The sequence below is a fragment of the Brachybacterium paraconglomeratum genome, assembly GCF_039541415.1.
Classification (GTDB): domain Bacteria; phylum Actinomycetota; class Actinomycetes; order Actinomycetales; family Dermabacteraceae; genus Brachybacterium; species Brachybacterium paraconglomeratum_A.
Window position 1 is genome coordinate 171,250 of record NZ_BAABGE010000010.1, and the last position, 56,529, is coordinate 227,778.

The window sequence follows — 56,529 nt, forward strand, 5'->3', positions numbered from 1 at the left end:
GCACTGCTCCAGGAGGGTCGACGCCCCTTGCGCACGTCCGCGTAGAGCGTGAACTGGGAGACCACCAGTACCTGCGCCCCGGCATCGAGCACTGAGCGTTCGCCGTCCAGGATGCGCAGCTCGCAGATCTTCCGGGCGATCGTCGCCACCTGCTCCGGTCCGTCCTCATGGGTGACACCGACCAGCACGAGCAGACCTTCGCCCTCGATCGCGCCGACCACCTTGCCGTCGACCTCGACCTGGGCACCGTCGACTCTCTGAAGCACTGCACGCATGCTCCGATGGTGGCACAGCGGAGAGAACGTGGCGGGAGATCAGCCGGGCTGGATCGAGTCGATCCTGCGCTCCTGCGTAGGGGAGTCATCGTCTCCATCGTCCAGCGGCCCGCGGGAGGGGTGCTGCTGCCCGGGGGAGGGATCCAGCGGAGGCACCGGCTGGGCGGCCGGAGGATTCCTCGGCGGAGGGGCGGAACGAGGGGGAGGAGGACCAGTGTGCTCGAGCGGAGCGGAGAACGCAGGCGGGGCTGACTGCTCCCAGGGCGTCGAGGGATTCTGCGGCGCACCGTGAGGAGCCCCGGTCTGGCGAGAGGTGGACTGCGGAGGTCCGAACTGCGGCGGTGCGGAGTGCGGAGGTCCGGACTGCGGAGGTCCGAACTGCGGCGGTGCGGAGTGCGGAGGTCCGGACTGCACGGGCGCCGACTGCTGTGCGGGGGCCGACATGCTCTGCTGTGGGGCGACTGAGGGGCGCAGGCGGGCCTGTTGCTGAACCTGCTGCTGTGGCTGCTGGATCTGCTGAGGCGCTGGCTGCTGCCCGGTCGGGGCGGACCCGGGGGCTGGGGCCTGGCGCACTCCCGTCGGCCCCTGGGTGGGTGGGACCGGCTGCTGGGGCGGGGTGCCGGCGCTCGGGGCAGTGCGCCGGTCCTCGGCCGCCGCAGCGTCGCGACGATGCTGCTCTGCTCGGCGGGCCGCGGTGACCCACTCTTCCGCGACGCGCACGATGGCTTCGGTGGCGGCCTCCCAGGAGGCTTCCTGCTGCCGGTGCGGGCCGGTGGCCAGGGACAGCACCACTCCTGCGGAGCGCAGCGCGAGCTCAGTGGGATCCACCCGTTCGATGAACATCTCGTGCCAGGTGTTGATGGATTCTTCGACGCGCTCCTGCATGGCGCGGTCGATGCGCCCGGCGTTGCCATAGTCCGCGAGAACGCTGAGATGTGCGAGCAGGCAGGCCAGATCGTCTGCCCGCCGGCCCGGCCCCACCGTGTCGATGTCGAGCAGACCCACCACCTTGCCGTTCTCCACGAAGACCTGAGCCTCGTAGAAATCGCCATGCACCACATCATGCGGACCCATATCCATGCGCTGCTCAAGGGCTGTCAGCCCTTCCCGGATCGCCCGCACCAGGGCATCCAGCCGGGGGCCCAGGGAGGGGACGGAGGAGCTGACGATCCCGGCGTAGAACTCAACCGAGTCGGTCCAGGGCGGACGCAGCGGGAGGGTATACATCGAAGCGGGAAGTCGATCTGCCAGCGCCACCAGATCCTCGGCACGGCAGGCGTCGACGCCTTCGTCGATCACCGCGCGGGCCAGGGGGCGGCCGGGCAGCTCGGCGAGGACCACGAGCCCGTTGTGGTGGGCGATCACCTCGGGCACCGGTACCCCAGCGGCCAGCAGTCGGTGGTGGCGGTCCACGATCTCCCCGCTGCGATGGGGCTGCATGACCTTGAGGAAGAAGGCGTGATCCCCCTGTGAGGCGCGCAGCACGGCACGTCGCCCAGGGCGATAGGACACCACGTCGATCGCGATCGGCACCGAGGGGTCGGTGCCGAGCGGCGCCCCCAGGTCACGCAGGGTGCGGCCGACGATGTCGGGATAGCAGACCTGCGGAAGCATCGGCAGCCAGGGATCGTGCGGGTAGCGCCACACGCGTACGTTGATGTCACCGTCGGTCATCACCAGGGTCTGCTCGGCGACGTAGAGGTTCTTCTCGCGCTCGCCGATATGCGCGCTCGCCCCGAACAGCTCCTCACGGGCTGGAGCCTGCGGGCCGTCGAGCTCGGGCCAGGAGACCATCGTGCGGTACAGCGCCTTGGTGCTGCGTCCGGGGCGGTGGTCGACATGGTCGAGCTGCCAGCTGTGCAGCACTCCTCCGGAGTTGCCGACGGCTGAGCGGAGGAGTCCTCCTGCGCCGGGCCCGGTGAGGAGCTCGGAGCCGTCCTGCGTGTGTGACATGGGCGATTCAATCTTGTCATGTGGTCATCAGGCGACAGCGCCTACGATGCTTTCATGGCTGATCGTACCGATAACCTCACCAGCGGGAACCTTCTGGGGATTCCCGAGACCCGACTGCCCGACGACTTCGTCGATGTGCAGGTGGCTGAAGAGCTCGTGGACGGCGAGCCGCAGGAGATCGCGGCCCGCCACCTCGAGTCGCCTCTTGCCTGGGCCACCCTGGCCGAAGACGCGCTCTCCGACGGAGACGATGTCGCCGCCTATGCCTACGCCCGCACCGGCTATCACCGTGGACTGGATGCGCTGCGCAAGTCCGGCTGGCGCGGTCAGGGCCCGATCCCTGCCTCCCACGCCCCCAACCGCGGCTTCCTGCGTGCCCTGGCGATGCTGGGGGAGACCTCCCGCCGGCTCGGCGACGTGGCCGAGTCGGATCGCGTGACCGCCTTCCTGCGCGAGGCCGACCCGAGCCTGCTGGGCTGACCACAGGGGGCGCTCGGCTCTGCTTGGTAGGATCCACGCGGCCCTGTGCGCTTCCTGCGCTACGGACCCCCGTCAGCTCGTCCTCGTCTTCCAGGAGTCGCCATGCCCGCCGTCGTGATCGTCGGAGCCCAGTGGGGTGACGAGGGGAAGGGTAAAGCCACCGATCTCCTCGGTGAGCGGGTCGACTATGTCGTCAAGCCCAACGGAGGTAACAACGCCGGGCACACCGTGGTGGTGGACGGTGAGAAGTTCGAGCTGAAGCTGCTCCCTGCAGGCATCCTCTCGCCACAGGTCACGCCGGTGATCGGCAATGGCGTGGTGGTGAATCTCGAAGCACTGTTCGAGGAGATCGGCATGCTCGAGTCGCGCGGCGTCGACGCCTCGCGGCTGCGGATCAGCGCCAACGCCCACATCGTGGCGCCCTACCACCAGACCCTCGACAAGGTCACCGAGCGCTTCCTGGGCAAGCGTGCGATCGGCACCACCGGGCGCGGCATCGGCCCTGCCTATATGGACAAGATCGGTCGCCTCGGCATTCGTGTCCAGGATCTCTACGACGAGTCGATCCTGCGGCAGAAGATCGAGGGCGCGTTGCGTCAGAAGAACGAGCTGCTGGTCAAGCTCTACAACCGCCGGGCGGTCGAGGTCGACGAGATCGTCGAGAACCTCCTGTCCTACGCCGAGCGACTGCGCCCGATGGTGGTCGACGCCACCCTGCTGCTGAACGACGCGCTGGACCGTGACGAGGTGGTCCTCATGGAGGGCGGCCAGGCCACCTACCTGGACGTCGACCACGGCACCTATCCGTTCGTCACCAGCTCGAACCCGACCGCGGGCGGTGCCTGCACCGGAACCGGCATCGGCCCCACCCGCATCGACCGGGTGATCGGGATCGCCAAGGCCTACACCACCCGGGTGGGCGCTGGCCCGTTCCCGACCGAGCTCTTCGACAAGTGGGGCGAGTACCTGCAGACCACCGGCGGTGAGGTCGGCGTGAACACCGGCCGTCCCCGTCGCTGCGGCTGGTACGACGCGCTGATGATCCGCCATGCGGCGCGCATCAACGGCTTCACCGACATCGTGCTGACCAAGCTCGACGTGCTCACCGGCATCGACGAGGTGCCCATCTGCACCGGCTATGACATCGACGGTGTGATCCACCGCGAGATGCCGATGACGCAGACCGAGTTCCACCACGCCACACCGGTCTACGAGACGCTCCCGGGATGGACCGAGGACCTCTCCGAGGCTCGCACCTTCGAGGAGCTGCCGGAGAACGCCCGCGCCTATGTGCTTCGTCTCGAGGAGCTCGCAGGGTGCCGCATCAGCGCCATCGGCGTGGGCCCGGACCGTGCTGCGACCATCGCCGTCCACGACCTGCTGCCGGAGGTGGCCGGCTGACGTGGTGAGCCGTCGTACCGATCCTGAACAGGGACGCAGCGCACTCGCCTCCTGGGCCACCGCACCGGGGGCTGCCGGACGCCCCGTGCTGGCCTCCGCGGTGCGCCACACCCTGGAGCTGTTCGCCGAGGAGTTCCCGGGCGGCGCTGTCGAGCTGCGGGTCCCTCCCTACGCGGCGGTGCAGGCCATCCCCGGCACCCGCCACACCCGTGGCACCCCGCCCGCCGTGGTCGAGACCGACGCCGCCACCTGGCTGGCGCTGGTCAGCGGTGACCTCCCCTGGGCGGAGGCCGTCGCCGGTGGCCGCGTGCATGCCAGCGGGGAGCGCAGCGACCTCACCGAGCAGCTGCCCATGCCCGGACCGCGACGGGTCGTGCGCACCGCCCGTGAACAGGAGCAGCCATGAGCATCGCCGTAGAGATTGCGATCGAGGACCTTGCGGGTCTCGAGGTCGCCGCCACTGCCGGAGCAGATCGGGTGGAGCTGTGCATCGAGCTCGCACGAGGTGGGATCACCCCGCCGCCCGAGCTGGTCGAGGAATGCACGCGTCGGGCCTCGGTGCTGGTGGCTGCACGGGACGCGAAGCCCCATTTCGACGTGCACGTGCTGATCCGCTCGCGGGCGGAGCGCGGTGACTTCCTGGACCATCCCGAGGAGTTCCTGTACTCCCCGGACGAGGTGCAGCTGATGGCACGTCACGCCCGAGACTCCGTCTCCGCCGGCGCCGCCGGCGTGGTGATCGGTGCTCTCGCCGAGTCGGGGGAGCTGGACGTCCCGGCGATCGAGACCATCCGGGACGGCGCCCTGACCGCTGGCAGCGTCGCGCTGCGCGGCATCACCCTCACCGCCCACCGCGCCGTCGATGCGCTGCCGGGCCGTGCCCAGCGCGAACATGCGGTGCGGACTCTGCTGGGTCTCGGCTTTCATCGCGTGCTCAGCTCCGGAGGCGCGGACCACGCCCTGGACGGAGCCGAGGATCTGGCAGCGATGGTCGACGCCGCCGAAGGAATTCTTGACATCTGTGCCGGTGGCGGGGTCCGCCCCGCACACCTCGTCGACCTCGCACGCCGCAGCGGCGTGTCCGACGTGCACCTGTCCGCGCGCCGCCGCTCCGGTGCCCAGGTAGAGGCCGGCGCCCCTGATACCCGCACCGACCCGGCGATCGTCGCCGCGGCGGTCGACGCTGCTGGAGGTTTGTGAACACCGTGAGCACCCTGAACGAGCCCGACAAGCCCGAGCACCTCGCAAGCGCTGGACCTCTCGAGCGCGCCGAGAGCGCCGAAGGAGGTGACGCTGCGGGAGTCACCGAGACTGCTGCCGCGAGCGCCGACGAGGCGGGCACCGCGCCGGCCCCGAAGGCGGTCGATCGTGAGCAGAGCGACACCCCTGCCGATCAGCAGCCCGACATCTCAGACGAGGCCCCCCGCGACGCCGGCGACTCGGCGACAGTGCCGGTGGGTCCCTCCGAGACCAGCATCTACGTGCGTCGGGGCCGCACCCCGACCCTGGGCTTCTGGGTCGCCGTCGCGATCGCGCTGCCCGCCGTCATCGCGCTGATCAGCGCCCCGTTCTTCGATTTCGCGGACCTCGGTGGGGTGGCCAACTTCGTGCTGCTCGCCGCTGTCGTCGTCGGCCTCCCGCTGGCCACGATCGCGGCCGTCATCGATTCCGTGCGGCACCGTCAGAAGCGTGCACCGCGCCGCTGATCTCCCCGCGGACGGCAGCCCGGCGTGATCCCGCGCTGTGGCACTATGTACCGGTGGCACGCGGCGACGGAAAACTCTCCCATGACCTGCTCCCCGGTGAGAAGGGCCCGCAAGACGCCTGTGGCGTCTTCGGTGTCTTCGCGCCCGGCGAGGACGTCTCGAAACTGACCTATTACGGTCTCTATGCGCTGCAGCATCGCGGGCAGGAATCTGCCGGCATCGCCACCAGCGACGGCTCCCAGATCATGGTCTACAAGGACATGGGACTGGTCTCCCAGGTCTTCGACGAGGCCTCCCTCGGAGCGCTCCAGGGACATATCGCGCTCGGCCATACCCGGTACTCGACCACCGGGGCGTCGAACTGGTCCAACGCCCAGCCTGCGCTGGGTCCCCGCCCTGACGGCACCGTGGCGATGGCTCACAACGGCAACCTGGTGAACACCGAGGAGCTGCTCGAGCTGATCGAGGAGCGCCATGGCACGCCGCGCACCGGTGAGCTGGGTCGCGGGAACACGACCGATACCGCCCTGGTCACCGCGCTGCTGAACAGCGAGGGTCCCCTCGAGGACGCGCTGCGCGAGCTGATGCCGCACCTGCGCGGCGCCTACTGCTTCACCCTGATGGACGAGACCACGCTGTACGCGGCGCGTGACCCGCAAGGTATCCGTCCGCTGGTGCTGGGCCGGCTCGAGCGCGGCTGGGTGGTCGCCTCGGAGACCGCAGCCCTGGACATCTGCGGCGCGAGCTTCGTGCGCGAAGTCGCCCCCGGCGAGATGATCGTCATCGACGAGCAGGGCCTGCGCAGCGAGCAGGTCATCACGCCCGAGCCGAAGGGCTGCGTCTTCGAGTACGTCTATCTCGCCCGCCCTGATACCCGCATCGCCGGCCGCAGCGTGAACGAGGCCCGCGCCGAGATGGGCCGGCAGCTGGCCCGCGAGCATCCCGTCGAGGCGGATCTGGTCATCCCCACCCCGGAATCCGGAACCCCGGCCGCGATCGGCTATGCGCAGGAGTCCGGCATCCCCTACGGGCAGGGGATGGTGAAGAACGCCTATGTGGGCCGCACCTTCATCCAGCCCAGCCAGACCATCCGCCAGCTCGGGATCCGGCTCAAGCTCAACCCCCTGCGGGAAGTGGTCGCCGGCAAGCGGCTGGTGGTCATCGACGACTCGATCGTGCGCGGCAACACCCAGCGCGCGGTGGTGAGGATGCTGCGTGAGGCCGGGGCTGCCGAGGTGCATGTGCGCATCTCCTCCCCGCCGGTGCGCTGGCCCTGCTTCTACGGGATCGACTTCGCCTCTCGGGCAGAACTGATCGCGAACGGTCTGGGCATCGAGGAGATCGCCCGGTCCCTCGGCGCGGACTCGCTCGGCTACATCTCCGAAGAGGGGATGATCAGCGCCACCGCACAGCCGGAGGAGAAGCTGTGCACCGCCTGCTTCTCCGGGAAGTACCCGGTCGCCCTGCCGGAGCCCATCGCCCGGGCTCAGGGCATCACCCAGGCTCGTGAGTCCGAGCCGGCCGTCGTCGGGAAGGACGCATGAACACCAAGGACCCCAGGCCCGCTTCGATCACCTACGCCGGTTCGGGGGTGGACACCGCCGCTGGAGATCGTGCCGTCGAGCTGATGAAGGAGGCCGTGGCCGCGACCCACGGTCCGCAGGTGCTCGGCGGGATCGGCGCCTTCGCCGGCCTCGTCGACGTCAGTGCGATCAAGGAGTATCGACGCCCGCTGCTCGCCTCCTCGACCGACGGCGTGGGCACCAAGATCGCGATCGCCCGCGAACTCGACATCCACGACACCATCGGCCGTGACCTGGTGGGCATGGTCGTGGACGACATCATCGTCGTCGGCGCAGCGCCGCTGGCCATGACCGACTACATCGCCTGCGGCAAGGTGGTCCCCGAGCGGATCGCCGACATCGTGCGCGGCATCGCCGAGGGCTGCCAGCTCGCCGGCTGCGCCCTGGTGGGCGGGGAGACCGCGGAGCACCCCGGGCTGATGGCCGCCGAGGACTATGACGTGGCCGGCGCAGCCGTCGGTGTCGTCGAGGCTGATGAACTGCTGGGCCCGGAGCGGGTCCGGGCCGGGGACGTGGTGATCGGGATGGATGCCTCCGGCCTCCACTCCAACGGCTACTCGCTGGTGCGCGCCGTGATCGCGGCCGCCGGCGTCTCCCTGGAAGCGCATATCGACGACTTCGGCCGCACCCTCGGTGAGGAGCTCCTCGAGCCGACCCGCATCTACACCGCAGATCTGCTGGCCGTGCTGCGGGATGTGCGCACCTCCGGAGCGATCCACGCGCTGAGCCATGTCACCGGTGGCGGGCTCGCCGCGAACCTCGCCCGCGTGATGCCCCGTGGGCTCGCGGCCCGCGTGGACCGTGCCCGGTGGCAGCCAGGTGCCGTGTTCTCGCAGGTGGCGCAGTGGGGCTCGGTCCCTCAGCTGGATCTCGAGGGAACCTTGAACATGGGCGTCGGGATGGTGGCGCTGGTCGATCCCGCGAAGGCAGACGCCACGCTGGCGGTGCTCGCCGAGCAGGGTCTCGGGGCGCGGGTGATCGGCGAGGTCGTCGGCGAGGACTCGCTGCCTGAGCCGGGTGCCGCACTGGAGCACGTGGTCGCCGGCGCCAAGGGCGTCGAGGGCGGCTCGGTCCTCCTCGCCGGGCAGTACCCCGGCTGGTCCTGACGGATCACTGGTCCTGACGGGTCACCGGCTGTGAACCGGCGGACGGCCCGACACAGCAGGAGGGCCGACCCAATGGGTCGGCCCTCCTGCTGTGTCACGGTGCTTCCCGGCTGATGCCGGGCCGTCCTCAACGGCGATAGACGGACGGAGCGTCTTCGTCGGCCCGGTCGTCGCTGTCCTCGGCCCGGCTGTCTCCGTTGCTGGAGGCTGTCTCGCCTCTCTGAGACTGCAGCTCTCGCTGCAGCGCCGTGAGGTCCGTCGGCGGGCTGTAGTACTTGAGGTCCCGAGCCACCTTGGTGTGCTTGGCTTTCTGTCGGCCGCGACCCATGGATCTGACCCCCTGTGCATCGGCTGCCGGGTGCTCTTGTCGACCCGGAAGATGGCATTAGATTCGTGTAGCCAGGGTACATGGTCGTCCCGCTGTCCGGCGAACTCCGAGGCGCGAGACGTGCCGGACATCCCTTCCGTCTTCCCTGATGTGACCGAGAGGTCATCACAGCGGTCTGGATCTTAGGCCGACACTGGGCTTAAGTTTGCCTGACTTCAGACCTTACCCAGTAGTCTGGAGATCGGAGCGTGCGTCCGCAGCTGTCGCAGGACATGGCCCGCTCCCCTATGCCAGCAGTGAAAGGTCGCACTCCCCATGAACGCAGCCACGGAGCAACAGCCCGCGGGCAATGAGGACGCCGTAGAACTGCTGACCCCCGCCGAGGTCGCCAAGATGTTCCACGTCGACCCCAAGACGGTCACCCGCTGGGCTCAGGCGGGAAAGCTCTCCTATATGCGTACCCTCGGCGGTCACCGCCGCTACCGCCGCGACGAGGTCGTCGACCTGCTCCAGGACAGCTCCAAGGACGAGTGAGCACGGACCCGATCCTGGGGGAGGGGTACACCACCCACCCGATCGATCTCGGGGCGGATGACGAAGGGCCTCTGATCGCCACACTGATCCATCGTGAGGCGACGAGCACCCCATCACAGACCGACCCCGGAGCCATCGACGCGGCGACGAAGCCGCCGATCCTGCTGATGCACGGATGGTCCGACTACATCTTCCACCGAGAGCTGATGGAGCACCTGGGACGGCGGGGGCACGACGTCTGGGGCCTGGACCTGCGCAAGCACGGCCGCAGCCTGCTGCCCGGCCAGACCGCGACCGAGGTCGATTCCCTCAGCCGGTATGACGAGGAGATCGGGGCCGCGCTGCGCATCATCGGTCGCCATCGGCCACCCGTGCTGCTGGCGCACTCGACCGGTGGGCTCACCGCGGCGCTCTGGGCGCAGCGCCATCCCCGCACGGTGTCGGGCCTCGCGCTGAACTCCCCGTGGCTCGAGATGCATCTGGGACCCGTGGCCCGATCCCTCGCCGAAGCGCCGGTGAAGCTGCTCGCGGAGCGGCTCCGGGAGCGTCCCCTCTTCCCGTCCGGGAGCTCGAACTATGCCCGCGCCACTCATCGTGACTTCGGCGGGCCCTACGACTATGACCTGATGCTCAAGCCGCCCGGAGGGCACAGCCTGCCGGCCAACACCCTCGGCGCGATCATCGACGGCCAGCGCCGCCTCGCCGCTGCCGGCCCGCTGAACATCCCGGTGCTGGTGTTGCATTCCGCCCGCAGCAGGATCGGTGCCCGGTTCGTCGAAGAGATGCGGCGCGCCGATTCGGTGCTGGACGTCCGCGCACTCGCTCGCGCCGCCGCCCGTCTCGGCCCTGAGGTGAGGCTCGAGGCGATCGATGGTGCCCGCCATGATGTCTTCCTCTCCGATGCAGATGCCCGCGCCAGGGCCGTCTCGATCCTGGACGAATGGCTGGAGACGTTCGGCACTGAAACCCCTACCATGAGTGCACCGCAGGTGCCTTGACCTCGACACCTCCGCACCAGCGAGTTCCGGAAGGAGCTGACCGATGACCGCGGACCCGCAAGGGCTGCGAGGGCACGCCGATGCCCTGCGCCGAGCCGCCGATCGCCTCACCATCCTGCGACTGCGCCTGGCCAACTCCCTCGTGGACGTCACCCTCTCCGAGGACCAGGAGTCTCGCGAGATCGGCGAGCGGGTCCACGAGCGCTGGACCCTGGAGCAGTACCCGGAGCTGGGACGGGTCGCGAGCGGGATGCGGGCCAGCGCCAAGCAGCTGGACGGGGCCGCACTGGCCAGCGAACGCAGCAGCGGGCGCAGGCTGGGCGGCTACTCGGGGGCAGGATTCCTGGGCAGGGGCGATGACGCCCATCGGCACGTGCAGGATGTCGCCGCTTTCGTCGGCACGGAGCACGGTGCCAGCATCGGTGGCTTCCCGCTGCTGCCCGGCGTCGGCGGAGGCCTTCCCGCCCACCCCTCGCACACCCTCGGGATCGACACGCCCGACTACGACGAGATCGGCTGAGCCGCGGGTGACCGGCTGAGCTCCCGGCGAGGCGGCGGACAGTCGGCTCAGCGCGTCGACCGGCGCTCCGGCGCACGGCTCAGAGCCACCACCGCAGCGAGCGCGCCGCACAGCAGCGGGACCAGCAGCATCGTCACCAGCAGCAGGAGCATCGCCGCTGCGGACTCGGCCGCGCCCACCCCCAGCGCCACCAACGCCGCGGCACCGACTGCCTCAGACACCCCGGCGCCTCCCGGAGTCAGCGGCACCAGCGAGAGCACCCGTCCCAGGGCGAAGATCGCCACCGTCAGCGCCAGCGGGACAGCGGCACCCACCGCCTCGATGGCCACCAGCAAGGCGATCCACTGCAGCACCCGGGCGCCGATCGTGGGAGCCACCAGCTGCAGCGGGCGACGCCGGAGCATCTGCACCAGGGCATCCCGCTGCGTCAGGATCTCGCGCGCGATGTGCTCGGGCAGCGACTGCCCGAACTGGGTGAGGATCTTCGTCAGCACTATCCGACGCAGCAGCACCGCGGTGAGCGCGAGGGCGAGCACGGCGCCGAGCAGCGCGAGCAGCGCCGCCCAGAGCGCCCCGGGCAGTGTGATCCCGGTAGGTGACAGGAGCGAGCTCAGCGCGTAGGAGGCCAGTCCCAGCAGCGGGATCAGCACCGAGGTGATCACCATCTCGACCAGTGAGGCTGCGACGATGCCGGTGAAGATGAGCGGCAGAGCGAGTCCGGACCGGCGCAGGATCCAGCCCATCAGACCCAGCCCCAGCACGGAGCCACCCGGAATGGCCAGGGCGGTCGCTGACGACGCGGCATGCCCCAGCAGAGCCGGGGACCAGCGTGAGGCCGGCAGCGCGGCACGCACGGTGAACGATTCCAGCACCAGCGCCCCGACTCCGAGCACCACCATCGCGGGCAGCGCCCACAGCGGCAGGGAGGAGAGGGTCGAGCCGATCTCAGTCCAGCTCGCACCGGTGGCCCAAGGGAGCACCCAGGCGAGCAGTGCGATCACCAGCACCCCGGAGAGCAACCCCGCGACGAGGCGGCCCGGGGTGAGGCGGGGTGGACGCTCGGCATCGAATTCGGAGAGCTCCTGGGCCAGCCAGTCGGGATCGAGCTGCGCGGGTTCAGTGCCGTGCGCGCCGCGCGCTCCGAACGGCATGACGTCGGGGTCCGGAGAATCGGGCGAGCCGGGTGATGCCGCTGACATGCGGTGATTCTCGCACGCAGTGAGCAGAGTTCTCTCAGGGCAGGGATCTAACATGGTGTCATGTCCTTTCTGATCTCCCTCCTTGTCGTGCTGCACCTGATCTGCTGGGCCGTGGCGCTCGGCACCTGGGTGGCAGCTGCCCGTACCCGCCAGCCCAACAAGGGCATGGCTCATGCCACGGCAGCTGCTGTGGTGATCGGTCTCCTCCTGGCCGTCCTCGTCTCGATCACCGGCGACCCGAACCACATGAAGCTCGGCATCAAGCTGGTGGTCGGCGTGGTGGCTGTGGCGCTCGCCTATATCGCGAACAAGAAGGGTCCCGAGACCTCTTCCGCAGTGTGGTTCGGCATCCCCACCGCGATCGTCCTGAACGTGATCATCGCCGTCTTCGTCTGAGCGGTGACCGGCTGAACGACACGGTCGGGGCGTGCTTGCGCTCACCTTCAGCATCGATCAGTCCACAACGGGGCCCGGCAGCGCACACGCTGTCGGGCCCCGTGCCTATCCTGGAACCCTCATGAGCTCACTCTTCGACGACCTCTCGCTGCCCGATGCCTTCCGCCGCCTGGACGGTGTGTCGGTGACCCCCGCCGCTCCTGCGACGAGGAGCGACGAGGAGCGCGACCGCTCCGAGGAGCCGCCGCTGCCCGACGGGCCCCCGATGGTCGATGAGCCGCCCTATGACGAGGACGAGCCGCCCCACGAGGACGAGCCGCCCTACGACGAGGAGCCTTCCTTCGATGCGGCGTCACCGGCGCGGGGTCGCTCCGTGCCTCAGCCACCAGCGGATCTGGCTGAGGCTCCGCACCCGGCTGAGCGAGAGCCGGGGATCGGGAGCTGGCGCTCGCCCGCCAGCGCCACCGCCGCGGGACTCGCAGAGCTGGTCGACGGGCTGAACCCGGCCCAGCACCAAGCCGTCGAGCATCGCGGCAGCCCGCTGCTGATCGTCGCGGGCGCCGGCTCGGGCAAGACCCGCGTACTCACCCGCCGGATCGCGCATCTGCTGCGCACCGGGGAGGCGATGCCCGGGGAGATCCTCGCGATCACCTTCACCAACAAGGCCGCGGCCGAGATGCGCGAGCGCGTGGCAGAGCTGGTGGGCCCGGTGGCCCGCAGCATGTGGGTGGCCACCTTCCACAGCGCCTGCGTGCGCATCCTGCGCCGGGATGCCCAGGCGGCGGGGCTCAAGAGCTCCTTCACCATCTACGACAGTGCGGACTCCCTGCGGCTGATCACCACGATCGCCAAGGACCTGCAGCTGGACACCAAGAAGCACGCCCCTCGGGCACTGGCTTCGCGGATCTCGAGCCTGAAGAACGACCTGGTCGAGCCAGTGGAGTTCGCCGCCCAGGCGGAGAGCGCGAAGAACCCCTTCGAACGGACCCTGGCCCGGATCTTCACGAATTACACCGAGCGGCTGCGCCAGGCCAATGCGGTGGACTTCGATGACCTGATCGGGCTGACGGTGGCCCTGCTGCGGGACAACCCGGCGATCCGGGAGGGCTATCGCCGGCGCTTCCGGCACCTGCTGGTGGACGAGTACCAGGACACCAACACCGCCCAGTACCAGCTGGTGCGGGAGCTGGTGGGGGAGGACCCCCGCGCAGATCTCACCGTGGTGGGTGACTCGGACCAGTCGATCTACGCCTTCCGCGGTGCGACCATCCGCAACATCGTCGAGTTCGAGCAGGACTTCCCCTCCGCTCGCACCATCGTGCTCGAGCAGAACTATCGCTCCACCCAGAACATCCTGTCCGCGGCGAACTCCGTGATCGAGGAGAACGCCGGGCGGCGCAAGAAGAACCTGTGGACCGATCAGGGCCAGGGCGAGAAGATCACCCTCTACGTCGCCGATGATGAGCGCGAAGAGGCCCGGTACATCGGCCGCCAGATCGATGCCCTGGTGGATGACGGCCGCCGCGCCGGGGAGATCGCGATCTTCTACCGCGCCAACGCCCAGTCCCGCGCGCTCGAGGACCAGCTGATCCGGGTCGGCCTTCCGTACAAGGTGGTCGGCGGCACGCGCTTCTACGAGCGCCGTGAGATCAAGGACGCGATCGCCTACCTGCGGGTGCTCGCCAACCCGGCCGACGAGATCAACCTGCGCCGCATCCTCAACGTTCCCAAGCGTGGGATCGGCGACCGCGCGGAAGCGGCGATCGCGATGCTCGCCGAGCGGGACCGGATCGGATTCGGAGAGGCGCTGCGGCGCGCCGAGGAGGCGCCCGGCATCGCTACCCGCTCGCTGAACGCGGTGCGGGTCTTCGTGGCGATGCTGGAGGGCCTGCAGGAGATGGCTGAGGCCGGGGAAGGCCCCGCTGCGCTGCTCGAGGCGATCCTGCAGCGCTCGGGCTATGACGCCGAGCTGCAGAGCAGCGATGACCCGCAGGACGAGTCCCGCCTGGAGAACCTCGCCGAGCTGATCAGCGTCGCCGCCGAATTCGAGGCGCAGACCGAGGAAGCCGACGCGGTGGCCAGCGAGTATGAGGAGGAGATGGCCGAGGTCGGAGTCGCTCCGGCAGCCGCCGACGTGGCTCCCGCGACGGTCGCGACTGCCGAGGCCGAGGTGACTGCCAGCGCCGACGCGACTGCCTCGGACGAAGCGCCTGTCTCGGACGACGCGACCGGCGGGACCGCCCCCGCAGCTGCTCCTGGTGCCGACGTCGCCCCGGACACCGCGCTGACCGCCCCGGATGACCCCGAGGCGAGCCTCGTGGACCGCTTCCTGGAGAAGGTCTCCCTGGTCGCGGATGCGGACCAGATCCCCGGGGAGGAGGACCAGTTCGTCACGCTCATGACCCTCCATACCGCGAAGGGACTCGAGTTCCCGGTCGTCTTCCTCACCGGGATGGAGGACGGCACCTTCCCCCACAACCGCACTCTCGGTGACCCGGAGGAGCTCGAGGAGGAACGGCGCCTGGCCTATGTGGGCATCACCCGCGCCCGCGAGAAGCTCTATCTGACGCGCGCGCAGATGCGCTCCACCTGGGGGCAGTCGCAGTTCATGCCGGCCAGCCGCTTCCTCGACGAGGTCCCCGAGGAGGTGCTCGACGTCGCCCGCGCCGGGTCCACGCTCAGCGGCGCCGGATTCGGTGGGAGCTACAGCGGCTCGGGTGGTTCGGGCGGATACGGCGGAAGCCGCAGGAGCGACTCCCAGCGAGGTCCCTCCTTCAGCGGTGGCATCGGCGGCGGGCGAAGCGACATCAAGCGGCCCAGCCTCGGATCGGGCCGTACCGCCACCCCGGCGGAGAAGCTGCCGCAGCTCGTGGCCGGGGATCGGATCACCCATGACTCCTTCGGGATGGGGACGGTCACCGAGGTCGCCGGGCAGGGGGACAAGACCCAGATCGAGGTGCAGTTCAAGCCGCCGCACGGCACCAAACGCCTGGTGCTGCGGTACGCCGCGATCACCAAGCTCTGAGCGCACCCGGTCTGCGGGGCCGGGGTCAGGGAGCGAGGACCAGCTCCACCTCGATGCCCTCGGGGTCCTCGCCATACCAGGCCGTGTGGTCGGGGCCGCCGGCGTGCGGGTACTGCTCGCTGAACAGCTCGCGCCAGCCGTGCTCCGAGGCGGCGCTCCGGACCGTCTCGAGGACGGAGCGGTCGCTGACCCACAGGGCGAGGTGGTTCATGCCAGGGGCCCGACGCTCCGAGCGGGTGCCGAGCACGTCCGACGATTGCTCGAGCACCAGGTAGCTGCCGTCGCCGCAGCGCCAGATGCGGCCCAGATCCCAGCCCTCCACCCGCTCGGCGATCCAGCCGAGAGTCGTCATCAGCCAGTGCCAGGCAGGTTCGGTGACCGAGAGGTCGGCGGTCCACAGCTCGAGGTGGTGGAGGCCTGAACGGGGTGGCGGTGAGGTCATGGAGTGACGGTACTCGTGCTGCAGCGGCTCAGGCGGTCACCGTGATCAGCGCCCGTGCCCCGCGTTCCATCTCCACGAAGGAGTGGTTCACCGCGGTATAGGTGCCCGGCTCGTCGAAGACCAGCTCGACGAACCCGCCCTGCGCCGCCGCGAGATCCAGCGCCTGGGCCCCGCCACGGTTCTCATTGTCCGGGCGCAACAGGTACTCGCCCTCCTTGAAGACGGTGTCGAACACACCGCCGACCACATGGAAGGAGATCCCTCGAGAGGGTCCGGCGGCGAGCACCCACAGCCGCACCCGCTCGCCGACCCGTGCCTCGAGCGGGGCGTGGACGTACTGGTTGGCGTGGCCGTTGAACACGGTGACGTCGGGCTGCTCGGCCGCGATCTTCGCGGGGCTGACGGGGTGGGCTCCGGTGTGCATCGCGGCGTCATATCCGGCAGCGCCCTCGGGCACCAGGTAGTGCTCGGACTGGACCAGCACATACTCGCGGTCCACCTCCGCCAGGACAGCCGGTGGGACGATCAGCGCGCCCACCATCCCGGCGGCCAGGTGCACGCTCATCGGCATGGTCGAGCAGTGGTAGAGCCAGATCCCGGCATGGTCGGTGGTGATCGAGTATTCGAGGCTTTCACCGGGCGGGATGGTGCGCATCGCCTGGTCGGGGGAGATGCGACCGGCATGCAGGTCCAGCGAGTGCCCCATCGATCCGTGGTTCACCAGGTCGACGGTGAGCTGCGCACCGAGCTCGGAGCGCAGCACCGGGCCGACCACTGTGCCGCCGAAGGTCATCGCATCCATCCGCACCCCGGGAGCGATCTCGGCCTCGACATCGGTGACCTCGAGGGTGAGGCGCTGCTCCGGTCCGACGCTCGGCGGCAGGAGTGCAGGGCGAGGTTCGTAGCCGGCGCCCGGGGCGGCCTGCAGATCCAGGGGGATCCGAGTCAGCTCCTGCCCGGTCGCACCAGCAGCAGGGTGCTCGGCTCCCGGTGCGGCACCGGCGCCGACAGCGGTGACGCGGAGCGTCATCCCCATCGCGCGGTGACCGACGATCGAGCACCAGCCGTCCAGATCGTGGCCGACCATCCCGGCATCCACCGTGGTGCTCTCCCCGGGCTGCAGCCGGCCGGAGGAGATTCCGCTGGCGAGCACGAGGTCGTGGACGTCATAGGGGTCCTCATTGCTCAGCTCGATCACCAGCGCGTCCCCGGCGGGCACCTCGAGCAGGGAGGGGGAGAAGCGCATCTCCGCCATGCTCACCGCGATCGTGGTGGTCGCCCCGGTGGCGGCGACCGCGCCTGCACCGGCGCCGCGCAGCGCCCCATGGTCGGGGAGCGAACCGTGCGCACGATCCAGCGAGGTGCCCAGCGCTGTCACGCCCAGCACCGACCCGATCCCCAGCAGCGCTCCGGTCAGCGCCCGGCGGCCCATGGTCTCCGCACGAGGCGACGTGGAAGCCGCTGCGCGAGTGGGAGTCGGCAGAGAGGATGATCCGGCGGCGGCGGAGGCTGGTGCAGCCGGCGCGGCTCTGGCCCCTGACGACGAGTCGGGGGCGCGGCCCGGCATCGGCAGGCCGACGCCGCGGTTCCGCACGCTCGCCCGGATGGCCAGTCCCATCAGCACCAGAAAGGTGAACAGCACTGCGAAGCCCAGCAGCGAGAGTGCCACCCGAGACCACGACCCGAAGTCTGCGACGTCTGCGGTTCCCAGCGTGAGCGCGGCGAACATCGCCCCGGAGGTGGCGGTCCTGATCCCGGACAGCACGAACAGCGCCACCACGAGGTTGTAGGTGACGGTGCGCAGCACCGCGAAACGGCTCATCACCTCGAGCGCGGCCTTCGTGGAACGGGGGCCGCCGCGCATCGTCACCGGCAGCAGATAGCTCATCGCCCCCAGCAGCACCTGCAGCAGGAACCCGGCGACGAAGGGCACGGTCAGCTGCTGGATGTCGGCGGCGACCAGCGAGCTGGCGAGCTGCGCGTCGGCTGATCGCCACCACATCACCAGCAGCCCCACCACGGTCATCGCGAACCAGGTCACCCCGGCGCCGATCGACAGCACCGGGAACAGCGGCAGCGGCACCGTGCGCTCCTGACGAGCGGCACGCAGCGTCACCTGCACCAGGGTCACGGCGACCCAGGCGAAGGACCCCAGATAGGCCAGCAGGAAGGCGCAGCCCAGCAGCGTCGAGCCCAGCAGAGCCCCTGTGGTCGCGCCGATCACCGAGAGCAGCATGCCCAGCAGCCCGCCCGTTGAACGCCGCGCGGCGGCCAGCTCGATCCGGGTGCGCAGCACCGTGGGCCACAGCGTCAGCAGGGTGGCGGTGACCGTGATCCCCACGAAACCCAGGATGTTCACCAGCTGATGGGCGAGCAGCAGACGTCCCTGCCACGGCTCTCCCGGGCTGAAGGCCATCACCGCGCCGAGCGTCGCCCCGACCGGGATCAGGCAGGCCGCGCCGAGATACGCCTTGACCGTGAACTCGAAACGAGGTGCCAGGGCCGCTCGGATCTGTGCACCGAGCGCCGCGGCGTACCAGAGCAGCGCAGCGGACACCATCAGCGCCCCGAGCACCACCACCCAGGGCCAGGCCGGCAGCATGCCGAGAATCGTCACCAGCACCCCGGCGCTGAGCAGCCGGAGGCGGTGCAGCTGCCGAGGACGGGACTCCTCACCCAGGCGGGTCTTCAGCAGCGCCTCGGTGAAGTGCTGCCCCCACACCATGATCGAGGTCGTGATCAGCCCGAGCGTCACCATGTGCACCAGCAGCCAGCGCGACTGCGGGATCCACTGGTGGGTCAGCACCACGACGACCAGAGCCACCATCCACAGCGACACGGGTCGAGACGCACGGCGATGCCAGGAGCCGCGGCCCGTCGAGACTCCGGGACGGGGACGGCCACCGAGCGGAGCAGCAGCACGGGGGAGGGACGGCTCAGGCATGACCACCTCAGGAGCAGGCTCCGGCCAGGATGGCGCGCATCCGGTCGGGCCGAGGGCAGGGACCTGTCCAGAGTAGATCTGCGGCGCGCTCAGCAGAGGCGGCGAAGGTCCTGGTGGTGCACGGAGATGGGGATCTCAGGCGCGAGGAGCTCGTTCCCGGGAGCGGGGGAGCGGCTCGTCAGGCCCGGGGCTCGGAAGCAGGCTGCCGTGCCTCCTGGGCCCGCTTCCACTGCGCATAGACGCCGCCGACGAAGCTGACCACGACGATCACCCCGACGATGATCAGCACCGTGGTGAACGGGATCGGGATCCCCGCCGCCGCGAGCACTCCCCAGATGATGAAGAGGGACATCCCGATCAACAGGGCATCGCGCAGGGCCCGCAGGATCCGGGGGCCGATGTTCGCTGCCGTCACCCGGCGGTTGGCCACCGTGTAGTACGCGGCGGCGTCCCGGCGGAGCTTGTCGCCGTCGACCCGTGGCCGTTCGGAGGTCGCGGTCTGCGGCGCGGAGCGCTCCTGGCGACCTTCGTCCCGTCCCTCGTCGATCGACTTTCCTGCGGCGCGGACGTACCCGCCCGCCCGGTCGGAGGCACGCCGGGCGGCGTCGCGCGCCTCCGGAGCCTGCTTGCGCGCCGTGTTGCGAGCGGCTTTCGCGTAGGTCTTCCAGTCGGCCATGGCGGCTCTTCCTCTCAGCGGTTCTCGTCGCGACGCTCGCGCGACGGGAGGTGGTCCCGGTCGCGAGGGTCCATGCGGCGCTGATCCCGGACGTCGTCCTCGCGGAAGCGGAGGTCATCCTCCTCGCGGAAGCGGATATCTCCGCCACCGCGACTCTCCCGCTGCGGCCGGGGGTGCTTCGCGCGGTAGTCGTGGTAATAGGACAGGCCCACGTTCAGTGCCAGGGTGATGGTCACCGACAGGACGAAGCCCGCGAAGGTGGAGCGCACCCCGACCAGCCGCAGCACGATGAACAGCACGCCGATCGCGATCACGCTGAAGCCGATGTGCTCCCGTACTCGCGGGAACAGGCCGCGGGGTCGTCGATTCATCTCCTCATCGTAGTCGCGCCAGCTGGGCGCGCACCCAGGACGATCGCGGGCGATCGCTGCCCGGCGATGACCGCCCGCGTGAGACGCCGCGCACACCGCTGTCGATGGTGCGATCGGCGTCCGGGAAGCGATACCCTGGAAGTGTTCCCAGGGGTGGCATCGAGGCCAGTGCGGCCGGCCGCCCACTGCCGACATCGAGAGGAAACCCACCCCGTGGACCTGTATGAATACCAGGCCCGCGATCTCTTCGAGAAGCACGGCGTGCCCGTGCTCGGAGGAGTTGTCGCGGAGGATCCGGCGGCCGCCAAGGCCGGCGCAGAGAAGCTCGGCACCCCAGTCGTCGTCGTCAAGGCCCAGGTGAAGACCGGTGGTCGCGGCAAGGCTGGCGGAGTCAAGATCGCCAAGTCCCCCGAGGAGGCGGAGCAGCAGGCCTCCGAGATCCTCGGTATGGACATCAAGGGCCACACCGTGCACCGCGTCATGATCGCGGCCGGAGCCGACATCGCCGAGGAGTACTACTTCTCGCTGCTGCTGGACCGGGCGAACCGCAACTACCTGGCCATGTGCTCGGTCGAGGGCGGCATGGAGATCGAGCAGCTCGCCGTCGAGCGCCCCGAGGCTCTCGCCCGCGTGGCCGTCGACCCCAACGTCGGGATCGATGCCGCCAAGGCGAAGGAGATCGTCGAGGCGGCGAAGTTCGACGCCGAGACCGGCGCGAAGGTCGCCCCCGTGCTGGAGAAGCTCTGGGACGTCTACAAGAACGAGGACGCCACCCTGGTCGAGGTGAACCCGCTGGTGAAGACCGGTGCCGGTGACATCGTCGCCCTGGACGGCAAGATCACCCTCGACGACAACGCCGAGTTCCGCCACGAGGACCACGCCGCACTCGTCGACGTCACCTCCGAGGATCCGCTGGAGACCAAGGCCAAGGCCCTGGATCTCAACTACGTCAAGCTCGACGGCGAGGTCGGCATCATCGGCAACGGCGCGGGTCTGGTCATGTCCACCCTCGACGTGGTCGCCTACGCCGGTGAGTCCCACGGCGTGAAGCCCGCGAACTTCCTGGACATCGGCGGCGGCGCCTCCGCCGAGGTGATGACCAACGGCCTCGACGTGATCCTCGGCGACGAGCAGGTCTCCGCCGTGTTCGTCAACGTCTTCGGCGGCATCACCGCCTGCGATGCGGTCGCCAACGGCATCGTCGGCGCTCTCAAGAAGCTCGGCGACGCGGCCACCAAGCCGCTCGTCGTGCGCCTCGACGGCAACAACGTCGAGGAGGGTCGCCAGATCCTCGCCGACTTCGCCCACCCCCTCGTCACCCAGGCCGACACCATGGACGGCGGCGCCGCGAAGGTTGCCGAGCTCGCCGCCGCAGGAAAGTGAGCAGCACCCGACATGTCTATCTTTCTCGATGAGAACAGCAAGGTCATCGTCCAGGGCATGACGGGCTCGGAGGGCATGAAGCACTCCCAGCGCATGCTCGACTCCGGCACGGCCATCGTCGGTGGCGTGAACCCCCGCAAGGCCGGCCAGTCCGTGACCTTCGAAGGCGGTGCCGAGGTGCCCGTCTTCGGGACCGTCGCCGAGGCGATGGAGGCCACCGGCGCGAACGTCTCGGTGGTCTTCGTGCCGCCGAAGTTCGCCAAGAGCGCCGCGATCGAGGCTATCGATGCCGCGATCGAGCTGCTGGTGATCATCACCGAGGGCATCCCGGTCAAGGACGCCGCCGAGTTCTTCAACTACTCGCAGGAGAAGGGCTCGACCCGCATCATCGGGCCCAACTGCCCGGGACTGATCAGCCCCGGCAAGTCCAACGCGGGCATCACCCCCTCGAACATCACCGGCGCGGGCAAGCTGGGCCTGGTCTCCAAGTCCGGCACCCTGACCTACCAGATGATGTACGAGCTGGCAGATATCGGCTTCACGACCGCCATCGGCATCGGCGGCGACCCGGTCATCGGCACCACCCACATCGACGCCCTCGAGGCGTTCGAGAACGACCCCGAGACCGCCGGCATCGTGATGATCGGTGAGATCGGCGGCGACGCCGAGGAGCGGGCGGCTGAGTACATCAAGGCGCACGTGACCAAGCCGGTCGTCGGCTATGTCGCGGGCTTCACCGCCCCGGAGGGCAAGACCATGGGCCACGCCGGCGCCATCGTCTCGGGCTCCGCCGGCACCGCGCAGGCCAAGAAGGAGGCCCTCGAGGCCGCTGGCGTCAAGGTGGGCAAGACCCCCACCGAGACCGCCGACCTGATGCGCGAGATCATCAAGGGCTTGGCCTGAGAGTCGGCCCGCGCGGCATGGACGGCTGAGGCCGACCCGCCGCGAGCACAGCGCCCCGGATCCCTTGCGGATCCGGGGCGCTGTGCGTCCGGGCCCGTTCGCTGGCGGCGAGGCCAGGGCCAGGCACGGCAGGATCTCCTCCCTCCGGCGGAGGCGCAGTCTCGAGGGACACAGCAATGATGTCTCCATGAGTGCAGAGCTTCCGGCCCCGGCTCCGGCGTCGCCTCCGGTCCCGGTGCCGGCTCCGGCGTCGCCTCCGGCACCGTCAGCGGCGCCGACGACATCCCGGACGACTCCTCCCGCCTCCCGGGCCCGCCGCGACCATCCGGCGGTGGTCGCGGTGCTGAGCGGAATCTTTCTCACGGCCATCGTCGTGACAGCGCTCCGCAGCCCCCAGGGGATCGTGGTCTCCGCAGATCCCGGCTACGCACCGATCGCACTCCCGCTGCTGCTGGTCCCCGCCGTGCTCACGGTCGCGCTCACGCTGGTGCTGCCGACGGGCCGGGGAACAGGTGCGGTCATCGCCCGCAGCCGCCGATGTGCCACGACGGAGTCCAGCGGACTGATCGCGCTGGCTCTCAGCTTCGTCCTGCTGGTGCCGGTGCTCCCGCTGCCCGAGGACTATGTGCTGCTCAAGTTCGCGATATTCCTCGTGATCCCGATGCTCGTGCTCGGCGCGCGGAGGAGACGTCACGGCTCCAGCGTGGAGTTCCCGCGCCCGCAGGTCTCGCCGTGGCTGCTGGCCGTCCCGGCGGTCGTGCTCGGGCTGCTCTCGAGCGTCGGACCCTTCTCCCCAGGCATGCCCAGCTCCTGGCCACCGCTGCCGATGCTGATCATCGCGGCGACCGCGACGGCGATCACTGCGGGGCTCGGGGAGGAGGTCCTCTTCCGAAGGCTGCTGCAGACCCGACTGGAGGCTCTGGTCGGCCCCTGGTCTGGAATCCTGACGGCGTCGCTGCTGTTCGGTCTGTTGCACGTCTTCTCCCATGGCGAGGGGCCGCTGTGGGCCACGGCCGCACAGGTGATCGCGCTGCAGGGGACCACCGGGATCGCGCTCGGTGTGATCTGGAACCGTTGGCGGCGGCTGTGGCCCTGTGTGCTCGCTCATGTGCTCCTCAACGGCTTCGCGGTGCTGCTCCACCTGGTGGGGTTCTCGCACTGAGCTCGCCGACGCCGCTGGCGAAACCGCTCTTGACCGGTCGGGATGCCGACTAAGCTGGCGCGAGCCAGTCGTGCAGCTACTGAGGAGGGCCCGTGTCCGGAGATCTCATCGACACCACAGAGATGTACCTGAAGACGGTGTTCGAGCTCCACGAGGCCGGCATCGCCCCGATGCGGGCCCGCATCGCCGAGCGCCTCGGCCACTCCGGCCCCACGGTCTCCCAGACCGTCGCCCGGATGGAGCGGGACGGGCTGCTCCACCTCGATGATCAGCGACGGATCCGGCTGACCGACGAGGGGAACTCGGTCGCCACCGACGTGATGCGCAAGCACCGCCTCGCCGAGCGGCACCTGCTGGATGTGATCGGGCTGGACTACGCCCACGTCCATGAGGAGGCCTGCCGGTGGGAGCACGTGATGAGCCTCGAGGTCGAGAAGCGGCTCGCACAGCAGATGACGCCGCCCTATGTGGACCCCTACGGAAACCCGATCCCGGGCCTCGCCGCCCTCGGGATCGACGAGACCCAGACCACGTCGGCAGGTAAAGACCCCTCCAACCCCAGCCGCGAGCTCAGCGAGGCGGTCACCGATGGTGAGACCCGCCAGGTGCGTCTGGAGCGCATCGGCGAGCGGGCCCAGAGCGATGTGGCTCTGCTCGGAGAACTCGCACGTCACGGCATTCTTCCCGGGGCTGAGATGGCAGTGGAGAGGGTGGCGGGAAGCTTCGTGCTCCGGGGGCCGGAGGGGGGCGAGGTGGCTGTGGGTGATGTCATCGCCGACCAGCTCCACGTGACGACGCAGGCCGCCGGGTAAAGGCTCCGTCAAGCTCTCCCCAGAAGCTTCCTGTCATCCTGACGCGGACGGGGTCTGGCACCTAGTCTCGAGGGCGTGCCAAGGCGACAAGGTCCTCGGCACTCCCCCCGGAAGCCCCACGCGCACCGGAACGGGAAGCGGGACGTCGGAGCTGCGCGAGGGTCTTGCCCGGGGCTGGGAGCCACTACGTGTCGAAGACTGCGAACAACACTCACCGCCGCGCCATGCGCACGGTGACCCCCGTCTCCAGGGCGGGACGCGCCGGTGCCGGTGCAGCCATGGCCGCCGCCATGCTGTTCGGAGGTGCGGCCGCCGCGACCGCTGATCCGCAGGCCGAAGCTCCCCAGGCAGATGCTTCCCCCGTGCTGCTGAGCTCCGCCATCGCCCCCGTGGGCATCCCGGCCGTCGAGGTCGCAGCCGTCGAGGCCGAGCCCGCGCTCGCCCCGGTCGCCGGTGTCATCTCCATCGAGGTGGGCCCCACCGAAGAGGAGATCGCCGCGGCAGAAGCCGCCGAGCGTGAAGCTTCCGAGCGTGAAGCCGCTGAGCAGGAAGCCGCTGAGCAGGAGCAGTCCACCGCTCAGGATGACTCCTCCAGCGAGAGCACCGACAGTCGCGGAGACGACAGCGCCTCCCGTTCCGAGGAGCGCTCCAGCCGTGATGGCAGCTCCGAGCAGGAAGAGTCCAGCTCCTCCTCGTCGAGCTCGTCCGAGTCGCGTTCCTCGGAGTCCTCCTCCACGCAGGACAAGCCCAAGGAGAAGTCCGCTCCGGCTCCCTCCGCAGCCAAGGGCGGCTCTGTCCTGGCCACTGCACGCTCCGGCATCGGCACCCCCTACGTCTACGGCGGCACCTCCACCTCCGGCTGGGACTGCTCAGGCTTCGTCCAGTGGGTCTACGCGCAGCACGGCGTCAACCTGCCGCGCGGCGCCGGCGACCAGGCTGCTGCCGGCACAGTCATCTCCCGCTCCGAGGCACGCCCCGGCGACCTGGTCTACAAGCCCGGTCACATCGGCATCTACGCCGGCGGCAACCAGTTCGTCGACGCAGGCAACAGCCGCGTGGACACCTCCGAGCGCAACATCTACTCCGGCAGCTGGACCTTCATCCGCGTCGGCTGATCGTCCCTGCTGCAGCGGCCCCGCACCACCTCGTGGTGCGGGGCCGCTGTCGTTCTTCCAGGTGCCGGTGTCCGGTACCGGTACCGTGTGCACGTGTCCTTCGCCCGTGATCTCGTCTCCGTCGTCCTGCTGCTCCTCGCCGTCGTGCTCGGTGCACTCTGGGCGCCGACCACCTGGCTCCACCAGCACGTGGTCGAGCGTGAAGGCTTCCTCGCCATCACCGAACCCCTGGCCGAGGATCCCGACTTCCAGCGCACCATGAGCGACAGCGCCGTCGAGACGCTGCTGGGCGACGAGCGGATCCCGGGCTGGATCGAGGAGCGCCTCACGCCGCTGGCCGAGGAGCAGGCGGCGACGCTGACCGGAACCGGTGTGTACGCCACGCTGTGGGAGGCCACCATGGCTGAGCTGCACGGGGCGCTCTTCTCCCCGGGAGCCTCAGATCTGGACGTCGACCTCGGCCCGGTGATCGACCGGATCCTCACACCGGTCGAGGAGAAGCTGCCGATCGAGATCCCGCGCCCGCAGGACGCGACGATCACCCTGGCCAGCATCCCCGACGTCCCGCTCCTGACCCGAGTCTCCGCCGTGACCCCGTGGGCGCACTGGACCGGTCCGGCGGCGCTCGTGCTGCTCGCGCTGGCTCTGCTGGTCGCCTCCCACCGGCGCGCGATGCTGATCATGGCCGGTCTCGGCGGGATCCTGGCGGGGGCGGGAGTCTGGTGGATCGGCGAGCAGGTGCAGACGGTGGTGCCCGACTCGATCGATCAGGCTGCGTTCCTCGGCCCGATCGTGCAGGTCTTCGAGGGGCACTTCCAGACGGCGATGATGCCGCAGGGAGTGATCATGCTCGGGGCCGGCGCCCTGCTGACCGCGGTCGGGCTGGTGCTGGTGGGGCTGCGCCGACGCGGCTGACCGCTCGGCTCAGAGCATCCCGAGGCGCTCGAAGGCGGTGATGATGCCGAGCTCCTGCGGTCCCGGCACCGTGAGGCCTCCGGCGGCCTCCAGAACTGGTGCGGGAGCGCCCTCGATCGCGATCGCGGTCCCGGCCGCCCGCAGCATGCCCAGATCATTCATCCCGTCACCGATCCCGACGGTCGAGGCGAGATCCATCCCCAGATGTTCGGCGACGATCTGCACCCCGTCGGCCTTGTCGATCGAGACCAGGTGCAGCTCCCCGGAGCTGATGTCCGCGGTCATCGAGTTGGGCAGGGCACCCACCTCGGGCCCGATCTCCGCCGCCAGCTGCTGGATCCTCACCGGCGACCCCCAGACGGAGATCTTGGCGAAGGAGGCGGAGGCCGGGTCCTCGGGCATGAGGATCGCGTCGATCAGGTCCTGCAGGCCGTTGCCCACGCCGCCCTCCGGCAACGGCGGGCGCACCCGGGCGCGCAGCTCGCGGGCGGAGCGCGGTGTGCACAGCAGCGCCTCCGGGGTCTCCAGGGTGAAGGGGATGTCGTGGCGCTGCAGCACCTCGACCGCACGCCGACCCAGCGCCCCGGGGAAGCGGTGATCGCGCAGCAGCTGATCGCCGATGCTGATCCAGCCGCCTGCGGAGGCGACCACGCCGTCGAAGAGTGCAGCGACCTCGTCGGCGACGATGGAGCGGGGCCGGCCGGTGCTCAGCAGCATCACGTGCCCGTTCGCGCGGGCCTGCCGCACAGCGTCCGCGTGTGCCCGCGGGGCCACCCCGCGATGCGCGAAGGTGCCGTCGAAATCGATGAATACGCAGCGGCGGTCTGCCACGGACGCTCCTTGTTCCCAGATGGACTCGAATCACCCAGCCTAGGTGAGCACGGTCGGTGCGGTGGCCACCGGGTTCGCGGCGTCACACCGGGTGAGGGAGGACTCTCGGCGGGCGCCGGCGAGGTCTCAGCGCCGACGGTGGAGGCTCGCCCGCACCGAGACGGTGACCTCGCGGGTGCCGGTCAGCAGCTGGCGGAGCTGGTCCTCGCTCACGTGGCGTGCGCTCGGCGTCATGGCCACCAGGTCCTGGGCCTTGGCGGCGTCGAGGGAGATCTCGAAGCGCACGGGGACCGTCCGGACGGTGGTGAACAGCGGATCCAGCGCCGCATGCAGCCGCTCCTCCTTGCGTGGGTCCACGCCGACCATGCCCGGGACCTGCGCACGCAGCTGGGAGAGATGATCGGCGTCGGGTCGCACCACCAGGAGATGGCCGCCGGGCTCCAGCACCCGTGCGAACTGCTCCGGGTTGCGGGGAGCGAACACATCGAGCACCAGATCCGCGGCGGCATCCCGCAGGGGGAAGCGGGTGAACACGTCCCAGCTCGCCGCCGCGGCGCGCGGATGAGCACGGGCGGCGAAGCGCAGCGCCCGCACCGAGGTGTCCACGCCCAGCCCCTGCGCGGCAGGAAGCTGGTCGAGCAGCCCTGCCAGGTAGTAACCGGTGCCGCCGCCGATGTCGAGGATCCTGCGGGCGGAGCGCGGCGCGAGCTCCGCGATGGCGTCTCGCAGCGGGGCGTAAGCGCCCGTGGCCAGGAAGCTGTCCCGTGCGCGTGCCATATCGTCGTCATCGCCGCTGGTGGCAGGTGCCCCGGTGAGCAACGAGACGTAGCCGGCCCGGGCGATGTCGAAGGAATGACGCTCGGCGCAGCGCAGTGAGCGCTCCACGAGCTCCAGCGGCCGGTGGCAGCGCGGGCAGGCCAGACGCTCGAGCCAGGAGCTGAGGGGCGCGGGGGCGGGGTGGGACACGACCACCAGGGTACGTCGGGCGGGGATGTCTCGACGTCCTGGTGCGGCGCCCCCACTCAGGCGCCGACGTACAGCTTCAGATGCTTCCCGGTGAGAGTCGTGGCGTCCGCGACCAGAGCGGCGGGGGAGCCTTCGAAGACGATCCGGCCACCCTCCTGCCCGGCTCCGGGCCCCAGATCGATGAGGTGATCGGCGTGGGCCATCACCGCCTGGTGATGCTCGATGACGATCACGGTCTTCCCGGAGTCCACCAGGCTGTCCAGCAGGGTGAGCAGCTGGTCGACATCGGCCAGGTGCAGGCCGGTGGTCGGTTCGTCGAGCACATAGATCCCTCCCGCCTCGCCCATGTGGGTGGCGAGCTTCAGGCGCTGGCGCTCACCGCCGGACAGCGTCGTCAGCGGCTGGCCGATGGTGAGATAGCCGAGCCCGACATCGTCCAGGTGCCCCAGCAGCTTCGCGGCCGCCGGCACCTTCGTCTCCGCAGCGGAGAACAGCGCCCGGGCCTGGGCGACGGAGAGCGCGAGCACCTCAGCGATGTCCTTGCCTCCGAAGCGGTAGTCGAGCACGTCGCTGCGGAAGCGCCTGCCCTCGCACTCCTCGCAGGGGGTGGCGACGGTCTCCATGAAGCCGAGCTCGGTGTAGATCACCCCGGCGCCCTTGCAGACGGGGCAGGCGCCCTCAGAGTTGTTCGAGAACAGGGCGGGCTTCACCCCGTTCGCCTTCGCGAACGCCTTCCGGATCGGTTCCAACAGCCCGGTGTAGGTCGCAGGGTTCGAGCGCCGGGAGCCGCGGATCGCCGTCTGGTCCACCACGATCACGCCGGCGTCCTTCGGCAGTGAGCCGTGCACCAGGGAGCTCTTTCCGGAGCCGGCGACCCCGGTGATCACGGTGAGCACCCCCAGCGGGATGTCCACGTCCACGGAGCGCAGGTTGTGCTGATCCGCGCCGCGGATCTCGAGGTGTCCGGAGGGAGCGCGCACCGCGTCCTTGAGCGAGACCCTCCGGTCCAGGTGCGTGCCGGTCAGGGTCCCCGAGGCGCGCAGCCCGGCCAGATCCCCTTCGTACTGCACGACTCCACCTTCTGAGCCCGCGCGGGGTCCGAGATCGATGACGTGGTCGGCGATCGCGATCGCTTCGGGCTTGTGCTCGACCACCAGCACCGTGTTGCCCTTGTCCCGCAGATCCACCAGCAGCGAGTTCATGGTCGCGATGTCATGGGGGTGCAGCCCGATCGTCGGCTCGTCGAACACATAGGTGATGTCGGTGAGCGCCGAGCCGAGGTGACGGATCATCCGGGTGCGCTGCGACTCACCTCCCGAGAGGGTGCCCGAGGGTCGATCCAGTGACAGATAGCCCAGGCCGATCTTCACGAAGGCGTCCAGCAGGGACGCGAGATTCCCCAGCAGCGGGGCGACGCCCGCACTGGTGTGCCGGGCCCGCAGCGCCGAGATCCAGGCGGCGAGATCGGTGATCTGCAGCGCGGTCGCCTCGGCGATCGAGAGCCCGTCGATCCGTGAGCTGCGGGCGTGCTCGGCCAGGCGGGTCCCCTCGCAGCCCGGGCAGACGACGAAGGTGACCGCCCGATCCACGAAGGCTCGCACATGCGACTGCATCGAGTCGCGGTCCTTGGACAGCATCGACTTCTGGATCTTGGGGATCAGACCCTCATAGGTCATGTTCGCCCCCTCGAGCTTCACCTTGGTGGGCTCCTTGTACAGGAAGTCGTGGAGCTGACGTTTCGTGAAGGACTTGATCGGCGTGTCCGCGGGGAAGAAGCCGGAGGAGGCGAAGAGCTTCTCGTACCAGCCGCCGGCCGAGTATCCGGGCACCAGGAACGGGCCTTCCTGAAGTGACTTGTTCTCGTCGTAGAGCTCGGTGAGATCGAGGTCCGTCACCTGTCCCATGCCCTCGCAGCGCGGGCACATTCCGCCGACCCGGGAGAAGCTGGTCTTCTCGGCGATGGTCTTGGCGCCCTTCTGCACCGTCATCGCCCCGGCGGCGCTCACACTGGGGACATTGAAGGAATACGCGCCGGGCCCGCCGACGTGCGGCTGGGCGAGCTTGGAGAACAGGGTGCGCAGGTAGGCGTTCGCATCGGTGACGGTGCCGACTGTCGACCGGACGTTCGCCCCCATCCGCTCCTGGTCGACGATGATCGCGGTGGTCAGCCCCTCGAGGGAGTCCACATCGGGTCGCGCCAGCTGGGGCATGAACCCCTGCACGAAGGAGCTGTAGGTCTCGTTGATCATCCGCTGGGACTCGGCGGCGATGGTCCCGAACACGAGCGAGCTCTTGCCCGACCCGGAGACCCCGGTGAAGACCGTCAGGCGGCGCTTGGGGATGTCGAGGGAGATGTCGCGGAGGTTGTTCGCCCGGGCACCACGCACGCGAAGCAGATCGTGGGAATCGGCCGGATGGGAAGGGGTCGGAGGGGTGGCAGCAGACATCGAGCAGGCTCCTTGGAACGCAACGGAGCGCGGGCGATCCCACGCCCTCACCATTCTTTCATCCTGGGACGCCACCCCGGCTAGCCTGGGGCGATGACCGACCTGACGCATTACGACATCGCCCTGATCGGCTCCGGCTCCGCGAATTCCTTCCCCGGGCCCGAGTTCGCCGGCCGCAGCATCGTGCAGATCGACCGCGGCGTGGGCCCTGACCACGTCTTCGGCGGGACCTGCATCAATCTGGGCTGCATCCCCACCAAGATGTTCGTGCACACCGCGAACCTCGCCCACACCCCCGCCGAGTCCGCCCGGTTCGGGCTCACCGAGCAGCTTCAGCAGGTGGACTGGCCCGCGATCCGCGACCGTATCTTCGGGCGCATCGATGCGATCTCCACCGGTGGGGAGGAGTACCGGCGCGACCACGAGGACAATGCGAACCTCACCCTGCTGCGCGGGACCGCCCGCTTCACGGGCGCGAAGACGTTGCATGTCGTGCTGAACGACGGCAGCGAGCAGATGATCAGCGCGGACACCATCGTGCTGGGCGCGGGATCGCGTCCCACGCTGCCGCCGATCGAGGGTCTCGCCGAAGCGGAGCCCCACACCTCCGACACCATCATGCGGCTGGACCAGCTGCCGGCCTCGCTCGCGATCCTGGGCTCAGGTGTGATCGCGGTGGAGATGGCGCACATCTTCGCGTCCTTCGGGGTGGAGGTCACGCTGATCGCCCGCTCCCAGCAGGTGCTGCGCTCCGCGGACACCGACGTCTCCTCCCGGCTCACCGAGATCCTCGCAGAGCGGGTACGGCTGGAGCGAGGACTCAGCACGACGTCGGTGCGTCGCACCGCCGGCGGCATCGAGCTGCGCGGCGAGCGGGATGGCACCGAGGTGCTGATCCAGGCCGAGGAGCTGCTGGTCGCGATCGGTCGCCGCCCGAACTCGGATCTGCTGGACGTCGACGCCGCGGGCATCGACATCGCCGCCGACGGCCGGGTCGAGGTGGACGAGCATCAGCGTGTTCTCGGCGGCGGGAAGGTGCTCGAGGGGCTGTGGTCCTTCGGCGACCTCTCCAGTGCGCATCAGCTCAAGCACGTCGCCAATCACGAGCAGCGCATCATGCGGCACAACCTCCTTCACCCCGAGGACCTGCGCCGCAGCGACACCATGCCGATCCCCAGCGGCGTGTTCACCCACCCGCAGGTCGCCTGGGTGGGGATGGACGAGGAGCAGGCCCGGGACAGCGGCCGGAAGATCAGGGTCGCTGTCCAGGAGTACGCCTCGATCGCCTATGGCTGGGCGATGGAGGACACCACCGGATTCGCGAAGATCATCGTCGATGCCGAGACCACCGAGATCCTCGGCGCGCACCTGATCGGTCCCGAAGCGACCACCCTCGTCCAGCTGCTGATCCAGGCGATGAGCACCGGGCAGACCGCCCGCGACATCGCTGCCACCCAGTACTGGATCCACCCGGCCATGCCCGAGCTGATCGAGAACGCACTGTTGCAGCTGGTGGACTGAGCCCACCCGGCTGCACCTGTTCAGCGCATCGAGCGGCCCTGTTCACCGAAGGGTGAACAGGGCCGCTCCATGGTGCCAGCTGCTCACTCCTCGTAGCCGGGCAGGCAGGACTTCAGCGGGTCCTTCTCGATCTCGGGGGGCGGGGAGCTCTCCTCGCCGGCGCCAGGGCTGGCGGACTCCTCCGGCGTCGACGTCTCGGCGTCGCTGCTCGGTGCATCGCTCGGAGTCTCCTCCGCGCTCGTGGAGCTCTCATCCGGACCGGGCGTCTGCTCGCCCTCGTCGGGCGCATCGCCGGTCTCCGCGGGTGCGGTGGAGCCGGGCTCCGTCTCGCCGAGCACGGACTCCGGTGCGTCCTTGGCCATCGAGTCCTCGATCGAGGCATCGACCCACTGCTCGAGGTACTCGAAGTCCGGGTTGCCGGAGAAGGTGACGTCCTGCGTGATCGGGTAGGAGGTGAAGCCACCGTCCTTGACCCGCAGCGCGAGGTCCACGAAGGCATCCAAGTTGCCCACCGGGATGTCCGTGACGATGTTCTCCTCGGTGGCGTTGACCAACCGCGGAATCGACAGCGCGAGCGTGGTCGGGTCCGCCTCCTCGGTCACTGCCCGCACCATGCGCTGCTGGCGGCACATGCGGTTGAAGTCGTTGGAACCTTCGCGGGAGCGGGCGTACCAGAGCGCATGGAAGCCGTCGAGCTTCTGCTGCCCGGGCTCGATGTACCCGTCGATCTTTGCGGCGCCGCCGCCGATCGGAATCCGGCGCTCGACGACCAGGTCCACACCACCCAGAGCGTCCACGAGGTCCTCGAAGCCCTGGAGGTTCACCATCGCGTAGTAATCCATCTCGAGTCCGAGGGTCTCCTCGACGGCCCACGTGGTGGCGGTCAGGCCCGGCTCCGGATCATTCGGGAACAGATCAGGGCGATCCTCTGCCCAGGTCCATACAGCGTTGATGAGGTTCTGGTTCTTGCCGAAGTAGTCGAAGCCGTCAGGGAACGCCTCGGCGGCCACCGTCCCCTCGGGGAACTCGACGTTCTCGAGGTTGCGGGGGATCGAGAACAGCGCCGTCTGCCCGGTCGCCGTATCGATGGAGGCCACCATGATGGTGTCGGGACGGGTGCCGGTGCGGTCTGCGCCTGCGTCCTGGCCGAGCAGCATGATGTTCAGCCGCTCGGTGTTGACCCACGGGTCCTTGCCGGAGGTGAAGGGGTGGTCACCGCCGCCACCTCCGCCGAACACGGACTCGGAGCCGACCAGGCCCTGCAGCGCCCACAGCGACTGCACACCGCGGCCGAACGGCAGCGCGACGGCCACGACCATCAGTGCGGCCAGTGCCAGGGCGAGATAGCGCTTCGCCCCCTGGAGCCGTTCCCGGGTCGAGTGCGCGAGGTTCGCGAGCACGATCTGGAGCGCCCAGACCAGACCCACGACGCCCGCGGCGAGCATCGCTCCGATCAGCACCCCTCGGTTGGTCACGAGCATCATCCCGTTGCGCAGCGGATCGCCGAACAGCAGGAAGGCTGCGATCGTGACCAGCGCGAGCAGCACCACCGCCAGCAGCACCAGACCTATCCGACGAAGTCGGGTTGTCACCAGCCCCGCACCGGGCAGCAGCGAGGTGAGCACGGTCCAGAACGCCACTCGGGGCAGCGAGCCGGAGACAGGCTCCCGCGTGCGGTCCTCGGCATGGTCGGCAGGGTCGGCATGGTCGGTATCGTCGGCAGCCTGGGCGGACGTCTTCGTGTCCCGTGCGGCCGGCACATCCGAGCGCGCCGCGAAAGCACCGGAGAGCGACGTGGCACGGCCGGGGACCACTGTCGGAGCATTCTCCGTGCGGGCACCGGAGGGAGCAGCCGGGGTCGCGGCGGGCTCACCCCCGCGCGCCGCCGGCTCGGCCCCGGCAGAGGGAGCCAGGGGCGCGGAAGCGGTGGGCTCCTGCACGGAGGCATCATCCGTGGTGGTCGACCAGAGATCCTGCTCGATGGCGGGCCCTGTCGTGGCCCGTCGGCCGTGGCCTGACTCCTCGGCGTCGGCGTGGCTGTTCTCAGTGCCGTCAGGGGCGTCAGTCCCGTTGGTCGCCGCCGACGGAGGCGATCCGGCACTGCCGAGCTGATCGAGCGGGAAGGCGGCGCGTCGGCCTCGCGGACGGGCGGGTGTCTCCGGCGCCGGCTGTGCTGCGGACTGAGCTGTCGGCTGCTCGAGGGACTGAGCCCTCGGCTGCTCGACAGGCTGGGCTGCAGATCCGGCGTCGGAGGCGGGGGAGTCCGCTCCCCGGGGAAACGGCGCCGCTCCCGAGTCCGCCGAAGATGCTGAAGTCGCTGAAGTCGCTGAAGTCGCCGAGTCGGCAGACCCGCCGGGCCACGTGCGCTTGGGATTGGGGGTGCCGAAGGCGGCGTCGCGATTCCTTCGCGCCTCCTCTGCGGGAAGCGGGGTGGAAGGGGAACGTCGGGCCGGTTGCTGGTGTCTGCCGGACCGACGGCGTCTGCGCCGTGAGGCGGAGGAGGGGTCCGTCATGCGCTACATCCTAGGAGCATGATGCTGGATGGTCATGCACCAGCCTGTGAGAACTTCGTGGAGGTGGTGCACAAGGGGTCACCCGTATCCTGGCCGCATGCGCCTGATCCACACTCCGTCGACCGATCTCACCTACGACGACTGCTTCTTCCTGCCGGGACGTTCCGCGATCACCTCGCGCTTCGACGTCGACCTCAGCAGCGACGACGGCACCGGGACCACGATCCCGCTGATCGCTGCGAATATGACCGCCGTCACCGGGCGGCGCATGGCCGAGGTGATGGCGCGACGCGGTGGTCTCGCCGTGCTGCCCCAGGACCTCTCCCCGGAGCGGATCGACTCGATCGTGCGCTCGGTGAAGTCCCGTGACCTGCTGGTGGACCACCCGCTCACCCTCACCGTCACCGGCACCCTCGGGCAGGCCGCAGATCTGCTGCCCAAGCGGCCGCACGGCATCGTGGTGGTGGTCGACGAGCAGCGCCGCCCGCTCGGCACCATCTCCGCCGAGGAGATCGCCGGCCGCGACTCGTTCTCCCAGGTCGGTGAGGTGCTCAGCGAGGATGTGCCGGTGCTGGCCCCGAGCGACCTCGAGGTGAACCCCGCACAGCTGCACGGCAGGATCGCCGCCACCCACCATGACGCCGCAGTCGTCGTGGACGAGGAGGGCCTGCTGCGCGGGGTGCTCACCGCCAACGGCGTGCTGCGTTCGACCATCTACCGCCCAGCGGCCGATGCTGAGGGCAGGCTCCGGATCGCGGTCGCCGTCGGTGTCAACGCCGATGTCGCCACCAGGGTCCGGGAGCTGGTCGCTGTCGGAGCGGACGTGATCGTGCTGGACACCGCCCACGGGCACCAGGACAAGATGATCGATGCCCTGCGCGTCGCCCGTGAAGCGCTCGGACCCCGAGAGGGCACCGCAGTGCGCCTGGCCGCGGGCAATATCGTCACCGCCGAGGGCACCCGGGAGCTGATCGAGGCCGGCGCCGACATCGTCAAGGTCGGCGTCGGACCGGGAGCCATGTGCACCACCCGGATGATGACGGGCGTGGGCAGGCCCCAGTTCTCCGCCGTCCTGGAATGCGCGGCAGAAGCCCGCCGACTGGGAGGGAGCGTCTGGGCCGACGGAGGAGTGCGCCACCCGCGCGACGTCGCGCTCGCGCTCGCCGCCGGGGCATCGAACGTGATGATCGGCTCCTGGTTCGCGGGCACCTACGAGTCGCCCGGCCAGATGCGCACCGATGAGGCCGGTCGCCGCTACAAGGAATCCTTCGGCATGGCCTCCAAGCGCGCGGTCTCCCACCGCACCGCGCACGAGGATGCCTTCGCGCGTGCCCGCAAGGGCCTGTTCGAGGAGGGCATCTCCACCTCCCGCATGTTCCTCACCGAAGGGAAGGGCGGGGTGGAGGATCTGCTCGACGAGATCACCGCCGGAGTGCGCTCCTCCTACACCTATGCGGGAGCAGCCAGCACCGAGGAGTTCCGTGACCGGGCAGTGATCGGGCTGCAGGGCGCGGCCGGGTACAACGAGGGACGCCCGGTCTCCAGCTCCTGGAGCTGACAGAGACGACTGCACCGGCGTCGGCCCCTGCCGAAGGGCGGCCGACGCCGGCGGGGCCGGTAGGCTGATCCCATGACGACACTTGTGATCGGCGGCGCCGGATATATCGGATCGCACGTGGTGCGACTCCTGCTCGAACAGGGGCAGAAGGTGGTCGTGGTCGATAACCTCTCCACCGGCCTGCGCCAGCGCACCGAGGGCGCCGAGCTCATCGAGCTCGATGTGACGCTCCCGGAATCGCGCGAGAAGCTCGCCTTCCAGATGCGGGCCTGCGGCGCGGACTCCGTGATCCACTTCGCCGCCCACAAGCAGGTCGGCGAATCCGTCGCCAATCCCGAGCTGTACTGGCATGACAACATCGGCGGGCTCGCCAATGTGCTCTCCGCCTGCGCGAGCGCCGAGGTGCGCGACGTCGTGTTCTCCTCCTCCGCCGCGGTGTACGGCATGCCGGACGTGGACCTCGTCACCGAGGACCTCGCCCCGCAGCCCATCAACCCCTATGGCGCGACCAAGCTGGTGGGGGAGTGGATGCTCGCGGACGCCGAGCGCGCCCACGATATGCGCACCGTCGCTCTGCGGTACTTCAACGTGGCAGGAGCGGGATGGCCTGAGCTGGCCGACACCGCGGTGATGAACCTGGTGCCGATCGTGCTGGACCGGCTCGAGCAGGGGAAGGCCCCGATCGTGTTCGGTGACAGCTATGACACGCCCGACGGCACCTGCGTCCGCGACTACGTGCACGTGCTCGACCTCGCACACGCCCACGTCGCCGCACTGGACTACCTGCGCGGCGAGGAGCGTCCCCACAGGACCTTCAACGTCGGCACCGGCGAAGGATCGAGCGTGCTCGAAGTGATCGACGCGATCGCCCGCGCCAAGGGCATCGAGATCACCCCCGAGATCGGTGCAGCCCGCGCCGGGGATCCGGCCCGGCTGATCTGCTCCGGCGACCGCATCGCCCAGACCCTGGGGTGGAAGTCCGAGCACGGCCTGGATGACATCGTGCGCTCCGCCGTCGAGGCGCGCTCGGCGAGCATCTCCCCGGACGTCGAGGCCTACCCGGAGGCGTGAGCCCGCTCTCTCGCGGCTGAGCCCGCGCAGCGCGGAACCGCTCGGCTCGGCGTGGCGCGCGCGGCGCCGTCCCTGGCGCGGACGTGACCCTGGCGCGGCTCAGGTGAGGTAACGGTAGATCGGGTCCTCGGGGTCGACCCGCTCGATCTCCATGTTCGAAGCGGCCATACGGGCCATCAGCGGCTCGAGATCCGTGCGGCTGCCGATCTCCACACCCACCAGAGCTGGCCCCGATTCGCGGTTGTTGCGCTTGATGTAGTCGAACAGCACGATGTCGTCGTTCGGCCCGAGCACCCGATCCAGGAACCGGCGCAGCGCCCCCGGCTCCTGAGGGAAGGTCACCAGAAAATAGTGCTTGAGACCCTCGTGCACGAGGGAGCGCTCGACCACTTCGTTGTACCGCGAGACATCGTTGTTGCCCCCGGAGACGACGATGACCACATCTCCGGTCTCCTCCTGCGGGTCCGTGGCACCGTGCCCGGCCCGGCCCAGGTGCTCGATCATGCCGGTGGCCACTGCCGTCGCGGCGAGCGCACCCGCAGGCTCGGCGATGATTCCCTCGACCTGGTAGAGCTGGAGCATCTCCGTGCAGACCGCGCCCTCGTCGACCGAGATCAGCTCCGGGGCGATCGCCTGTGCCATGCGGAGAGGACCGGCGCCGGCACGGCGCACCGCGGCGCCATCCACGAAGCGGTCCATCTCGTGCAGGGTCACGGGGTGTCCGGCGCGCATCGCTGCCGCCATCGAGACGGCGCCGGCGGGCTCCACCCCGACGATCCGGGTCGAGGGGCTGCGCTCCCGCAGCCAGGCCCCGCACCCGCCCAGCAGGCCACCCCCGCCGACGGGCAGCACCATCGTTCCCAGCTCGCGGCCGTGCTCGGTCCGCAGCTGCTCCGCGGCTTCGAGCGCGACAGTCCCTTGACCGGCCATGATCACCGGATGGTCGAAGGGGGGAACCTGCGTCGCGCCGGTGCGCTCGGCATCGTCCGCCGCAGCTTCGGCGGCATCGTCGAAGGTGTCCCCGATCAGCACCAGCTCGACCATGTCACCGCCGAGCGCGACGATCCGCTCGCGCTTCTGCCGCGGAGTGGATCCGGGCACGTAGATGCGGCCCAGGATGCCGAGGGCCCGGCAGGCCTGGGCCACGCCCTGGGCATGATTGCCCGCGCTCGCTGCGACCACCCCGGCCTCACGCGAGGCCTGATCCAGGGAGTCGAGGAAGAGATGCGCACCGCGCAGCTTGTAGGAGCGCACGGATTGCAGATCCTCGCGCTTGAGCCAGACTGTGACCCCGGCCAGCTCACTCAGCCGCCAGCTGTGCTCGAGCGGGGTGCGCCGCAGCACCGGAGCCAGTCGCTCGGCGGCTGCCTCCACATCCTCCGCGTGCAGAGGCAGGGCCGTCGTCTCGCTCATGATCGTGCTCCTTCCACATCTTCCACAGCTTCCACAGCGACGACGAGCGCCGTCGCGATCGCTGCCACTCCCTCGCCCCGGCCGGTCAGCCCCAGCCCATCCGAGGTGCTTCCGGAGACGGACACCGGCGCACCGGCCGCCTCGCTCATCACTGTGCAGGCTTCCTCGCGGCGCCCCGAGAGGCGAGGACGATTGCCGATGACCTGCACGGAGACATTGCCGATCATGAAACCGGCCGTGCGCACCAGGCGCGCTGCCTCTGCCAGCAGACGGACTCCCGAGGCGCCTTCCCATTCGGGCCGGTCCACACCGAAATGGGTGCCCAGGTCACCGAGCCCGGCAGCGGAGAACAGGGCATCGCAGGCCGCATGGCAGGCGACATCCGCGTCGGAGTGGCCGGCCAGGCCCTGCTCCCCGTCCCAGCGCAGACCCGCGACCCACAGCTCCCGCCCGGACTCGGCCGGGGCGAAGGCATGGACATCCACCCCGGTCCCGACTCGTGGCAGGGGAGAGGTATGCGGAGTCATCGGGCGTCCTCCTCCCCGCCCGGGCTGCGGGGTGCGATGCGCTCGAGCAGGCGGTCGATGTCGTCGTAGGTCACCTGGGGGTTGGTTCCCAGCAGCAGCGGCATCCCGGAGATCCGGGGGATGCCGAGGGCGTCGGGCAGATCGACGGTGCTGACCACGAGGTCTGCTCGGAAGTCGGGGGAGAGCAGGTCCATGACGGTGGCCTGGACGACCTGGATCTGTCGGCCGCTGGCGGTGAGATGCTCACGCACCTGCTCCGCGATCAGTGCGGAGGTGGCGATTCCTGCGCCGCACACGATGGCGATGGTGAGCATTCGAACTCCTGAGCTGTGGGTCGTGATGACCAGTGGCCCGACGAGAAAAAGGGGCTGTCGGGTGTGTGGCCGGCGGGCACCGGCGAGGGTCGATTCTGTCACGTCCTCGCTGAGTGATCCACGGGAGGTCCGTGGCCGTCTACGATGCCAGCGTGACCCAGCCCCGACGCCTCCGCACGCCCCGTCCTCTCGGACGGGCGGCCGGAGTGGTGCTCGCCGGTGGGTCCGGCACTCGCGTGGGCGCCGGGATCAACAAGGCGTTCCTGCCCTTGGCAGGGCGCAGCATCGCTGGCTGGGGCCTGAACACGCTCGCGGCCGTCGAGGGCATCGGGATCCTGGTGTTCGTGGTGCGGCCGGATGATCTCGAGCATGCACGCTTCGTGGATTCCCGCGAGACGGAGCATCCGCTGGAGATCATCACCGGCGGGGAGACCCGCCAGGAGTCCGAGCTGCTCGCGCTGCGACATCTCGCAGACCGGATCGACACCGGCGCGGTGGACACGGTGCTGATCCACGACGCCGCCCGCCCGCTGGTCTCGCACGGTCTGGTCTCCGCGGTGCTCCATGCGGCACGGGAGACCGGTGGGGCAGTCCCTGGCATCCCTGCCCGGGACATCGCTGCGGCGGGACCTGGCCAGACCTTGGCGCCCAGCACCGATCTGCGCCGGGACTCGCTGGTCAGAGTGCAGACCCCGCAGGGATTCCACGCCGCCACGATCCTGGACGCCTACGAGGCCGCGGCACGGGATGGCTTCGTCGGCACCGACACCGCCTCCTGCGCCGAGGAGTACACAGACATCACGGTGACCTGGGTGCGCGGCGAGGAGACGAACTTCAAGATCACTTACGCTCAGGATCTGCTGCTGGCCCAGGACGTGGTCAGCGCGCTAGGTTTGAGGACAGGGTGAGGAGGAGCCGATGAACATCGAGGAGAGCTACCTGCGCTGCACCGGCTGCGATCAGGAGGCGGAGCACGTGGTGGTCTACGCCGGGCGATTCGTGTCCCAGATCCAGTGCACCGGGTGTGGCGCTGTGACCAGGCTTGATGTCTCCGATGACTATCTGCCCGATCTCCGTCAACGCATCTCGAGCAAGCCACGGCGCCTCATGCGACGCCTGCGGCGAGATCCCGGAGAGCTCGCCACGAGCCTGCCGGTGCGGACGCTGTCCAAGCCGGCTCGGATGGCCGCGGAGTTCCGGACCGTCTGGCGCAGTCGCCGCGGCGACTGAGCCGCCGGGCGCCGTGCGACGCCTCCGGGCACGACTTCTCCGGGCTCTGCTGCTCCGGTCCCTGCTGCCCCGGCCGTTGGGACTCTGCCCGCCCCGCCTCCGCATCGCAGCGAGAGGATCAGCCGCGGCGAGAGATGCCGTGCCGGTGTGAAGTGTCCCGGGCCAGGCCCAGCGAGATCTGCGCCTGCCACAGGGTGAGCCGGTCCCGCACCGCGAAACCGGAGTGCGAGCCCTGCACGGTGTGCACCCGGGCCCCGCCCTCGAGAGCCACGAGGATCTCGTCGAATCGATCATGCTCGGGGGCTGCCTCGGGGCTGCCCGCCGAGGCTGCGGGTTCCAGCACCCGCTCCAGCAGCTCGCGCCGCAGCAGCCGGGGGCTCTGCAGCCCGGCCAGGCTGGTGCGATCGATGTTCCGCAGGCCCCCGGGCTGGACCTCCTTGACCGAATCGGTCAGGGCGATCACCGGCACCACCGCGTCGATGCCGTCAGCGAGGGCGGAGAGCACCTCGGTGACCACAGCAGCTGGAGTGAGCGCGCGCTCCGCATCATGGAGCAGCAGCAGCTCCTCACCGGTGCGCTCGAGCACCGTCCGCAGTGCGTCCCGGCGACCACCGGCCACCGAGACGACAGGAATCCGGGGACCGAGGGCGGCACGCAGCTGCGGCGCGGAATCGTCGGAGGAGACCACCAGCGGCATCGGCAGTCCGAGGCCGTGAAGGGTGCCGAGGAGCCGGTTGATCAGCCGTGAGCCACCGAGCGGCTCGAGGCATGGGGTCGCAGCACCGCGGGAGAGACCTGGCGCGGGGGGAGCGAGGGCGAGGACGACGGGACGCACTGCGGCGGCGCTCGAGTGGGGTGACACGTGGGACCCGGGGCTCAGGAGGCGAGGACCTCGTCGAGGATCGACTCGGCGCTGGCCTCGTCGGTCTTCTCCGCGAGCGCGAGCTCGGAGACCAGGATCTGACGGGCCTTGGACAGCATCCGCTTCTCGCCGGCGGAGAGCCCGCGGTCCTGATCACGGCGCCACAGGTCGCGGACGACCTCGGACACCTTCTTGACGTCTCCGGAGGCCAGCTTCTCGACGTTCGCCTTGTAGCGACGGGACCAGTTGGTGGGTTCCTCCGTGTAGGGCTGACGTAGCACCTCGAAGACCTCTTCCAGGCCCTCCTTGTCCACCACGTCGCGCACGCCCACCAGATCGACGTTGTCGGCGGGCACCTCGATGGTCAGATCTCCCTGGGCGACCTTCAGCTTGAGGTAGGTGCGATCCTCCCCCTTGATGGTGCGGGTCTTGACCTCTTCGATGAGCGCGGCACCGTGGTGCGGGTAGACGACAGTCTCGCCGACAGCAAAATCCATGTGGTGGGTCCCCTTTCCGCCGACCAGTCTAGCACCGGGGGGTCATGCTAAAATGCCCACCGACCTGCCTGCTGACCTGCCAGAGCGCCGCCATGGCATCCCTTGCATCGACCTGGTCACGCCGCGCCTCAGCGGACCGTGCTGGGCCTTGGGTGAGGTAGCCTGTCAGAGCTGTCCCCAGAACGTCTGTGCCGCGATCCGGCACCGAAGAGGAGTCCTCCGTGCGCCGTCCCCGCCGTCTCGTGCTCTCCGCCGCCGCCATGGGCCTGGCGCTCGCGGCCACCGGCTGCACGTACCTCAGCCCGGTGCAGACCCACGAGTTCTATCAGGCCGCAGACGGCACCAACGCCAACCTCGAGCAGGCCGGCACCCTTTTCGCCGGCGTGCGCAATGCCGTGCTGGTCATCGGCGAGGACGGCACCCCGGTGTTCTCCTCGACGGTCGTGAACTACTCCGATGAGGAGATCACGGTCGAGGTCGAGGGCAACGCCGAGGGCAGTGCCATCTTCTCCGCCCAGGTGCAGGTCCCAGCCCATAGCGTCGTCGAGCTCGGTCCCAGCGAGGGCCAGCAGCTCGTCCCCGTCGGTGCGGTGAACGTGGGCGTCGGTACGGTCCTCAGCCTCGATGTGACCGCCGACGGCGAGGCGACCACCATCTCCCTGCCCACGCTCGACAACAGCCTGGGCTACTACGACTTCGAGCAGCCGGCCGAGGGCTGAGGCCCGGACCCGCGCTGCCACCATCCAGCAGCATCAAGAACGCCCCGCAGCGACAGCTGCGGGGCGTTCTTGATGCTGGAGCATGTTCGCTCCCGGAGCCGGTCAGCTGCCGGACTCGAACTTGTATCCCAGTCCTCGCACGGTCACCAGGTGCACCGGGTTCTTGGGGTCGCCCTCGATCTTGGCCCGCAACCGCTTGACGTGCACATCGAGGGTCTTGGTGTCGCCGACATAGTTGGCACCCCACACCCGATCGATGAGCTGTCCGCGAGTGAGCACGCGGTCGACGTTCCGCAGCAGCATCTCCAGCAGCTCGAACTCCTTCAGCGGCAGCGCGACCTCGGTGCCATGCACCTCGACCACATGACGCTCGACGTCCATCATGATGCCGCCGGCGTTCAGGGTGGTGTCCTCCTCCGACTCCGCCGAGTCCTGACCACGGCGGAGCACCGCCTTGATGCGGGCCAGCAGCTCCCGGGAGGAGTACGGCTTGGTCACGTAGTCGTCGGCACCCAGCTCGAGGCCGAGGACCTTATCGAACTCGTCATCCTTGGCGGTGAGCATGATGACCGGCACCGTCGAGGTGCGCCGGATCTCCCGGCACACCTCGGTGCCGCTCATACCCGGCAGCATCAGGTCCAGCAGGACCAGATCCGCGCCGTGCGCGGTGAAGATCCGGAGTCCGTCGGTGCCGGTATCGGCGACCGCGACTTCGTAACCCTCCTTCCGCAGCGAATACGAGAGAGGATCCGAGAAGGACTCCTCGTCCTCCACGATCAGGATGCGCGTCATATCAGTTTCCCTTTCCCGACCCATAGCGGGTCATCGCGTCGGAGTCGGTGCTGTGCGGGTCATCGGCTGCGCGAGCACCGACCGTGATGGTCTCGGTCCGGCCCATCTCCGGCAGCCGGAGCGTGAAGGTCGATCCCTGTCCCGGCAACGACCACGCGGTGACCTCGCCGCCATGATCGCTCGCAATGTGCTTGACGATCGCCAGTCCCAACCCGGAGCCCCCGGTGGACCGCGACCGGGCACGGTCGACACGGAAGAACCGCTCGAAGACTCGTTCGAGGTTCTCCTTGGAGATGCCGATGCCCTGGTCCTTCACGGAGATCTCGACCATCCCATGATCACGGCGCACGGATACCCCGACCCGGGTGTGCGGATCGGAGTACGAGATCGCGTTGGAGATCAGATTCGACAGGGCGGTGGTGAGCATCGCGGGGGAGCCGAAGACGTTCAACCCTTGCGCTCCACCCACGCTGACCCCGATCTTCGACCCCAGGCCGAAGTTCCGGTTCAGCGCCACCGCCTCCTGGATCACCTCGTCTATCTCGACCACCTCGGCATCGGGCAGGGCGGAGCCACCCTGGACCCGTGAGAGCTCGATGATCTCTTTGACCAGGTGCGACAGTCGTCGTGACTCCGTCTGCATCCGTTCCGCGAAGCGGCGCACCGCGTCCGGATCCTCGGCGGCGTCCTCCATCGTCTCCGCCAGCAGGGTGATGGCACCGACAGGAGTCTTCAGCTCGTGGGACACATTGGCCACGAAGTCGCGACGAGTCTCCTCCACCCGCACCGCGCGGGTGAGGTCGTCGGCCAGCAGCAATGCTCCATGTTCGCCGAGCGCCCCGATGCGCACATCGATCACCGCATCGGAATCGCCCTGCGCCGAGCGGCGCAGGCTGAGTCGCTCATCGCGGAACCCGCCGTTGCGGCCCACATCGGCAGCGAGGGCCATCAGCTCGGCGCTGGCCAGGCGAGGATAGTCCTCTTCGGAGGCACGCACGATGCCATAGGAGTAGGCCAGTGGAGAAGCACGCAGCACATCCCCGCTGGAGTCGAGCACGACATAGGCGGAGGACAGGATCGCGAGAACCTCCGCAGTGGCCTCCGGGATGCTCTGCCCTGGAGCGACCGTCGGCTCTGCGCGTCGCCGCCGCGGCGAGGCGAGCGCAAGCATCGCGGCGACGCCGATCACCAGACCGATCGCGCCGGCGAGCACGAGAAGCGCAGACAGGGGCACCCGTACAGCCTAGGCCCCAGCCACGCACTTCCGGACTACCCAGCCAGTGTGAAGGACAATGAGGGCAGGAGTTCACGGGGACTACGCTCCATGTTCATCAGCCGCCGCAGTCCGTTCACCCGAGATTGCGATAATCGGAGGCGAAGTTCCCTTCAGACAGAGGAGTAGTCACCATGCGCGAGGCGTACCAGAGCGACCTGCGGCATATCGTCGATGACCTGGTCGACATGGCCGAACTGGTCGGGACGGCCCTCGAGGACGCGACCACCGCCCTGCTCGAGGGCGATCTCGCCCTTGCGGAGCGGGTTGTGACCGCCGACCCCCACATCGATGCCCGCCAGCTGGAGCTGGATGCGAAGGCGGTCGAGCTGCTCGCTCGGCAGTCTCCGGTGGCCACCGATCTGCGACTGCTGGTCGCGACCCTGCGCATGAGCTCCTCGCTCGAGCGGATGGGTGACCTGGCCGCGCATGTCGCACTGGTCGCTCGCCGCACGCACCCCGACCCGGCGGTGCCCGAGCAGCACCGTGAGCAGATCGCGAAGATGTCCGAGCTCGGGCTGACGGCGCTCAAGGGGGCGACGGAGGTTATCCAGAACCGTGACCTGGCACTGGGAGCACAGGTCGAGAAGCAGGACGACATCCTCGACGATCTGATGCTCCAGATCTCACGTCAGATCTCCAACAGCGGCGAGGAGACCTACACCAACGCCGAGGTCATCGACCTTACCCTGCTGATCCGGTTCTACGAACGCATCGGAGACCACGCGGTCTCCCTGGTGCGCCGCATCGGCTTCCTGGTGACCGGTGACGCGCTCGACAACCTCAGCGAAGGTGTGGACGTCCCGGAGTTCTGAGGTCCCTGCGGCGATGTTCCATGCCGCGACGACGAAGGGCGCCCCGCAGCGATCTGCGGGGCGCCCTTCGTCATCTTCGCTGATCCGAGGTGGGAATCAGTGGGGTCGGCGTCGGCGCCAGTCCGATCGGGCTGGTGATCAGCCGCGGTTGGGGCGGGGGCGACGCGAGGTCAGGCGCTCGGCGCCGCTCTTGGCGCCGCGCTTGGCCGCGACGCGCAGCCCCTGCAGGATGACTCCCGAGATGGTCGCCCAGAGCAGGATCTTCCAGAGCGGCTGATCATCCTCGGGATCCTTGATCGCCGCGATCTCGGATTTCGAGAGACCATCCTTCTTCGCCTGCTTGCGACGCTTCGCGACGTCCTTCTGCGCGGACTTCTGTGCCTTGACGGTCGGTGCGTCCTCGCCGAAGAGGGCGCCCCAGCCGGCGGCGGCGGCCTTGTTGCCGACGGCCGCCGCGACGATTCCTGCCACGGGGACGGCGATGCTCACGATCGGATTGGCCACGGTTTCCTCCAGGCGTCGAGTGGTCGGTGGTGCGGGACCTGCTGCTCCTCGTGGGTCAGCAGGACGCAGATCAGTAGGTCCCTGCGTGCTGAGCGTAATAGGTTCCCATGTCATCCGTGCGCAGGGCCTCGCGCAGCACCTCCATCGCCTCGTCATCCGTCGCGACGACGCTGGCGCCGCCGCTGGTGGTCGTCGGTCCCGCGTGAGGGACAGAGAGGAAGTGCAGATCCCCGCTGCGGACCGACCGCAGGGACAGGCCCAGCTCGACCATCGTGCCGGCGCTCAGGCCATCGTCGGTGGTGAGATAGGGGGAGATGCTCTCGATGGTGTCGGCGAGCTTGCCGGGATCGCTGAGGGTGTCCGCACTGATCAGCTTGTCGGCGATGCCCTTGAGGACCGCCTGCTGATTGCGGTTGCGCTGGAAGTCGCCGTCGGCGAACTGCTTGCGCTCACGGACGAAGGTCAGAGCCTCCGCGCCGTTGAGGGTCTGGGTGCCCTCGGTGAACTGATGACCCTGCGCCTCGAAGGTCTGGGGGATCTTCACATCGACCCCGCCGAGGGTGTCGACCAGGCCCTCGATCCCGTCGAAGTCGATCAGCGCGACATGGTCGATCGGGACCCCGGTGTAGTTCTCGACCGTGGTCAGCGCCAGGCCCACGCCACCGAAGGCGAGCGCCGCGTTGATGCGGTCCTTGCCATGGCCGGGGATGTCCACATAGAGGTCGCGCGGGAAGGAGGTGATGTACACGGCCTTGTTGTCATCGTTGATGTGCACCAGCATCATCACGTCCGAGCGCTGCCCGCTCACCCCTTCGGAGGCGGCATCCTCGGCGGAGCGCTTATCCGAGCCCAGCAGCAGGATGTTGCGTCCGGTGCCCTCGATCGCCTCGGGGCGGTCCCCGTCCGAGGCGCCGCGAGTGATGTCCACCACCGTGCGCTTCTCGTAGGAGTTCTGGAGCCCGTTGAGGTAGTTTCCGATCACCAGGCCCACCCCGAGCACCAGCACGACGACCAGCCCGAGGGCGATCAGTGCGGCTCGGCGGCTCCGGCGTCGATCAGTGCGCGGGTTCTCATCGTCATCCCAGTCAGCGGGAAGATCGACGTCGGCGGGGTCGTTCATGGGGTGTCCCTCTCAGACGGTGCCGCCGAGGCGGACACGCTGCGGCTCTACCTCGATGCCCGAGGTGCCGTCCTATCCCAGGTGCCGAGGCACCCGGGTATACGCGAGATCCCATATTAGGCGTCCCGCGGCCTGCCCCTTGCTCTCGAAGCCGGTCTTCACACGACCCTCGAAACGAGGTGCCCATCCTGTGTGCGGGATGTTCGCCGGAATCGGGTCCGAGGATCGCCCTTCAGGGCGGGGCCCCTCGGGATGCTGCAGGGTGAGCTCAGGGCGCGGATCCAGCTGCATCCGCATGTGGTGGGCGTACTGTGCCCAATCGGTGGCCAGGCGGAACGACGCCCCGTCGGCCAGCAGAGGCAGCACCGCATCCAGGAACGGCGGGTTGATCAGCCTGCGCTTGTGATGACGCTGCTTGGGCCAGGGATCCGCGAAGTACACCCACAGCTGATCGATCGACCCCTCGGCCAGCATCGCGGGCAGGGCTCCCTGCGCGTCCAACGGCAGCATCCGCAGGTTCTGGGGGCTTCCCGAACGCTCCACCCGGCTCAGGGTCTGAGCGAGCCCCGGCAGATACACCTCGGCGCCGAGGTGATCGCGTTCGGGATGTGCGAGCGCGGCGGCGACGATGTTCTCACCGGTGCCGCTGCCCACCTCGACCACGAGCTCCGCCTTCCGCCCGAATACCTCGGCGGGATCCAGACGGATGCCCTCGGCGGGCAGAGTGTCGCGATGCCCTCGCGGTGGATCGATCACATAGAAGGGGGAGAGACGATCCCAGGCGTTCTGACGGCCCTGGGTCAGTCGCTCACCGCGCCGCACGAAGGAGACGACGTCACGATGCGACTTCTGCTCCTGCTCGAGATCCGGAGCCATCGACGGATCACTGCTCACGTCGGATCTCACCGTTCTCGATCACCACGGTGACCTCGGGGAGGTGACGGGTGGCGGGACCCACCAGCACTTCACCATTGGTGGCATCGAAACGGGAGCCGTGGCAGGGGCAGTCGAGCTCGGTCTTCTCCTGGCGCAGGGCGCAACCGTTGTGGGTGCAGTAGCCGGAGTATCCAGCGATGTCCTCGCCGGCGCCCCGGACCAGCAGGACGAACGGCTCCTTGCCCCCGAAGTTCACCAGCGTGCTGGCGTTCTCCGGCACCTCGTCGAGCGAGATCGCGCCATCATCCGCACGCAGCGGTGCGGCGGTGCCGAAGCCCTCGTCCTCAGGGCCGCAGGCCGCGAGCCCTCCGAGCCCGGCCGCAGTGGCGGGAAGCAGCAGGGCATGACGACGGGAGAGGCACGGGCGTTCCATGGAGTCAGGATAGCGAGCGGAGCTGGGTGGTGGCACTGCACGATCGTGCGGTGTGATCGCCGTGACGGTCCTGCCGTTCGTTCCTTACAGCACGTCGCTCAGGCTGCGCCTTTTGCTCTGAGCTCCTGCCGTTCGTTCCTCACAGCACGTCGCTCAGGCTGCGCCGTTTGCTCTGAGCTCCTGCCGTTCGTTCCTCACAGCACGTCGCTCAGACGTCAGCAGCCTCGAGGTCGAGGGGGTCCCAGGTCAGGATCCCGTGCGCACGCCAGCCCCGGTCCCGCACCGCATCCAGGGCCTCACGCTTGCGGGCGGCGGTGAGGCGGTCCAGGTACAGCGATCCCTCGAGATGGTCGACCTCGTGCTGGAGGGCCCGGGCGAGGACCCCGCCCTCGTCCTCCACCACGACCTCGGCACCCTCCAGATCGGTGCCGGTCACCCGGGCACCGCGGTGGCGGGCGGTGGGGAATCCCTCTCCGGGGACAGAGAGGCAGCCCTCGAGAGTCTCTTCATCGAGCTCGATCCCCCCGAAGCGCTCCAGCACCGGATTGATGATGACTCCGCGCTGCAGGGTCCCGCTGGCATCCGGGCAGGAGTACACGAAGAGCCGCCAGCGGGAGCCGACCTGCGGCGCGGCGAGCCCCGCGCCGCTGGCTGCATCGTTGGTCTCGAACATGTCCGCGACCAGGGTGCGGAGCTCGTTGGTGACCTCGCGGACCCGGCGAGTGCGCTGGGAGAGGGCGCGGTGGCCGACGATGGTGATCGGGCGGACGGTCATGAGGAAGGTCCTCCTGTGTGCGGGGGATCGGTGGGCCCACCCTGATCGTCAGGGATCGTGTCCTGCGCAGGTGTGGTGGGCGCGCTGGTGATGCGATGGCGGGTCGGAGGGTTGACGGCCAGCGGATTGCCGGCGTCGACGATCCACAGCCCCCGCTCCCGGCGCAGCGGTTCCCCGGCGCGGGCCGCCTCCGCGACCACGCGACCGAGCTCCTCCGCCAGCACCGCGTCGGCGGCGAGGAAGTCGAGCGTGTGCGTGGCATGGGGCTCGAGCACGATGTGATGCCAGGCATCCAGCCCGCTGGCGATCTGTCGGGCCCGCAGGAACTCGGCGTCGAGCGCGGCTCCGGAGATCACCACGATGTTCGAGATCCACATCAGCAGCAGGATCGCGATCAACCCGTTCAGCGCGGTGAGGATCTCCGCGAAGCGGGTGGCGTAGACCATCAGCTGGCCGGCGACCAGCGCAGTGCCGAACAGCACGAGCACGCTCACCGTCGAACCGAGCGTCATCAGCCGATAACGGGGCAGGCGCACGTTGGGGAACAGGTAGTACGCCATGGAGACCCCGATGATCAGGATGACCAGGAGGATCGGCCACTTCACGAGGTTCCACCCCGCGAACGCGATGCGGGGGATGCCGATGTACTCGCCCAGCCGCTGCGAGGCCTCTCCGCCCACGATGATCATGCCGATGGACAGCAGCACCACGGACACGATCAGCACCGTCTCGCCGAACACGATGGTGCGGAACCGGAAGAAGGGACGACCCTCACGGGTGTCGTACACCCGATGCAGGGCGCGGTGGAAGGCGGCGACCCCGTTCGAGGCGGACAGCAGCGAACCGGCCGTGCCCAGCAGCAGGCCCAGCAGGCCACCGCTGGTCGAAGAGACCGCCTGGATAGCGCTCAGGAAGGGCCGGGGGTCCAAGGTCGGGAAGATCTCGGTGATCATCCCGGACAGCGCCGTGAGCGTCTCGGCCTCGATCCCGATCAGCGACATCATCGAGACCACCGCGACCGCGCCCGGGAAGAGCGAGAGCACCAGATAGAAGGTCATCGTGCCCGCGACATCCCACACCTGAATATCGAGCATCCGCATTCGCACCCGGTTCAGGACATGCAGGACACTCAGCCGGGGTCGGGAAAGCTCGACCACCGGCTTCGTGCGTCGCGGTCGCGATGTGGTCACCGTGCGGCTCCGGGCTCAGAGGCGGTGCGCCCGGGAGGGGCGCTGATCGAGCCTATTCCACCAGGTATGCAGCGCGGGGCAGGGCACCTCGCCGATCAGCTCTCGTCGATGATGTCGTCAGGGTCGCTCGCGACCGGATACTCCCAGGGGTCCTCGGGGTCGCCCGGGACGTGCGAGGTCATGATCGAGCCGTCCGCGCGCTCATCGCCCAGGCCGACGGGCCTGGCCAGCACCGAATCGTCGAGCAGCGGTCCCTGATCAGAGAGCGGCACCGTCACGCCTCCCGCATCGATGATGACGCGCTCACCGCGCACTGTGACCTCAACCTCGGCGCCGCTCTCGAGGGTGAAGGAGATCTCCTCGCGCACCAGGCGGACCCGGAATCGAGAGCCCTGCACCGTGAGCGGGTAGGACAGCTCGGGCCAGTCGGCGGGCAGCCGCGGGTCGAAGGACACCTGGCCGTCGTCATGCCGCATTCCCCCGAAGCCGTGCACGAGCGCGTTCCAGACTCCGCCCGCAGAGGCGATATGCACCCCGTCAGCGGTGTTGTGGTGCAGGTCGGCGAGGTCGACGAAGAGACCTGCACGGAAGTAGTCCAGAGCCGCCTTCTGATGCCCCACCTCCGCGGCCATGATCGACTGCACCACGGCCGACAGCGAGGAGTCCCCGGTGGTGATCGGGTCGTAGTACTCGAAGTCCGCGCGCTTCTCCTCGGCGGTGAACTCGCTGCCCCGCAGGAACAGCGCGAGCACCACGTCCGCCTGCTTGAGGACCTGGAAGCGATAGATGACCAGCGGGTGGTAGTTCAGGAGCAGGGGGAAAGCCTCATCCGGGGTGCTCGAGAGGTCCCAGATCTCCCGCTCGAGGAAGCGATCCTCCTGCAGATGGATCCCGAGCGCCTCGTCCTTGGCCACGTACATGCCCTCTGCACATGCTTCCCACTGCTCGAGCTCCATCTCGTCGAATTCGAGTTCGACGCGCATGGTCTCGTAGGCCCCCTCATCCGCGGCGCGCAGCTCGCGCACGGCACGCGCCGCGCGTCGCAGGTTGAAACGAGCCATCACGTTGGTGAACATGTTGTTGTTCACCACGGTGGTGTACTCGTCGGGCCCGGTCACGCCGTTGATGTGGAAGCTCGCAGCGCCGTCGGCGGTCATCCGCCAGAACCCGAGATCGGCCCACATCCGCGCGGTCTCCACGAGCACCTGGACCCCGTCGCGATGCTGGAAGTCGAGGTCGCCGGTCACGTCGACGTACTGGGCGAAGGCATAGGCCACGTCAGCATCGATGTGGTACTGCGCGGTGCCGGCGGCGTAGTAGGCCGAGGCCTCGTCGCCGTTGATGGTGCGCCAGGGGAACAGCGCTCCGCGCTGGTTCAGCTCTCGGGCCCGTTCCCGGGCCTTGGGCAGCAGGTTGGTGCGGAAGCGCAGGGCGTTGCGCGCCCACCGGGGCTGGGTGAAGGTCAGGAACGGGACCACATAGATCTCGCTGTCCCAGAAGTAGTGCCCCTCGTATCCCGAGCCGGTGACGCCCTTGGCCGGGATGCCCCACTGATCGGAGCGGGCGGCGGCCTGCGCGAGCTGGTACAGGCACCAGCGCGTGGCCTGCTGCACGGCGGGCTGCCCGGGCAGCTGCACGTCGGAGCTCGCCCAGAAGTCCTCGAGGTACTCCCGCTGCTCGGTGAACTGAGCCTCGAAGCCGTTCTCGCGGACCCGGTCCAGGGTGCGTCGGCAGCGGTCGAACAGCTCGCGATGGGGCACGGAGCGCGAGGAATGGTAGGCGACCGCCTTGCGGACGCTCAACGACTGCCCCTCCTCCAGATGGGCGCGCACGACCTGGCGACCGAGATCCGCGGAGGTGTCCACGATCTGCGTCACCTCCGCATCGGATTCCACCTGGTGATCCGCGCCGACGGCCATCGTCATCCCCGAGTTGGCCACCCGGTATCCCATCAGCATCCGGCGCTCGCTGTGCCAGTCCTGGAGCGGCTCGAGCACCCGGTGGGTGAAGTCGGTGGTGCGCCGCGGATCGGCCTTGTCGGTGATCGGGCTGTCCGCGAGGCCCTTGCCGAAGTCGTCGCGGAAGTCCTCACGGTTGATGATCTGGGAGGAGATCGCGATCGGGGCGGAGCCCTCGAGCATCTCCACGGTCAGCGTCATCATCGCCAGATGCCGCTGCGCGAAGGAGACCATCCGAGTGCTGCTGACGCGGACCCGCTTCCCGGCCGGGGTGCGCCAGATCAGCTCCCGGCGCAGCACCCCCTCGCGGAAATCGAGCGAGCGCTCGTACTCCTCGAGGTCGGCGATGGACAGCAGCAGCGGCTCATCGTCGACGTAGAGCTTGAGCACCGAGGAGTCCGGGACCGAGATCATCGTCTGGCCGGTGCGGGCGAAGCCGAACGCCGACTCGGCATGGTTGATCTGCCAGGTCTCGTGGAAGCCGTTGAGGAAGGTGCCGTGGATCTGTGCGTCCCGTCCCTCCTCCGGGGTGCCGCGCATCCCCATGTACCCGTTGGCGGTCGCGAAGAGAGTCTCGGCCAGGCCCAGGTCCTGCGGTGGCCTGGACTCGACCAGGCGCCATTCGTCCAGTGGCAGTTGAGTGCGGTCCACCGGGTCGGCGGGCACCGAGCGCAGGCGGGTCATGAGATCTCCTCCAGGTCCGCGACGACGAAGGTCGCGCCAGCGGCGGTGAGCTCCGCGCGACCGGCGCCGCGGTCGACACCGATCACCGCGCCGAAGTCGCCCGAGGCTCCGGCCTGCACCCCGGAGACGGCGTCCTCGTAGACGACCGAGTCTGCGGCCTCCACCCCGAGCAGCCGGGCCGCGTGGAGGAAGGTGTCCGGAGCCGGCTTCCCGGGCAGGCCCTCGCGGGTGGCGACGTTGCCATCGACGATGTGCTCGAAGCGATCCAGCAGACCCGCAGCGCGCAGCACCTCCTCCGCGTTGCGGGAGGAGGAGACGATCGCCAGTCGGGCGGTCCGGGGGAGCGCGTCGAGGTAGGCGACGGTGCCGGGATAAGGCGCCACGCCCTCGGACCGCAGCAGCGAGAGCACCAGGTCGTTCTTCCGGTTGCCGAGGCCGCGCACGGTCTCCGTGTCAGGTTCCTGGATGCCGGGGTCCTCGTCGGTCCCCTCGTCCACGGTGATCCCGCGGGAGCTGAGGAAGGTGCGCACACCGTCATAGCGGGGGCGCCCGTCGACATAGGCGTAGTAGTCGGCGCCGGTGTAGGGCTCCTCGATTCCGCGGGAGGTGAGGAACCTTTGGAACATATCTGCCCAGGCGTGCATATGCACCTCGGCCGTCGGAGTGATGACCCCGTCGAGGTCGAAGAGATGTGCCGTGTAATCGGCCGGTAGGAAGGTATGCGCAACAGTCACATCGGCCATGCTACGGCGGAGTGCGCGGCACCGGGCACGTACCTGGGTGGGGCGCGGCACCGGCCAGCGCTGACGTGAGGGGCGCTTCCCGCAGAGACAGCCGCGGCCGTCGTGGACGGCCTCGCCGTGGCACCGGAGCCGGGGTGTGGGCTACCCTGCGAGGGTCCGCCCCCGCGCCTCGGCGCCGGTGCGGAGCGGCTGAGAACCTGTCGAGGAGAAGATGACTGTCACGGAGTCGCTGTCCGTGGTCGGCGCAGTGCGCCGCGAGCTCGAGATCGACGAACGGACCAGCCATGAGGGTCATCCTCTGGTCCGGGTCGTGCTCACCCTGACCACAAATCTTGACCTTTCCCCTGCTCAGGTGTGGCCCTTGCTCACCCGACCCGGTGAGCTGGCACGGTGGTTCGGTTCCGTCACCGGTGAGCTGCGCGAGGGTGGGCGCTTCGAGGCGCCGGGCGGAGTGCATGGGCGGATCATCGAGGTCGAAGAGCCGCACCGACTCGCCCTGTCCTGGGCGCTGGCGGGCGGCGAGGACCCATTGCTGATCAGGCTCGATCCGGAGGATGACGGCACCACGCTGCTGCGACTGCGCCACACCGCCCTGGTTGATGTCGACGAGTTCGAGCGCACCGGCCCCGGCGCCATCGCGATCGGCTGGGAGCTCGCGCTGCTCGCGCTCGCCTCCGAGACCGACGGCTGGCGCTCCAGCTGCCTGAACGCCGTGCCCACCCCCACCCGGGAGTGGCAGCGCGGCCCGCAGGCTGCCGCGTACCTCCGCGCCTGGTCGGTGCGCTGGGCGGCAGAGGCGATCGCCGCCGGGGTCGACGAGGGCACCGCGCGTCGCGGAGAAGCTGCGACCGCGGGGAACCCCCTGGGATCCTGAGTTCCCACAGGCAGGTGTCAGCGCCCAGGCAGCTGACGCTGCAGGTGGCTCGCGCCGCCCGCACCGCCGTGCCGTCCGCGCCTCGGATCTCTTTGCCCAGGCTCACTATCGGGTGACAGACTTCCCCGGTGACCACCCCTGCGCCGAGCTCCCGCCCTCGGGACCCGCGCACCCCGGCGCAGGTGCTCCGCTCGCTGACCCCGTCTGTGTACGCGCCGAGCCTGCTCGAGTTCGTGGGCCTTGCGGCGCTGATGCCGGTGGTGCCGCTGCTCGCCCGCGACCTCGGATTCAGCATCCCGCAAGCCGCGGCGTTGTCGATGATCTTCGGGCTCACCTCGTTCCTCGGACCCATCCCCGCGGGCCGGCTGATCTCGCGCATCGGGGCTCGGCGTGCGCTGGTGATCACCGGCGTCGTGCTGGTGGTCTCGAACCTGGCCGCGTACCTGATGCTGAACCCGGCGCTCGGTGGGGGAGGTGACCTCACGCATCGGCTGCTTCTGATCGGGGTCCTGCTGGTGATGGCGGCCAGCACCCAGGTCTGGCAGTTCGGGCGCCAGTTCTATCTCGGCACTGCGCTGCCTCCCTCCATGCGTGCTCGCGGGATGACGCTGTTCGGCGGGGTGATCCGCCTGGGAGAGGTCATCGGCCCGCTGCTCGGCGCGGTGGTGATGGCGGTGGGCTCGATGGCGTGGGTCTTCCTGCTGTTCGCCGTCACGGCCGCAGCGGGAACCGTGATGATCGCCCTCTTCCTCCCCCCGGGGGAGACGGGCCCGACGCCATCACGTCGCCGCAGCGAACGCCAGCCGCGCAGTCAGGCACGTGGCCGGCTGGATCGGGCGGTGCTGCGCCGCATGGTCGCCGTCGGTCTCGGCATCTCCCCGATCATGATGGCGCGGGTGAACCGGCCGGTGATCGTGCCGCTGCTCGGTGACGCGCTCGGGTTGGATCCGGTGTGGATCTCGATCGTCTTCGGCGTCAGTGCGGCGCTCGAGATCCTGCTGGTGCTGCCCGCGGGCAGCCTCATGGATCGTTTCGGCCGCGCCGCGGTCGCCGTGCCCTGCGCGTTGCTGATGGGTGCCGGCTTCCTGCTGCTGGCAGTGCTCGGCATCGCCCTGCAGGGCCAGGGACCAGGACTCGCGCTGGTGGCGCTCCTGGTGCCGAGCCTGCTGATCGGTCTGGGCAACGGGCTGGGCTCGGGCCTCGTGATGACCCTCGGCATCGATGTCTCCCCGGTCTACGATCGCGCCACCTATCTCGCCTGGTGGAACACGATGCTGGGGGCTGGCCGTCTGGCGGCGCCGTTGATCGTCACGGGCGTCACGCTGGTCGCCCCGGTGGCCATCGCCGGTGCCGCGACCGGAGCGATCTGCGTCGCGGGAGGGATCTGGCTGACACGAATACTGCCCCGCGTCACGCCCTCCGGAGGAACCCGGAAGAGGTGAGGCGGGGCAGCAGTGGCACGCGGGGTGCCGGTGCCTGGTGAGGCGCGATCAGGCGGCGGCGGGAACCAGGGCGTTCTCGGCCGTGCTGTGCAGAAGCACCTGCGCGTCCTCGCGAGGGATCGAGCGGGCGATCGCGATCTCGGAGGCCAGCGGATCGATGGCCTGCTTGAGCAGATTGCGCTCCGCGAGGCTCGAGGGGACTCCGCCCGAGTCGCGGACGATGTTGCGGATGACCTCGATGCGGTCGGTGAGACGGCCGGTCTGGAGCTGCATCTGGAGCGACTTGATGCGATGCGCCCAGGAGGCCTTCTTCTCCGGCGGCTCGATGGGCTCGCCGAGCTGCTTGATCATCGT

55 protein-coding genes (2 of these 55 cut by a window edge) are annotated in these 56,529 nt (G+C 69.3%); 27 read left to right on the forward strand and 28 right to left on the reverse strand.

All coding sequences use genetic code 11. The features are described 5' to 3' along the window. Positions 1-275, reverse strand: the 5' portion of a protein-coding gene (gene dtd, locus ABD893_RS15385) for a D-aminoacyl-tRNA deacylase (protein WP_345082284.1). The gene continues 151 nt to the left of window position 1, outside the view; 275 of the gene's 426 nt are visible here — the first part of the coding sequence; its start codon is at positions 273-275; the stop codon falls past the left edge of the window. Between the two features lie 39 nt (positions 276-314). Beyond that, positions 315-2,228, reverse strand: coding sequence for a phosphotransferase (locus tag ABD893_RS15390; protein WP_345082287.1), 1,914 nt, complete (start codon positions 2,226-2,228; stop codon positions 315-317). Positions 2,229-2,282: 54 nt separating this feature from the next. Between ABD893_RS15390 and ABD893_RS15395 the strand changes: the two genes are divergently transcribed. The 7 genes from ABD893_RS15395 to purM all read left to right on the forward strand — a co-directional run bounded on the left by ABD893_RS15395 (position 2,283) and on the right by purM (position 8,504). Then, positions 2,283-2,708 (forward strand): DUF3151 domain-containing protein, encoded by a 426-nt coding sequence (locus ABD893_RS15395; protein WP_345082290.1) that lies wholly within the window; start codon positions 2,283-2,285, stop codon positions 2,706-2,708. A gap of 102 nt (positions 2,709-2,810) precedes the next feature. Further along, positions 2,811-4,109 carry an adenylosuccinate synthase gene (locus ABD893_RS15400; RefSeq protein ID WP_345082294.1) on the forward strand — a complete coding sequence of 433 codons (1,299 nt, stop codon included), beginning with the start codon at positions 2,811-2,813 and terminating at the stop codon, positions 4,107-4,109. Between the two features lies 1 nt (position 4,110). Further along, positions 4,111-4,515: a sterol carrier family protein gene (locus tag ABD893_RS15405; RefSeq protein ID WP_345082298.1), complete on the forward strand. Its 405-nt coding sequence runs from the start codon at positions 4,111-4,113 to the stop codon at positions 4,513-4,515. Beyond that, positions 4,512-5,309: a copper homeostasis protein CutC gene (locus tag ABD893_RS15410; protein WP_345082301.1), complete on the forward strand. Its 798-nt coding sequence runs from the start codon at positions 4,512-4,514 to the stop codon at positions 5,307-5,309. The genes ABD893_RS15405 and ABD893_RS15410 overlap by 4 nt, the downstream gene beginning before the upstream one ends. Before the next feature lie 5 nt (positions 5,310-5,314). Beyond that, a complete protein-coding gene (locus ABD893_RS15415) occupies positions 5,315-5,815 on the forward strand; it encodes a hypothetical protein (RefSeq protein WP_345082304.1) in 501 nt (166 codons plus the stop codon). A gap of 53 nt (positions 5,816-5,868) precedes the next feature. After that, positions 5,869-7,359 carry an amidophosphoribosyltransferase gene (gene purF, locus ABD893_RS15420; protein ID WP_345082307.1) on the forward strand — a complete coding sequence of 497 codons (1,491 nt, stop codon included), beginning with the start codon at positions 5,869-5,871 and terminating at the stop codon, positions 7,357-7,359. Continuing rightward, the gene (purM, locus tag ABD893_RS15425) at positions 7,356-8,504 is read left to right on the forward strand and encodes a phosphoribosylformylglycinamidine cyclo-ligase (protein WP_345082310.1); all 1,149 of its coding nucleotides are present in this window, start codon (positions 7,356-7,358) and stop codon (positions 8,502-8,504) included. The genes purF and purM overlap by 4 nt, the downstream gene beginning before the upstream one ends. Before the next feature lie 127 nt (positions 8,505-8,631). Here purM and ABD893_RS15430 read toward each other — a convergent pair whose 3' ends face one another. After that, the gene (locus tag ABD893_RS15430) at positions 8,632-8,832 is read right to left on the reverse strand and encodes a DUF3073 domain-containing protein (protein WP_345082313.1); all 201 of its coding nucleotides are present in this window, start codon (positions 8,830-8,832) and stop codon (positions 8,632-8,634) included. Between the two features lie 315 nt (positions 8,833-9,147). Here ABD893_RS15430 and ABD893_RS15435 point away from each other — a divergent pair, with 315 nt between their 5' ends. The 3 genes from ABD893_RS15435 to ABD893_RS15445 are packed head-to-tail and all read left to right on the forward strand — an operon-like array spanning position 9,148 to position 10,884. Further along, positions 9,148-9,366, forward strand: a complete 219-nt coding sequence (locus ABD893_RS15435) for a BldC family transcriptional regulator (protein ID WP_345082316.1) — start codon at positions 9,148-9,150, stop codon at positions 9,364-9,366. Next, the gene (locus tag ABD893_RS15440; protein ID WP_345082319.1) at positions 9,363-10,364 is read left to right on the forward strand and encodes an alpha/beta hydrolase; all 1,002 of its coding nucleotides are present in this window, start codon (positions 9,363-9,365) and stop codon (positions 10,362-10,364) included. Before ABD893_RS15435 ends, ABD893_RS15440 begins: the two co-directional genes overlap by 4 nt. A 43-nt stretch (positions 10,365-10,407) precedes the next feature. Beyond that, positions 10,408-10,884: a hypothetical protein gene (locus ABD893_RS15445; RefSeq protein ID WP_345082322.1), complete on the forward strand. Its 477-nt coding sequence runs from the start codon at positions 10,408-10,410 to the stop codon at positions 10,882-10,884. 47 nt (positions 10,885-10,931) lie between these two features. On the opposite strand, the gene ABD893_RS15450 is transcribed toward ABD893_RS15445, so the two are convergent. Then, complete coding sequence (locus ABD893_RS15450; protein WP_345082325.1) at positions 10,932-12,083, reverse strand: lysylphosphatidylglycerol synthase domain-containing protein; 1,152 nt, start codon at positions 12,081-12,083, stop codon at positions 10,932-10,934. Between the two features lie 60 nt (positions 12,084-12,143). Between ABD893_RS15450 and ABD893_RS15455 the strand changes: the two genes are divergently transcribed. Then, positions 12,144-12,479: a hypothetical protein gene (locus ABD893_RS15455; RefSeq protein ID WP_345082328.1), complete on the forward strand. Its 336-nt coding sequence runs from the start codon at positions 12,144-12,146 to the stop codon at positions 12,477-12,479. A 121-nt stretch (positions 12,480-12,600) separates the two neighbouring features. Continuing rightward, entirely contained in the window at positions 12,601-15,504 is a 2,904-nt protein-coding gene (locus ABD893_RS15460) for a UvrD-helicase domain-containing protein (RefSeq protein WP_345082331.1), read from the forward strand. 25 nt (positions 15,505-15,529) lie between these two features. On the opposite strand, the gene ABD893_RS15465 is transcribed toward ABD893_RS15460, so the two are convergent. The 4 genes from ABD893_RS15465 to ABD893_RS15480 form a co-directional block, all read right to left on the reverse strand. Beyond that, positions 15,530-15,946: a VOC family protein gene (locus ABD893_RS15465; protein ID WP_345082334.1), complete on the reverse strand. Its 417-nt coding sequence runs from the start codon at positions 15,944-15,946 to the stop codon at positions 15,530-15,532. Between the two features lie 28 nt (positions 15,947-15,974). Beyond that, positions 15,975-18,890 (reverse strand): multicopper oxidase domain-containing protein, encoded by a 2,916-nt coding sequence (locus tag ABD893_RS15470; protein ID WP_345082337.1) that lies wholly within the window; start codon positions 18,888-18,890, stop codon positions 15,975-15,977. 178 nt (positions 18,891-19,068) lie between these two features. Beyond that, on the reverse strand, positions 19,069-19,566 hold the full coding sequence (locus ABD893_RS15475) for a hypothetical protein (RefSeq protein ID WP_345082340.1): 498 nt from the start codon (positions 19,564-19,566) through the stop codon (positions 19,069-19,071). A 14-nt stretch (positions 19,567-19,580) separates the two neighbouring features. Continuing rightward, a complete protein-coding gene (locus ABD893_RS15480; RefSeq protein ID WP_345082343.1) occupies positions 19,581-19,937 on the reverse strand; it encodes a hypothetical protein in 357 nt (118 codons plus the stop codon). Positions 19,938-20,150: 213 nt separating this feature from the next. Here ABD893_RS15480 and sucC point away from each other — a divergent pair, with 213 nt between their 5' ends. From sucC to ABD893_RS15510, 6 genes are all read left to right on the forward strand, one after another. Beyond that, entirely contained in the window at positions 20,151-21,320 is a 1,170-nt protein-coding gene (gene sucC / locus ABD893_RS15485; RefSeq protein WP_345082346.1) for an ADP-forming succinate--CoA ligase subunit beta, read from the forward strand. Between the two features lie 12 nt (positions 21,321-21,332). Beyond that, positions 21,333-22,223: a succinate--CoA ligase subunit alpha gene (gene sucD, locus ABD893_RS15490; RefSeq protein ID WP_345082349.1), complete on the forward strand. Its 891-nt coding sequence runs from the start codon at positions 21,333-21,335 to the stop codon at positions 22,221-22,223. A gap of 331 nt (positions 22,224-22,554) precedes the next feature. Beyond that, positions 22,555-23,385 (forward strand): CPBP family intramembrane glutamic endopeptidase, encoded by an 831-nt coding sequence (locus ABD893_RS15495; protein ID WP_345082352.1) that lies wholly within the window; start codon positions 22,555-22,557, stop codon positions 23,383-23,385. 92 nt (positions 23,386-23,477) lie between these two features. Then, the gene (locus tag ABD893_RS15500; protein WP_345082355.1) at positions 23,478-24,197 is read left to right on the forward strand and encodes a metal-dependent transcriptional regulator; all 720 of its coding nucleotides are present in this window, start codon (positions 23,478-23,480) and stop codon (positions 24,195-24,197) included. A gap of 188 nt (positions 24,198-24,385) precedes the next feature. Then, positions 24,386-25,312: a C40 family peptidase gene (locus ABD893_RS15505; RefSeq protein WP_345082358.1), complete on the forward strand. Its 927-nt coding sequence runs from the start codon at positions 24,386-24,388 to the stop codon at positions 25,310-25,312. A 93-nt stretch (positions 25,313-25,405) separates the two neighbouring features. Then, complete coding sequence (locus ABD893_RS15510; RefSeq protein ID WP_345082361.1) at positions 25,406-26,227, forward strand: hypothetical protein; 822 nt, start codon at positions 25,406-25,408, stop codon at positions 26,225-26,227. 9 nt (positions 26,228-26,236) lie between these two features. On the opposite strand, the gene ABD893_RS15515 is transcribed toward ABD893_RS15510, so the two are convergent. The 3 genes from ABD893_RS15515 to ABD893_RS15525 all read right to left on the reverse strand — a co-directional run bounded on the left by ABD893_RS15515 (position 26,237) and on the right by ABD893_RS15525 (position 30,471). Beyond that, positions 26,237-27,058 carry an HAD hydrolase family protein gene (locus ABD893_RS15515; protein WP_345082364.1) on the reverse strand — a complete coding sequence of 274 codons (822 nt, stop codon included), beginning with the start codon at positions 27,056-27,058 and terminating at the stop codon, positions 26,237-26,239. 126 nt (positions 27,059-27,184) lie between these two features. Then, positions 27,185-28,024, reverse strand: coding sequence for a putative RNA methyltransferase (locus ABD893_RS15520; protein ID WP_345082367.1), 840 nt, complete (start codon positions 28,022-28,024; stop codon positions 27,185-27,187). A 56-nt stretch (positions 28,025-28,080) separates the two neighbouring features. Next, positions 28,081-30,471 carry an ATP-binding cassette domain-containing protein gene (locus tag ABD893_RS15525; protein ID WP_345082370.1) on the reverse strand — a complete coding sequence of 797 codons (2,391 nt, stop codon included), beginning with the start codon at positions 30,469-30,471 and terminating at the stop codon, positions 28,081-28,083. A gap of 93 nt (positions 30,472-30,564) precedes the next feature. Here ABD893_RS15525 and ABD893_RS15530 point away from each other — a divergent pair, with 93 nt between their 5' ends. Beyond that, positions 30,565-31,992 carry a mycothione reductase gene (locus tag ABD893_RS15530; protein ID WP_345082372.1) on the forward strand — a complete coding sequence of 476 codons (1,428 nt, stop codon included), beginning with the start codon at positions 30,565-30,567 and terminating at the stop codon, positions 31,990-31,992. A gap of 83 nt (positions 31,993-32,075) precedes the next feature. Here ABD893_RS15530 and ABD893_RS15535 read toward each other — a convergent pair whose 3' ends face one another. Then, on the reverse strand, positions 32,076-33,932 hold the full coding sequence (locus ABD893_RS15535; RefSeq protein WP_345082374.1) for an LCP family protein: 1,857 nt from the start codon (positions 33,930-33,932) through the stop codon (positions 32,076-32,078). A 670-nt stretch (positions 33,933-34,602) separates the two neighbouring features. On the opposite strand from ABD893_RS15535, the gene ABD893_RS15540 reads away from it, so the two are divergent. Together ABD893_RS15540 and galE are read left to right on the forward strand one after the other, a co-directional pair. Further along, on the forward strand, positions 34,603-36,063 hold the full coding sequence (locus tag ABD893_RS15540; protein WP_345082376.1) for a GuaB1 family IMP dehydrogenase-related protein: 1,461 nt from the start codon (positions 34,603-34,605) through the stop codon (positions 36,061-36,063). 72 nt (positions 36,064-36,135) lie between these two features. Further along, positions 36,136-37,134: a UDP-glucose 4-epimerase GalE gene (gene galE / locus ABD893_RS15545; protein WP_345082378.1), complete on the forward strand. Its 999-nt coding sequence runs from the start codon at positions 36,136-36,138 to the stop codon at positions 37,132-37,134. Between the two features lie 99 nt (positions 37,135-37,233). Here galE and ilvA read toward each other — a convergent pair whose 3' ends face one another. Genes ilvA through ABD893_RS15560 form a run of 3 tightly spaced genes read right to left on the reverse strand, consistent with a single transcriptional unit; the run spans position 37,234 to position 39,388 of the window. Next, on the reverse strand, positions 37,234-38,547 hold the full coding sequence (ilvA, locus tag ABD893_RS15550; RefSeq protein ID WP_345082381.1) for a threonine ammonia-lyase IlvA: 1,314 nt from the start codon (positions 38,545-38,547) through the stop codon (positions 37,234-37,236). Further along, on the reverse strand, positions 38,544-39,074 hold the full coding sequence (gene ispF, locus ABD893_RS15555) for a 2-C-methyl-D-erythritol 2,4-cyclodiphosphate synthase (protein WP_345082384.1): 531 nt from the start codon (positions 39,072-39,074) through the stop codon (positions 38,544-38,546). The genes ilvA and ispF overlap by 4 nt, the downstream gene beginning before the upstream one ends. Then, the gene (locus ABD893_RS15560) at positions 39,071-39,388 is read right to left on the reverse strand and encodes a PTS sugar transporter subunit IIB (RefSeq protein ID WP_345082387.1); all 318 of its coding nucleotides are present in this window, start codon (positions 39,386-39,388) and stop codon (positions 39,071-39,073) included. Before ABD893_RS15560 ends, ispF begins: the two co-directional genes overlap by 4 nt. 152 nt (positions 39,389-39,540) lie before the next feature. Between ABD893_RS15560 and ABD893_RS15565 the strand changes: the two genes are divergently transcribed. Together ABD893_RS15565 and ABD893_RS15570 are read left to right on the forward strand one after the other, a co-directional pair. Continuing rightward, entirely contained in the window at positions 39,541-40,296 is a 756-nt protein-coding gene (locus ABD893_RS15565; RefSeq protein WP_345082390.1) for an IspD/TarI family cytidylyltransferase, read from the forward strand. Positions 40,297-40,306: 10 nt separating this feature from the next. Beyond that, positions 40,307-40,618 carry a hypothetical protein gene (locus ABD893_RS15570; RefSeq protein WP_345082393.1) on the forward strand — a complete coding sequence of 104 codons (312 nt, stop codon included), beginning with the start codon at positions 40,307-40,309 and terminating at the stop codon, positions 40,616-40,618. A gap of 118 nt (positions 40,619-40,736) precedes the next feature. On the opposite strand, the gene ABD893_RS15575 is transcribed toward ABD893_RS15570, so the two are convergent. Beyond that, positions 40,737-41,480 carry a 2-C-methyl-D-erythritol 4-phosphate cytidylyltransferase gene (locus ABD893_RS15575; protein ID WP_345082395.1) on the reverse strand — a complete coding sequence of 248 codons (744 nt, stop codon included), beginning with the start codon at positions 41,478-41,480 and terminating at the stop codon, positions 40,737-40,739. 14 nt (positions 41,481-41,494) lie between these two features. Continuing rightward, positions 41,495-41,977, reverse strand: a complete 483-nt coding sequence (locus tag ABD893_RS15580; protein ID WP_345082399.1) for a CarD family transcriptional regulator — start codon at positions 41,975-41,977, stop codon at positions 41,495-41,497. Between the two features lie 221 nt (positions 41,978-42,198). Between ABD893_RS15580 and ABD893_RS15585 the strand changes: the two genes are divergently transcribed. Continuing rightward, complete coding sequence (locus tag ABD893_RS15585; protein ID WP_345082402.1) at positions 42,199-42,696, forward strand: hypothetical protein; 498 nt, start codon at positions 42,199-42,201, stop codon at positions 42,694-42,696. Between the two features lie 102 nt (positions 42,697-42,798). Here ABD893_RS15585 and ABD893_RS15590 read toward each other — a convergent pair whose 3' ends face one another. Continuing rightward, positions 42,799-43,488 carry a response regulator gene (locus ABD893_RS15590; protein ID WP_345082405.1) on the reverse strand — a complete coding sequence of 230 codons (690 nt, stop codon included), beginning with the start codon at positions 43,486-43,488 and terminating at the stop codon, positions 42,799-42,801. 1 nt (position 43,489) lies between these two features. After that, entirely contained in the window at positions 43,490-44,722 is a 1,233-nt protein-coding gene (locus ABD893_RS15595; RefSeq protein WP_345082408.1) for a sensor histidine kinase, read from the reverse strand. A gap of 173 nt (positions 44,723-44,895) precedes the next feature. Between ABD893_RS15595 and phoU the strand changes: the two genes are divergently transcribed. Beyond that, positions 44,896-45,576, forward strand: coding sequence for a phosphate signaling complex protein PhoU (gene phoU, locus ABD893_RS15600; RefSeq protein ID WP_345082411.1), 681 nt, complete (start codon positions 44,896-44,898; stop codon positions 45,574-45,576). Between the two features lie 138 nt (positions 45,577-45,714). On the opposite strand, the gene ABD893_RS15605 is transcribed toward phoU, so the two are convergent. The 8 genes from ABD893_RS15605 to ABD893_RS15640 all read right to left on the reverse strand — a co-directional run bounded on the left by ABD893_RS15605 (position 45,715) and on the right by ABD893_RS15640 (position 53,859). Further along, complete coding sequence (locus ABD893_RS15605; protein ID WP_345082414.1) at positions 45,715-46,080, reverse strand: DUF4235 domain-containing protein; 366 nt, start codon at positions 46,078-46,080, stop codon at positions 45,715-45,717. A gap of 70 nt (positions 46,081-46,150) precedes the next feature. Next, entirely contained in the window at positions 46,151-47,200 is a 1,050-nt protein-coding gene (locus ABD893_RS15610; RefSeq protein ID WP_345082417.1) for an LCP family protein, read from the reverse strand. 72 nt (positions 47,201-47,272) lie between these two features. Then, on the reverse strand, positions 47,273-48,094 hold the full coding sequence (trmB, locus tag ABD893_RS15615; RefSeq protein ID WP_345082420.1) for a tRNA (guanosine(46)-N7)-methyltransferase TrmB: 822 nt from the start codon (positions 48,092-48,094) through the stop codon (positions 47,273-47,275). Then, positions 48,084-48,509 (reverse strand): QcrA and Rieske domain-containing protein, encoded by a 426-nt coding sequence (locus ABD893_RS15620; RefSeq protein WP_345082423.1) that lies wholly within the window; start codon positions 48,507-48,509, stop codon positions 48,084-48,086. Before ABD893_RS15620 ends, trmB begins: the two co-directional genes overlap by 11 nt. 208 nt (positions 48,510-48,717) lie before the next feature. Then, positions 48,718-49,284: a peptide deformylase gene (gene def, locus ABD893_RS15625; RefSeq protein ID WP_345082426.1), complete on the reverse strand. Its 567-nt coding sequence runs from the start codon at positions 49,282-49,284 to the stop codon at positions 48,718-48,720. Next, the gene (locus tag ABD893_RS15630; RefSeq protein ID WP_345082429.1) at positions 49,281-50,474 is read right to left on the reverse strand and encodes a YihY/virulence factor BrkB family protein; all 1,194 of its coding nucleotides are present in this window, start codon (positions 50,472-50,474) and stop codon (positions 49,281-49,283) included. Before ABD893_RS15630 ends, def begins: the two co-directional genes overlap by 4 nt. 95 nt (positions 50,475-50,569) lie before the next feature. Next, positions 50,570-53,116, reverse strand: a complete 2,547-nt coding sequence (locus tag ABD893_RS15635) for a glycoside hydrolase family 65 protein (protein ID WP_345082432.1) — start codon at positions 53,114-53,116, stop codon at positions 50,570-50,572. Next, complete coding sequence (locus tag ABD893_RS15640; RefSeq protein ID WP_345082435.1) at positions 53,113-53,859, reverse strand: HAD family hydrolase; 747 nt, start codon at positions 53,857-53,859, stop codon at positions 53,113-53,115. Before ABD893_RS15640 ends, ABD893_RS15635 begins: the two co-directional genes overlap by 4 nt. Before the next feature lie 211 nt (positions 53,860-54,070). Between ABD893_RS15640 and ABD893_RS15645 the strand changes: the two genes are divergently transcribed. Both ABD893_RS15645 and ABD893_RS15650 read left to right on the forward strand, forming a co-directional pair. Beyond that, complete coding sequence (locus ABD893_RS15645; protein ID WP_345082438.1) at positions 54,071-54,733, forward strand: SRPBCC domain-containing protein; 663 nt, start codon at positions 54,071-54,073, stop codon at positions 54,731-54,733. Between the two features lie 128 nt (positions 54,734-54,861). Beyond that, positions 54,862-56,175: an MFS transporter gene (locus ABD893_RS15650; RefSeq protein WP_345082441.1), complete on the forward strand. Its 1,314-nt coding sequence runs from the start codon at positions 54,862-54,864 to the stop codon at positions 56,173-56,175. Between the two features lie 48 nt (positions 56,176-56,223). Here the strand turns inward: ABD893_RS15650 and ABD893_RS15655 are convergent, their stop codons facing one another. Next, positions 56,224-56,529, reverse strand: the 3' portion of a protein-coding gene (locus tag ABD893_RS15655) for a CarD family transcriptional regulator (RefSeq protein WP_345082445.1). The gene runs 234 nt beyond the window's last position; only the last 306 of its 540 coding nucleotides appear in the window; the start codon falls outside the window, past its right edge — the gene reads right to left on this strand; its stop codon occupies positions 56,224-56,226.

Coding starts and splice junctions, on each gene's coding strand:
- ABD893_RS15390 (WP_345082287.1), bottom strand. CDS start 2,228: ATGTCACACACGCAGGACGGCTCCGAGCTCCTCACCGGGCCCGGCGCA.
- ABD893_RS15395 (WP_345082290.1), top strand. CDS start 2,283: ATGGCTGATCGTACCGATAACCTCACCAGCGGGAACCTTCTGGGGATT.
- ABD893_RS15400 (WP_345082294.1), top strand. CDS start 2,811: ATGCCCGCCGTCGTGATCGTCGGAGCCCAGTGGGGTGACGAGGGGAAG.
- ABD893_RS15410 (WP_345082301.1), top strand. CDS start 4,512: ATGAGCATCGCCGTAGAGATTGCGATCGAGGACCTTGCGGGTCTCGAG.
- purM (WP_345082310.1), top strand. CDS start 7,356: ATGAACACCAAGGACCCCAGGCCCGCTTCGATCACCTACGCCGGTTCG.
- ABD893_RS15430 (WP_345082313.1), bottom strand. CDS start 8,832: ATGGGTCGCGGCCGACAGAAAGCCAAGCACACCAAGGTGGCTCGGGAC.
- ABD893_RS15435 (WP_345082316.1), top strand. CDS start 9,148: ATGAACGCAGCCACGGAGCAACAGCCCGCGGGCAATGAGGACGCCGTA.
- ABD893_RS15445 (WP_345082322.1), top strand. CDS start 10,408: ATGACCGCGGACCCGCAAGGGCTGCGAGGGCACGCCGATGCCCTGCGC.
- ABD893_RS15450 (WP_345082325.1), bottom strand. CDS start 12,083: ATGTCAGCGGCATCACCCGGCTCGCCCGATTCTCCGGACCCCGACGTC.
- ABD893_RS15455 (WP_345082328.1), top strand. CDS start 12,144: ATGTCCTTTCTGATCTCCCTCCTTGTCGTGCTGCACCTGATCTGCTGG.
- ABD893_RS15460 (WP_345082331.1), top strand. CDS start 12,601: ATGAGCTCACTCTTCGACGACCTCTCGCTGCCCGATGCCTTCCGCCGC.
- ABD893_RS15465 (WP_345082334.1), bottom strand. CDS start 15,946: ATGACCTCACCGCCACCCCGTTCAGGCCTCCACCACCTCGAGCTGTGG.
- ABD893_RS15470 (WP_345082337.1), bottom strand. CDS start 18,890: ATGCCTGAGCCGTCCCTCCCCCGTGCTGCTGCTCCGCTCGGTGGCCGT.
- ABD893_RS15475 (WP_345082340.1), bottom strand. CDS start 19,566: ATGGCCGACTGGAAGACCTACGCGAAAGCCGCTCGCAACACGGCGCGC.
- ABD893_RS15480 (WP_345082343.1), bottom strand. CDS start 19,937: ATGAATCGACGACCCCGCGGCCTGTTCCCGCGAGTACGGGAGCACATC.
- sucD (WP_345082349.1), top strand. CDS start 21,333: ATGTCTATCTTTCTCGATGAGAACAGCAAGGTCATCGTCCAGGGCATG.
- ABD893_RS15525 (WP_345082370.1), bottom strand. CDS start 30,471: ATGTCTGCTGCCACCCCTCCGACCCCTTCCCATCCGGCCGATTCCCAC.
- ABD893_RS15530 (WP_345082372.1), top strand. CDS start 30,565: ATGACCGACCTGACGCATTACGACATCGCCCTGATCGGCTCCGGCTCC.
- ABD893_RS15540 (WP_345082376.1), top strand. CDS start 34,603: ATGCGCCTGATCCACACTCCGTCGACCGATCTCACCTACGACGACTGC.
- galE (WP_345082378.1), top strand. CDS start 36,136: ATGACGACACTTGTGATCGGCGGCGCCGGATATATCGGATCGCACGTG.
- ilvA (WP_345082381.1), bottom strand. CDS start 38,547: ATGAGCGAGACGACGGCCCTGCCTCTGCACGCGGAGGATGTGGAGGCA.
- ispF (WP_345082384.1), bottom strand. CDS start 39,074: ATGACTCCGCATACCTCTCCCCTGCCACGAGTCGGGACCGGGGTGGAT.
- ABD893_RS15560 (WP_345082387.1), bottom strand. CDS start 39,388: ATGCTCACCATCGCCATCGTGTGCGGCGCAGGAATCGCCACCTCCGCA.
- ABD893_RS15570 (WP_345082393.1), top strand. CDS start 40,307: ATGAACATCGAGGAGAGCTACCTGCGCTGCACCGGCTGCGATCAGGAG.
- ABD893_RS15580 (WP_345082399.1), bottom strand. CDS start 41,977: ATGGATTTTGCTGTCGGCGAGACTGTCGTCTACCCGCACCACGGTGCC.
- ABD893_RS15590 (WP_345082405.1), bottom strand. CDS start 43,488: ATGACGCGCATCCTGATCGTGGAGGACGAGGAGTCCTTCTCGGATCCT.
- phoU (WP_345082411.1), top strand. CDS start 44,896: ATGCGCGAGGCGTACCAGAGCGACCTGCGGCATATCGTCGATGACCTG.
- ABD893_RS15610 (WP_345082417.1), bottom strand. CDS start 47,200: ATGAACGACCCCGCCGACGTCGATCTTCCCGCTGACTGGGATGACGAT.
- ABD893_RS15620 (WP_345082423.1), bottom strand. CDS start 48,509: ATGGAACGCCCGTGCCTCTCCCGTCGTCATGCCCTGCTGCTTCCCGCC.
- def (WP_345082426.1), bottom strand. CDS start 49,284: ATGACCGTCCGCCCGATCACCATCGTCGGCCACCGCGCCCTCTCCCAG.
- ABD893_RS15635 (WP_345082432.1), bottom strand. CDS start 53,116: ATGACCCGCCTGCGCTCGGTGCCCGCCGACCCGGTGGACCGCACTCAA.
- ABD893_RS15640 (WP_345082435.1), bottom strand. CDS start 53,859: ATGGCCGATGTGACTGTTGCGCATACCTTCCTACCGGCCGATTACACG.
- ABD893_RS15645 (WP_345082438.1), top strand. CDS start 54,071: ATGACTGTCACGGAGTCGCTGTCCGTGGTCGGCGCAGTGCGCCGCGAG.